A 57671-nucleotide genomic window follows, 5' to 3' on the forward strand; every position below is an offset into this window, starting at 1 on the left:
TCTGGCCGAGCGTCAGGTCGGCCTTGTCCTCACGGACGAAGCGATCCGCTTTATCGCAAAAGAGGGCTTCGATCCCGTGTACGGCGCGCGGCCGCTGAAGCGGTTCATCCAGCGCAGTCTGGAGACCCGGGTCGCCCGTGCGCTGATCTCCGGCGAGGCCGGCGAAGGCTCCGTACTGAAGGTCGGCGAGTCGGACGGAGAACTGACGGTCGCGATCGAGAAGCCGGAAGCCGCGCCAATTGGCAAAGCGTAACACCGGCTTGGACATGATTAGATGAACAGGGACTTTCCTGGACCTTGAAGGTCAAAGGAAGTCCCTGTTTTTTTGCGGGCGGATTACCAGCAGCTACTTCTTCATCAATTGTTTCTTGAATCCTCTCTGGTCGGTGGAATAACCAATGGATTCGTAAAATTTATGCGATGATTCGCGTTTGCTTTCGGATACCAGGATGACATATTTGCAATCTTTGCTTTCTCCGAACCCCTCAAGCGCCTGCATGAGCCGCTTTCCTACACCCTGACCCTGATACTTAGGCAGTACGACTACGTTTTCGATCAGCAGAAAAGAATTGCAATCGCCAACAAGGTCGTAACATGCGATTCCCATGGCAGTGCCGATCACTCTGTCCCCGTCACAGGCGACGGCCACATAATAGTCAGGGTTAGCGGATATAGCTTCGAGCTGTTTTTTCATTGCGGTTAGATTAGACTCTTTGCCGTTAAAGTCAACGAATAACTCGGATAGTCCTGCGACATCGTCAGATTCAGCTTTTCTGATTGTAATAGGATTCAAAATAGCACCTCCGATGAGTTTCCGAACTATATTACCATATTATAGGGAACGGATGGACAATCTTTGTGGGAAAAAAGATGTTCGGCGATCATCCTCTTGAAATGGAGTTCGGCGCTGCCATTCGCGCAGAAATACAAGGTTTTCCCTAGGCCGGTAAGGCAGTGGGAGGTCCCTGTTTTGTTGCGGGTAAGAAACCTTTAACGCCGTTCATCGTCTAATCAGATGGGATATTTTTGAAAATATTTGGGGAGGCAAGAATATGACGGTTAAAAAAGTGCCGAAACCGGCAGTGTGGCTGGTATTATTCGCGTTCTTGGCGGAAGCGGTTGTCATTCCGGTCCGGGATGTCAAAATCTCTGCCGCTGGAGCGGAAGCCGTAGTGCCAGCCATTTCGGCGCTAACGGTGTCCGGCGCCGTGAGTTCCACGGACGCGGTCCGGTTCGACTTGATCAAGCATGAGATGAGAATTAATCTGTCCGGCGGCGAAGCGTCGCTGGATGGAAAGGCTGTCAAGGCGGCGACGCCCATAAAGCGAAACGGCCGATTGTATGTGCCGATGCGATCGCTGGGCGAATCGGGAGCGGTATCCTCTGTTGCCTGGAATTCCGCGAAACGGCAGGTTCGGGTCGTTTCGCGGCGGGAAGAGCTGAATTTCCGCATCGGATCGACCCGGGTATACGACGGGCAGGGCAAGGCTCTGCCAGCGGAGAACTTTACGATTCCGGCGCCGCTGTTAATAGGCGGCACGGCCTATGTTCCGGTGCGCTCGCTGACCTTATTCGGTCTGACGGCGGGTACGGAGAACGGCCAGCTCTTCTGGAGATGGAGCGAGAAGAAGGCGCAGGTGCTGCAGCCCTACTGGGAAACTGGAGAAGATGAAGCCGTATTCACCGTACTCTATGCCAAAGAGCTGTATACGCCGGGAGCCGGGTCTTCAATCGGTTCGGGGGCCTGGAACAGCTCGAGGAAGATTGTAGGGAAGGACATCTATCTGGACGGCTCGCTCTATAACCGTATCCAGCTGTCCGTGCCGCTGGATCCGGGCATCAACCCGGTTGAGATTAGTTCCATAGGGATGGCTGCCGCAGGAATCCGGATCAGACGCAATGTGAGCGACCCGTCCGTGATTCCGGTGAATATTACAGAGGATGGGAAAGAATTTTTGACTCTAGATTCTCCAGCAAGCGGCTACTTGAAACTCAAATCCGGAGACTCTTTCACAATTTCGGGCAAAGTGATCAATCCGCCTAATCTGGCCATCGGTAAATTGACGGTTACGATTCAGCGCTATGTACCGGATGCGGAGGATGTCATAAAGGATTTTACAACGGTTTCCACAAAGGAGATTCCGGTAAAAAACGGGACGTTCAGCGGCAGCGTAACCTTACCTCGGTCCGGTTCATACCGGATTAGTGTGAACGGCTTGACCTATACGACCTTCCCTGGACATGGCCCAGCTTCCGTTACCTGGGCGAACCTGTCGGCGGAAGTGGCGGAATAAGGGCAGTACATGGTTCAAAGGCTGGGTCTGCTAATCAATGGCTCCAAGAAACCAATGCCCTTTTGCGTTCTTGACAAAATAAAAATATAGATATTGGTCGGTTATCCCGGCATCCTGCATGACTTTGCCAATAACTTGAACCTCTATACGGTTCGCATGATCCTGCTTAACAGTGCCAAGCTGATTGAACCGATTTAGTACCTAACCCCCACCTCCAAGCCAACAGTGAAGGTGGGGGTTAGACACGCCCGCTTTACCAAACGTGTGTTCTCGTGTTATGCTAGACTCATCAAACTTGTGGTGGAGGCGTGTCTCATGAAGGTGGTTAAAACACTTAAACATCCGATTACGTCTCACCACCGCATGTTGGATGCGACTCTCCATGTGTATCAAGAGGCGCTCTCGTTCTTGATTGCGGTTATTCAAGAGCAGTTTATGGCCTTGGGATCGTTATCCACCCAATCGGTGGTGACGGCGGTAGAACGGTTGACTCATCGTACCAGGCACAATCCGAATCCGTTCTACGCCGAGTTTGATCAACGCTTTTATAAGTTTCCTTCGTACTTCCGCAGAAGTGCCATTGCCGAAGCGTTTGGCATTGTGAAAAGTCATCATTCCCGTTTTCAGCTTTGGCAAGCCGAGCGGCAACGCACCCAGCAAGAAGGGAAACGCTTTTCGAAGAAACCGCCGACACTCCAGGCTCAGCATCAGGCGTTCCCTTGCTTGTACAAAGGCAATATGTTCATTCGAACCTCCGACAGGGCAGCCAACATCAAGATATTTCATCAAGGCGATTGGGTCTGGCTCCCCATTACCCTTAAAGGGCAAGACCTATTTAAACGCAACGTGTGGAGCATGAAAGAATGCAGCCCCACATTGGTTCGGAAAGGAAAACGCTATGCCCTTCATATCGCCTATGAAGGGGATGTGAAGCTGACTCAGGCGGAACCTTCCAAGCAGCGGGTGTGTGCTGTGGATTTGGGGTTAACGAATTCCGCAGTCTGTTCTGTGATGGACGTAAGCGGCACTGTCTTGGCGAGGACCTTTATCAACCAAGCCAAAGAGAAAGACCGGATGCGGCAAATCACAGGCAAACTGAAACAAGCTCAGCGTCAATCCGGTAGAGGTGCAAAACCGAATTTCTGGCGGCGGATGAACGGCTTACAGACGCATATCGTCCACGATACCGCGCATCAAATCCTCGCCTTTGCCCAAAAGTACCACGCTGATATCATTGTCATGGAGTATTTAGGGAAGATGCGTCTCCCTAAAGGAATGTGGGGAGCCAAGCGGCTTCGTGCCAAACTCCAGTTTTGGGCCAAGCGGCGCATCCAAACGAAAGTGACCGAAATGGCGCATTTCTTGGGGATGCGGGTGTCCATGGTTAGCCCGGCGAATACCAGTGCGCTTGCTTTTGACGGCAGTGGATTTGTACAACGCAACACAAAGCGAGATGTTGCTGTATTCGCAACAGGCAAAACGTATCACGCGGACCTTAATGCCTCGTATAACATCGGCGCACGATACGTGCTACGTAATATACAAAAATCCACATCTGAAAAGACGTGGTTGTCCTTGGAGGCAAAAGACCCTTCATTGGCAAAACGAACGTATTGGACGTTGGCTTCCCTCATTCGGGTGCAACAGGCACTGAGACTTCAAACATGAAGCTCACAAGCGTGTGCAACCCTGTATCGATGCCAACAGAAGCCCCCACTTCATGCATAAAGCTAAGTGGGGGAGAGTTCACAGCATAGTCACGGTTTAACAAATAGAGCTGGGCGCTGCCCGATCGGTCATCGGCACACGCTGCGGAACGCTTCGGCATCTTTATTGGCCATGGAGGTTAGCACGGTTTTCAGTCAGCTTTTAATCTCCTGGTTCAATAACGGTTCGCTGCTGTCCTCCACATTGACAAATACTCCAGCTTTAAAAAACTCGGGAGGCTCCTTTTGGACAGGTGCAGAATTTGGGCTGGGGCCGCTGCTCTCTTGTATGCCGGTAACATCGTTCTCCGCACAGGAGGTTAGTATAACGGCAGCCAGCAATCTGGCAAAACCGGATAAGAACCATTTTCTCATTGTCTACACTCCCACGTTGATTCCAGCCCCTACAACAGCTCCCCCCGCCTCTTCAAATACACGTACAGCGGTATGGCGAACAAGGCGCAGAGCAGGGCGCATAAACCGATGAAAGCATAGCCCGCCTGAAGTCCGGCCAGCAGGCCCTCCCCGGCGCCGCGGCTTGCCGTTACCGCGTTCTTGATGCCGGTGATGATGGCGCCGATCAGGTAATTGCCGATGACGCTGGACACGCCCATCAGGGTGACGATGAACGTGATGGCGGTGTCGCTGCCTTCGCCGTAGCGCTTGGCGATCAGCGCCATAACGGTAGGGTAGATCGGCGCGATGCCGATGCCCGCCGCGGCGAACAGGAACGCTCCCGGCTCGCCTGCCGCGATAGCGGCGAAGGTCAGCAGGCCGGACAGGGCGGAGAAGATGATGAGCGACAGCGTAAAGCCGATTTTATCGGTGACGGGACCGAGGAACAGCCGGGCGAAGGTGAAGCAGAGAAAGAATACGGAGAGCATGCCCGCTGCTGCGGTACCGTCCCAGCCGTAGGCTTTTTCCAGAAAATTGACCAGCCAGCCGCCCACGGCCATTTCGGAAATGACGCCAAAGGACAGGGTGGCGACCAGCATCCAGATGACTGGATCGGCGGCGATGACTTTTAACGGAAGCCGTTCATCCTCGGATGTGCCGCTGCTTGGGAACTTGCCCGCAAAAGCAGGAATCATCGGCAGGATAGCGAGCAGCAGGATCAGCAGATAGACGTCCCGCCAATCGATGGCCCGGCCGCCGATCGACAGCGTCATCAGTCCAGAGGCGATCATCGGCGCGACGGTTGAGCTGAGCCCGTAGAAGAAGTGGGCGAGGTTCATCATCGTCCCGGTGTTGCGGATAAAGATTCGCGCCGCGAGCACGGCGAGCCCGATCTCCAGCATTCCGTTGCCGATGTACATCAGGAAGAAGGAGCTGGAGAGCGCCGGATAGCTGCGGGACAGGAAGATCAGTACGCCGGACAGCACCATGGAACCGAACGACAGCAGGCAGACCGCCTTGATGCCGATTCTGCGGATCAGGTAAGCGGTGAAGGAGCAGGCCAGCAAATAGCCGAGCGAATTTAGCGACAGCAGCAAGCCGATGCGCATTTCATCGAGGCCCATCTCCAGCTGGATGCGGGGAATGGCGGGGCCTTTAATATTCTCGGAGAAGCCGAAGATCAGAAATCCGATAAAGACGGTGAGCAGCTGCAAAATATAAATACGCTTCGGCGACGCCGGAAACGTTTTCGTTTGGGCAGTTTCTTTTGGCAGAGTATCCAATTCAATCCTCCGTAGACGAGTAATCCGGCCGTCCGCAAGGGCGGGGAGCCTAATGTAGTGTATTATACACGGCCCTGACTGTCCGGGGGAAGAGTAGTCCCGAAACCGCAGTATTCGACAATTTTTGAAACATGCAGCCTGCAGAACCGTATAAGGTATTCAACAAGAGCTTTGCCGGCTTTAGATCACGATTCGCCGGTTGCTTTCGGCGCCCTTGTTACGTAGACTATAATCAGTGTCAAATGCGGGCGAATGGAGAATGACAATGGAATGGTTTAAGCATTTTTTTGCGGATTTGACGATCCGCCGGTTTGGAATTTTGCTGTTGGTATGCTTGCTGCTGTACGGTATCAGGGATATGCTCAATCTGGTGCTGCTGACCTTTTTGATTGCTTACATTATGAATAGCTTTCAGGTGCTGCTGTCGAGGCGGATCGGCAGATACGTGCGGGTGAACAGCAAGGTTATAATCATCATCCTCTACGTCGTTATGATTTCCACGTTGGTGACAGCGCTGGTGCATTACCTGCCCAAAATATTCGTTCAGGTCCGGCAGCTCACCAATTTCCTCATCGCGCTAACTCCGGAGAATATTCCGCAGAACGAGATTGTCCAATATTTATTCAAGACCGTCAAAGGTTTGAACTATGAGAAGTATATGACGAACGGTCTCGATTACATAACGACGATCGGCAACTGGGGCACCACGTTCGTTCTGTCGATAATTCTGAGTTTCGTCTTCATTCTGGAGAAGAACCGGATTGTCGCGTTCACTTCGCGGATGAAGCAGAGCAAGGTGGCCTGGTTCTATAATGAGCTGGAGTATTTCGGCAACAAATTTGCGTTATCCTTCGGTAAAGTCATTGAAGCGCAGATTCTGATCGCGTTGTTCAATACGGTTTTTACGGTGATCGGCCTGATTATTCTCGGGTTCCCGTACCTATTCGCGCTCGGGGTGATGATTTTCCTGCTGAGTCTGATTCCGGTGGCGGGCTTCCTCATTTCGCTTATTCCGCTCTGCATCATCGGGTACAATATAGGCGGGCTGATGATGGTCATTTACGTGCTGGCGATGATCGCCGTGCTGCACTTCATTGAAGGCTACTTCCTGAATCCGAAGCTGATGTCCTCAAAAATGAACTTGCCGATGTTCTACACCTTCATTGTGCTGCTGTTCTCCGAGCATTACCTCGGCGTGTGGGGGCTCATCCTGGGTATCCCGATCTTTGTATTCGTGCTGGATATTCTGGAGATCAAACGCGGAAGCGCCGACGCGGACCTTCCGGCCAAGCGGGTTAAGAAACAGCTGTAAAACCGGAACCAAGACGATACAGCCTTCTTCTTCGGGCATGTAGGCCCCTTTCAAGAAGCTTCCCTGTAACTTAAGCTGCCAGGGGAAGAAGCTCTTGAAGGGGCCTTGTTATTTTATTGCTGAAAAATAAAGCAGGTTGAACACAATCACTGCAAAAATAATGGCCCCAGCACCCGTTAAGTTTTCTGTATCTTTGTTCTTAACAATTCTCTTATGTATGGATACACATATGACAAATAAGACAGCAGCTAGTACGGGGGTTGAATAAAGCATTAAGGCTTCTACCATAAATATCCCTCCAATAAGAAAGGTCTCCCCCCTATGATACTCGAAAGTTGCCCCCGGTTGAATGCCTGCGCCCCCTTGCCGTTTAAGAGGCTTTTACAATCCTGCATCCAAAAAAACAGATGATTCACTCGGGGTTAATCTCCGATTTCAATGCCGTTCCGCAGGCGGTGACCCGGATGACCGATGCGTCCGCCTCTCAAGTCTTCGAGTTCGAGCCTTTGAAGAGAAACGGAGAGAATGCGATCGACGCCGCCAGCAGTATATCAAGGAGCACTTCTGTGAAGACCTCTTATTAAAAAATGGCGTCGGTCGTGTTCCTGAATCCGGCTTATGTCAGCCAGCTGTTCGCAGGCTGTCCGGAGCGGGCCGCCAGATTAATCCGGGTCAACGCTCCTGCTGATAATCTCCGGCACTTCCTCACTGTAAGCCTCATATTGTTCCCTGGTAATGCTTCCGGATGCCAGACGTTCGTCCAACTGCCGTGTCAGCTGCTCGGTCTGCAGGTCGATGACCTGCTGTACGTCGGCGCCATTCGCTTCGGCGATATCGGCAAGCGATTTGCCCTCAAAGAGGGCGTAATACAGCTCTTCCCCGGAAGGCCGGTTCAGCGTTTCGAGCAAATCGTCACGCCCCGCAGCGCCGGCGGATAACGACAGCTTGGCCACCGGACTTGAGCTGACGCTTTTGGACGCCCAGGCATTTCCTCCGAAGGAGATGGCTACGATCATCGTGCCTACAATCACTACCCGTTTGATATTGCGCGTGATATTCATATGTAGTCCCTCATTTCATGTTTCTTTAGCTGTATGTATTGTAACCTTCGAAACTGACCGGCACCTTAAGCACGCTTTAAAATAACCTTAAGATATATAATTCATACTTGACAGGTAAGATTAATAGGTTTATGATTTCTTCATAACTTTTCACCAATGAATATTTGACCGGTGAAATATCAATTCGAGCTGATTGGACCGTCAAAGGCTCCCGGGTGAACCTCTTTATTGAGTGCTCCGGGGGCCTTTTTGGTACGATACGGCGAATCGAGGAGCATGAACCGATGGAGAACAGGGATTGGGATGTGCTGGAGGAGGCGGATTGGCTGTTCCGCAAGATGGTCAGACGGTTTGTGAAGGAGCGGGACCGCATCAATGTGGAGGGCATCGCACTGCCGGGAATGATGATTCTGCATAAAATCATCCGCGAGGGCGACCAGCGGCTCAGCGATTTGGCGGAGCAGCTGGATCTTACTTCGGGCGCGATCACCGCGCTGTGCGACAAGCTGGACACGGCCGGCTATACCGTCCGGCGGCGCAAGAGCGGCGATCGCCGGACGGTGCTTCTTGGCATCACGGATAAGGGGCGGGAGATGTTCGAGCGCAACCGCAGCGTCGGAACAAGGTGTATCTCGCTTCTGTTCGAAGGCTTCGAACGGGAGGAGTTGGCCGCTCAGAATCAGGCGTTCAAGAAAGTTATCGGCAATCTCGAAGGGTTCTCGGAAGCCATTCTGGATCTTGCCAAGCAGAATACCGGGACTCCCACGCAGGGCAGCCCGGAACGGAAGCCGGCCAGGGTAACGACGCCAACCCGTTATTTGACCTATTAAAATCCATTCATTTTATAACGAAGGGGAGATGAACAATGGGATTTCCAACCGTGTATCCGACCGGCGCCACCGTCTATAACCCAAGCAAGGCATGGAGCGGCTATACCGTGTATCAGGCCGGGGACGAGGGCGTCGTTCTGATCGATATGAACGGAAGAGAGGTTCATTTGTGGAAAGGGCTGATCGGCTTTCCCGCCAAGGCGCTTCCGGGCGGCTATGTGCTGGGCAGCACGGGCCGCAGAGATCCGAAATTCGGCATTCAGGACAATGTCGATCTCGTGCAGGTCGATTGGGACGGCAAAATCGTCTGGAGATACAACGGCTACGAGCATATCGAAGATCCGGGATACGAGCCGACGTGGTATGCGCGGCAGCATCACGATTATCAGCGCGAGGGCAATCCGGTCGGCTATTATGCACCGGGGCTTGAACCCGAGGTTTCCAGAGGCACGACGCTGATCCTCGCGCATAAAAATGTGAATAATCCGGCCATTTCCGATAAGCAGCTTCTGGACGATGTCATCATTGAGGTGGACTGGGAGGGCAATGTGACGTGGGAATGGAAAGCGAGCGACCATTTCGATGAGCTGGGCTTTGACGAATCGGCCCGCAACGTGCTGTTCCGCGACCCCAACACCCGGTCCTTCGGCCATCTCGGCGGCGGCGTGGGTGATTGGCTGCATGTCAACTCGGCGTCGTATGTCGGGCCGAACCGGTTTTATGACGAGGGCGACGAGCGTTTTCATCCGGACAATGTGATCTGGGACGCCCGGGAAGCGAACATCATTGCGATCACGGATCGCAGAACCGGCCGCATCGTGTGGCGTCTCGGCCCGGATTACTCCTTGCCGGAAGTGAAGCATATCGGCTGGATCATTGGCCAGCATCACGCCCACATTATACCGAAGGGTCTGCCGGGCGAGGGTAATCTGCTTGTATTCGACAACGGCGGCTGGGGCGGCTACGGATTGCCGAATCCCGCATCCCCGTTCGGGCAGAAGAATGCCATCCGCGACCATTCGCGGGTTCTGGAGATTAATCCCGTGACGCTGGAAATTGAGTGGCAGTATACCGGGGCGGAAGCGGGCTTCTCGGTCCCGACGGACTCCTATAAATTTTACAGCCCGTATATCAGCTCGGCGCAGCGGCTCCCGAACGGCAACACCTTGATTACGGAAGGCTCCAACGGCCGGCTCTTCGAGGTGACGAGGGATCATGAAATCGTCTGGGAGTATGTGTCTCCCTATATCGACCGGAGAAACACGAATATGGTCTACCGCTCCTACAGACTGCCTTATGAATGGGTGCCGCAGCTTGCAAAGCCGGAGGAGATTGCCATCGAGCCTATAGATGCCGCTCAGTTCAGAGTGCCGGGAGCCGCGCCGAAGGGGAGCGATTCCGTGGTCAGTGTTGCAGCAGCGCTGCCGTTCGTGGAGGGGGCGGCCTGCGTGGCAACCTCCGACGAAGCCCGGCGGAGAGCATGACCGATGGTTCGACGGGAATAGACAACTTCTTCAGGCGGGGTAAGGCCGGAGGCATAGGGGGAGCCGGGCAAATGCATAGTCCGGAGCGATAAGACCGGCAGCGAGAATTAGGGACAAGTACGCATTACAAATTAAGTAAAAATCTGGTATAATACTTTGGAAAAAGGAAACGAAGGGAAGGTATGCTTGTGTTCCCCGATAACCTGAATGCCAAAGATGATTCCGAATGGGTAGAAGCTCCCCGCAGTGATGATGCTCCGCAGGAGCACCGAGAAAGAAGCGAAAGGATCGCCGAGGAGTCCCGTCAGGGCTCGTCACTCAATTTTTTTAACGCTTTTGTCGCGCTTGGCACGACCGTCTCCGTTATTATGCTGTTTGTTTGGCTGATGAATCTGATAAGATAGACATAACTATATAAGATGAACTTGAAAAAATCACATCAGGGTTAGGAGTAACGAAGGGGAATTTTGGAACTGTAGGAGCGATAGCGACCGCCTTTGTCTCCGGATTTCATCTGCGAAAAGCGGTGTAAATAAGAAATCTGGAGACAACAGCGGCCGGAAGTCCAAACATTCCTTGCAGTTACCAGCGATACCCAAATGGGAAAATCTCAAGTTCATGTTATATAAGCCAAAAGAAAAGAGGACCGCAGTGGAGCCGACAGCACAGGATGTGGCGGAGTGGATGGTGAAGGAAATCCGGTTTACGGGAACCTTGTACCAGGCCGATGCTATTGATTATGTAAAAAGAAATTTCGGCGAGCAGTTCGTCTTCGTGAACGAGAACGGCAACGCTTCGCTGTCGAAGGAAGTCAAAAAGGCGTTCCGCAAGCTGCACGGAGGACGGATTGCCTGGGACCGGGATGGTTTTTTGTGGGCCTGGACCTAAGGAATCCGGCGGGCTGAAAGCCGGACGGCACATAGCGGAAGAAGGGGCCCCGCCATACATAAGCCCGGTTAAGAGAACCCGGCAAGCAAGGGCCGCGGGTAAAATGAAAATCTCCAGCTGTACCCTCTTTAAGGGGGGCGGCTGGAGATTTTTGCGTCCTGTGGCGCTGCTTGCGATATCATCTGATGGATAAGCCGGAATTTCTCCCGGTTATTCATCGGACAGAGGCTTGTTTTTTAATTAAGCTGGAATTTCTCCCTCTTAATCTTGTGATTTTGCGGAAAACAGAGGGAAACGCGCTAATAAAGTGGAGAAAATCCCTTTCGTAACCGGTAAAGCTTCATTTGGTCAGAAATAAAAGGGAGGAATTCCGGTCTAGCGGCGTTTCTACACCGGAACGTCCCGGGTGCCCCTCTCCATCGGCGTGCCGCACAGCGGGCAGGGCTTGTGCGCCAGATGGCCCTCGGCGCCGCCTGTCTTGACGCGCATCCAGCCCGGGCAGGCGGCGGAAGGGCAGCTCCAGACCGCGACCGTGCGCGTGCGGCCGGCCGGTTCACCGGCCCCACCCGCCGCGCCGCTGGCGCGCCCATGGCGGTCTGCGCCGCCGCCATAACCGCTGCCTGCACGCGCGGCACCGGCGGCGCTGCCACCGCCGCCTGGCCGGCCGTTAGGCGCCCCGGCCGCCGCAGCGCCCGCAGTCTCGGCGGCACCGAACGCCGCCAGCATGAAGCGGGACACCGGGGCCTTCCGGCCCCGGTGCAGCGCGGGCGAGCTGACCAGCAGCTCTTCCTTGGCGCGGGTGACCGCCACATACGCCAGGCGGCGTTCCTCCTCCAGCAGTGCCAGCGCTTCTCCGCCGCCCTCCGCGGTCTGGCGGTCTTTCAGGCGGCCCGCCTCCAGCGCCGAGCTGTGCGGCAGGATGCCCTCGGACGCGCCGAGCAGCAGGACAACGGGGAACTCCAGCCCTTTGGACTTGTGAATCGTCATCAGCGCTACGCGGTCGCCCTGCCTGGTCCCGCCGGGCTGCCGGTGATGCTCGTTCCTGGACATCACATCGTCGATGAAATCAAGAAAAAGGGGAATGCTCCCGAAGCGTCCCGCCGACAGCTCCAGCTCGTCCAGCATTTCCTTCAGCGTCTCCCGGTGCAGCGTCGCCTGATGGCGCTCGTCCGCCAGCACGAAGGAATCATAGAACCGGCTGCGGATCTGCCGGATGGCCTGAAGCGGCGTCAGCTCCCGCAGATGCCGGAGCATGTCCAGCCGCTCCCTGATGGCGGTCTGCCGGAAATCGGCCAGGCCGGGTAGGCTCAGCAGGTGGATCAGCGGCCCCTGCTTCGGCTGCGCCGCCTCCATCCGGTGAATATGGGCCATTCCCTGCTCTCTGCCGACATAGAGCGTAGGCAGCATATCCTCGATGGCGGCGAAATCCCGCCGGTTCACCGTCAGCCGCAAATGGCTGACGACCGGCGAGATGAGCCAGTGCTCGTACAGCAGCCGGCCTTCGCCATAGTCGATGTACGGGATGCCTTGGAGCAGCAGGCGTTCCAGCACGGCACGGCTGCTGCTGGATGCCCGGTACAGCACGGCGAAATCGCCGTAGCTCCGCGCTCCCTGCTCCACGGCGGAAGCGATGTACTCCACGACGGCTTCCGCTTCCTCATCCGCCGTATAGGGGCGGAGGTACCGGGGCGGAACGCCTTCCGGCGCCGCCGCGCGCAGCGTCTTGGCCCTCCGCCGCGTGTTGCCCCGGATAATTCCGTTGCCGAGACCAATGATGGCGGGGCCGGAGCGGTAGTTGATGTCGAGCGTAATAACCTTGGCCTCCGGGTATACCTGCTCGAATTCGAGAATGAAGTCGCTCCGTGCCCCGTTGAACGAATAGATCGTCTGGTCGTCGTCCCCGACCACCATCAGATTGCCGTACGGACGGGCGATCATGCGGATCAGCTCGTACTGCAGCAAGTTCGTATCCTGAAATTCATCAACCATAATATATTGATAAGTTCTTTGCAGCTCCGCAAGCAGCTCCGGCCGTTCGAGCAGCATCCGGTGGGCGTGCAGCAGCACGTCGTCGAAATCGATTTTGCCGTTGTCCCGCTTCCACTGCTCGTAGCGCCTTAGAATCTCCTTGATTTCCTTGTCCGCATTCGTAAGATCGGGAAGAAAGCCTGCGTCGCCCATGTTCATTTTGCAGGCGGACAGAAGGGAAAGCAGGCTTTCCGGCGGATAGGCGTCCTTGGGCAGGCCGAGCTCGCGCATGATCGATTTAAGCAAAATATGCTGGCGGCGTGTGTCATGGAAAATCTCCTGCATGACCCCCTGTCTCCGCAGAACATACAGAAAAAAAGAATGGAACGTCCGGGCCTGAAGCCCCGAAAGCCCCATTCCGCTTATACCGGGCAGCCTGCCGATCCGCTCCCGCATTTCCGCAGCCGCCCTGCTGGAGAACGTCAGCAGCAGCAGGCGTCCGGGCGAAACGCGGCGCACGGACAATAAATAGCCTGTCCTGCAGACCAGCACGCTCGTCTTGCCGGAGCCGGCGCCCGCCAGCGTTAGCAGCGGTCCGTCACCGTGCCGCACCGCCGCGATCTGCGAGGCGTTCAGCAGGATGCCGCCTTGCTCCAGCGTCCGGAAATAGCCGGCGTCCGGCTCCTCTCCGCGAACCAGCTCACGGCTCGTCTTCGCCGAAGCGGCCGTCGCCCGCGGCACGCGGGTTCCGGAGGCTCCTGGTGGAACCGGATGAAACAGCAGCTTGTTCATAATAACCTTCACCTTTACCTATACCCTGTGTTCGAATGGCATTTTTGCCAACCTACACTATACCATCTCTGCAGGGAGTCTGCATCCGGAGGGAGGCACCCGCCGGGCTTGGAAAGCACCATCAAGATGGAGGAACCCGTGGGGCGCGGGCGGGAGAGGAAACCGGGGCGCGAATGGAAATCTAATAAAAGGCGCCAGAGCGGGAGAGGAACCTTGGGGCACGAAGGAAATTTATTAACCGCGTGGAAGACTTATCTCCCGCCAAGCACCTGAATCAGACGCTGATTGAACAGCTCCAGTTCATCGTAGAAAACGGCATGCCCGCTATGTTCAAAGGCCAGGAGCTGCGAGCCCCGGATGCCCTGGTGCATCAGCCGGGCGAATTCGAACGGGCATATCTGATCGAGAACCCCGTGAAAAATCACGGTGGGCACCTGAATCAGCGGAAGGTCGGGGCGCAGATCCTCGTCCCGCAGCATCATTACACCCCCGGCGGTTCCGTGGTTCGATGGAGTTACATTGAGCGACTGGAACCACGCCCGAAAGGCGGGGGAAACCGGCTTCGCAAAAAAATTCTCCCCAAAGGACGCGACCGCCTGCGGCCGGTCGGTATACACGCCCGCGAGCAGCTGATTGATAGCCGGTACGGGCATTCCGTACGGGTAATCCGCTCCCTGGGCGAACTTCGGAGCCGCCGCTGCTAGAAGCAGCAGCTGCGACAGTCGGCAGCCCCGGTGCCGGGCCGCATAGTGCAGGGCGACGGCGCCGCCCATGGAGAAGCCGGCCAGCCGCACGTCCGTCAGCCGGAGGGTATCCAGCACCGCCCGGATATCATCGGCCATCCGGTCGTACGTGTAACCCTCCCAAGGGCTGTCGGATTGACCGTAGCCGCGAAAATCGATCGAAATACAGCGGTAGCCGTATTTCGGAAGATGCGTCACCTGGTATTCGAACATTCGGTGATCGAGCGGCCAGCCATGCAACAGCACAACCGGTATGCCGCTGCCGATATCCTCCACGAACAGCTTGACGCCCGGTTCCGTTTCAATATAGTACTGCACAGAGTCATCCCGCCTTTCGGTATCGTTGACTATTCGATGTATACGCGCGGCTTCCGGGCACTATGATGAAAAAGAAATAGCTTAAAAAGGGTTGATTTCCATAAGAAATATTATTATCATTATCGATAATGATAATAATAAAGAGGTGAGCATATGGCCCAGTCCAAGGCCGATTTGATTTTGCATCCGATTCGGATGCGCATCATTCAGGCGCTGGTAAACGGCAGACGGCGGACGACGCAGCAGCTGGTCAAGGAGCTGGAGGATATTCCGCAGGCGACCATGTACCGGCATCTGAACAAGCTGCTGAAGGCGGGCGTGCTTGAGGTAGCCGAAGAGAACAAGGTGCGCGGCGCGGTGGAAAAAGTATACTACCTGTCACAAGGCGGCGAAGACGCCACGCCAGCGGATACGACGGAGCGGGCGTCCGGCGAGCATATGGCTTTTTTTCTGAAGTTCGCCTCGTCGCTTATCGGCGATTTCAGCGCTTATGTGCAGCAGGAGAAATACGATATGAGACAGGATGGCGTATCCATACGCCAGGTGCAGCTGTACTTGACCGATGAGGAGTATGCGCAGCTGCTGGAGGACATGAGACGGCCTATGCAAAAGTACGCCGGGAACGAATCGGGCGAGGGCCGCCGCCGGCGGATGATCTCTACGATCGTTATTCCAGGAGCGCTCTCCGGCCTGACCGGTGGCGCAGACGAAGGGGAGGAGCAGAACGATGTTGGCAGAGCAAATGAAGACGGAAACTAGTGTGGAGAATTCGGCTAACGACCCATTCTCCGGATTGACGGGAAGAACCCTGAAGTTTGTGCCGCTATATCTTCTCGTGCCGGTGCTGTACGGAGTCCTGTTCAGCGCGGCGGGATATCCCTTGCAGTGGAAGATTTTCGGACTGGGGGCGCTTGGCTGGCTGGCGGCGCTGTTCCTGCGCGGGCCGCTTGCGGCGCTTGTCCGGGGACTGCCGCAGGAGCGGGCCAAGCTGATCGTAGGCGGCAGCTCCGGCGTGCTGGAGGAAGGCGTGCGGCTCGCGCTGCTCTCCCTTCTCGCCGCCTCGTTCCCGCAGGCGCTGTCGCTCGGTCAGGGCTGGGCGGCTATTGAAGTGCTGTTTGTCATCGTTAACACGCTCGTGATCCTGTCCCTGGTCAATCGGACCGACGAGAAGGCGATGCAGGCCAAAGAGATATTGCAGGCGCAGGGCAATCTGCAGGCAAGTCCCCTGTGGGGCATTCTGGAGCGGATCTGGGCGTCGGCCTTTCATATCGGCGCCGCGCTGATTATCGCCCATACGCCTTGGACGGCGGCGCTGATGATTCCGCTGCACAGCGGCTTCAACCTGGGAGCGGTGCGCCTGGCCAAAGCGACCGCGCTGCCGGTGGTGAGCCTGTATGCCGCGGCATTTGGCTTGCTGACGCTTGCGGCGGGGCTGCTGCTCTGGTAAGCGCCCAAGCTTCCGGCGATCTTAAAGGGCCCATTCCCTTTGGGGCGGACGTTCATACTCTAACAGCAAATTGACTAAGTGGAGATGAACGATAATGTCCCATACGTTAGAAGGACCCGCCATCGATGTGCTGATCCCGGCCATTGAGAAGGATTTGGCCACTTTGCCGCATGTGGTTGACGCTGTCAGGAAGCAGGTCAGGCACCCGATCCGCAGCGTGATGATCGTCGCCCCCCGCAAGGAGCGGATTCTCGATTTTTGCCGCAGGAAGGCTTGTACCTTCGTTGATGAAAACACGGTGCTTCCCATCACGAAAAAGGATATCAACTACCGGTCACGCACCTGGGAGCGCTCGGGCTGGCTGTTTCAGCAGCTGCTGAAGCTGGGCGGCGACAAGCTGTGCACGGCGGATTATTTTTTGGTCATCGACGCCGATACCGTCCTGATTGCGCCGCACCGGTTCCGCACCGCCGGCAGGACGATCTTTTACTGCCGGAACTGGAGCCAGCCGGAGTATTTCACAACCTACCGGAAGCTGATGGGCCGCAAGGCGGTCCGCCCTTCTTCGTTCGTGACGCATTATATGCTGTTTGAGCGCAGCCGTCTCTCCCGCATGAAGCGGGAAATTGAGGCCAGACACGGCGTTCCGTGGTATACAGCCATTATGCGAAGCATGAACCGCACCCGGCAGTTTGCTTTTTCCGAATTTGAAACTTACGGCAACTATCACTATGCGAAGAACCCCGGAGGGATGGTGCTGAAGAAGGCGCGCAACAAAAGCCTGAGCATGAGCGGGTCGAACCTCTCCACAGCCGCAGCCGCCAAGTACGCCCGGGTCTACCGGTCGCTCTCTTTTCATAAACGGAAAGGATATAGCCGGACGTCGAAGTCATGACAGCAGAGCCCTTTTAAAAACCTGTCCGTCAAGTGCGCCGCTTCCAGCCTCCCGCCGTCATTAGACAAGAGCCGCGAGGCGCTTTATAGTAGATGGATATAGGTGTAACGATGGGAGTAGAGAACATTGGTCAGAGCGACAATCGGGGACGTGGCCGCAAGGGCCGGCGTGTCCAAAAGCACCGTATCCCAATATTTGAATAAACGATATCAGCATATGGGCGCCGAAACCCGCGCCAAGATCGAAGAGGCCATTAAGGCGCTGGATTACCAGCCGAATGTGCTCGCAAGGGGACTGAAGCAGAAGCGGACGTCAACGCTGGGCGTCATTGTGGCGAATATCATGCACAGGCTCTCCACCGAAATATGCCGGGGCATCGAGGATTACTGCCAGGAGCAGGATATCAACGTGATTCTGTGCAACAGCGACGAAGACGGGGAGAAGGAGAAGAAATACGCCGAAATGCTTCAGGCGAAGCAGGTGGACGGCATGATTTTGCTTCCTACGGGGAAGAACGGCTCTCTCTATAAAAAGCTTGCCAGACACGGGTACCCTATCCTGTTTATGGACCGGAAGGTGGACAGCGTCAAGGCCGATACCATCGTCGTCAACAACCGGGAGTCGGTGTATGAGGCGGTGTCTCATCTGAAGGAGCGGGGACACCGGAGAATCGCGCTCGCCACGGCGCCGCTGACAATCAGCACCCGGACGGAGCGGACGGAAGGCTTCCGGCAGGCGATGAGCGACCACGGGCTGGAATACAGCCGGTATATCATCAATGCGGAAATCTCCAGCCTAAGGAGGAGGTTCCGCGAGCTGTTTGACGGCCCGGAGCCGCCGACGGCGCTGATCGCGGGCAACGACCTCGTGCTGCTGGAGGCGCTGGCCTTTGTGAAGGAGCGGCAGCTCCGGGTGCCGGAGGATCTGGCGCTGGTTGCCTTCGACAATATCGAGTTTGCCCACCTGCTTACGCCGACGCTTACAACCATCTGCCAGCCTTCGATCGAGATGGGAAGAAGGGCCGCCGAGCGGATCATCAGCCGCATCCGTTCGGAAGAAGACCTGGCGCCGGAAGAGTACGTCTTTAAGTGTGAGCTGGCGGTGCGGCAGTCGTCGGAGATGAAGCGGCAGTGACTTTTACGCGAATAGGGAACGCCTTTTCCACCTGCGGAGAAGGCGTTTTTCTTCTTAATAAAATAGGCTTCGATAGTTTTTTTTCTTACATGACCTTGCTGTATTTGACGATGTAATAGTAGCGGATGCTGTAAGAGAATACATAGAACGCTACCACGGAAAGCGTGAGCCAGAGGGGTGAATCCGCGAGTATCAGCACAAAGGGAATCAGCATCATCGCTCTTATGGTAATATCAAAGGCCTTGGCCTTCGACAAGTTATTGATCGAGACGCTTCGTTCATCCCCGGCTTCAATCTCGTGCTGTTTCTTGAGCGCAGGGTGCTTGGCATAATAGCGGATGATGAAAAGGTTGGAAATGCTCATGCCGATTAGGCCGGCGCCTAAGCCTGCGCACACACCGGAAATGTTCCTGGCCATGTCTCCCACTTCCAATAGACCGGCAGCCAACAGCAGAATTCCCAATGCAAGCGCCCCGGCATTTCGCACAGCAGAGCCATTTTTCACAACTTATTCCTCCTCATAAATAAAAATCTCTTCAATCGGCAGTTTGAAATAGCGAGCGATCTTGAACGCCAAAATAATAGATGGATTGTACCGGCCATTCTCCAGCGAGCCTATCGTCTGTCTGGAAACCGCCAAAGCCTCTGCCAATTCCTCCTGCTTGATTCCATGCTGTTTGCGGATCTCCTCCAGACGGTTTTTCAACCTTTCACCTCTATTCGATGGAAAGTTAACTTTACATTTTCAATATAACATCCGGCTCGCGAGATGTAAAGCCAACTTTCCATTAGGGGCTTGTTCATATCCGGAATTCCGCTTCTGCGCTGGTTATCGAACATGTAAATAAAAAAAATGACAGCGCTTTAAAGAAAGGGCTTGCAAAGATAGAAAGGCTGAATTATAATTTGGTCATAAACAGTAAACCGATTTACTAAACCGATTCACTAAACCGATTTACAAATACTGCGATAAGGCGACTATATCCGGGACAATCCGACGTACACAGTCTGCAAATTACAAGAAGGAGGACGTTATGATGAATGCGGTTTTTGTTCCAACTTCTGTTTTTGGAAACGCTTGCGTGGCGCAGCAGCACCTGGCGGAGCCGATCCGCGCCGGAGGTGCGGACGGCATCGAAATCAGACGCGAGCTGTTCCTGCCGGGAGCCCTTCCACTTGCCGAGTGCCGCGAGGCGAACCTGCGCAGCGGCCTGCGCTGCGTGTACTCCGTTCCGATGGAGCTGTGGAATCAGGAGGGAAAGCTGAACGAGGAACTGCTCCTGCACATTCTTGAAGAGGCGGCGGTGCTGAAGCCCGAAATGCTGAAAGTGTCGCTGGGCTGCTATGCGGGCATTCCGGGGTTAGCCTCGGAGGAAGAGCTGATCCTTGCCGAACAGGGCCGGCTCATCCAGCTTGAACGGCTCCTTCGGAAATACCGGGAGATATCGGGGCCGCTGACGCTGCTGATCGAGAACGACCAAACGTTTTACGGAGGCAAAGCGGATAATTTGAAAGCGTTTTTTCAGGCGGTGAAGCGGTGCGGGCTGGACGGTGTGAAGATGACGTTCGATACGGGCAACTGGATCTACTGCGAGGAAGACCCTTTGGCGGCCGCGGCGATTTTTGCTCCATTTGTCGCCTATATTCACTTCAAGCATGTTGTCCGTTCGGGCGGCATGTGGATCACGCTGCCTCTTCCGGAAGAAGAGGATGCACTATGGCGGAAGCTGCTGGGGCGGCTGCCGGGGAATGTGCCGCGGGCGATCGAGTTCGCGCTTCCCGGGGCAGAATGCCTTGAACGATATATCGGAATGCTGCGGGGCGGCGGTTCCGGGAACAATTTTGCAGTAGCAGGAAAGGGGATAGCATAATGAGCCTGAAGGATGTGGTCACTTTCGGAGAAGCCATGGTTATGTTCGTCGCCGATAAGCCCGGGGCTCTGAAGGACATCGACAAATTCAGCCGCCGTCTGGCCGGAGCGGAGGTGAATACGGCGGTCGGTTTTGCCCGGCTGGGGCTTTCGGCGGGATGGGTCAGCCGATTGGGTGACGACGTTTTTGGGGAATATATCCGCGAATACCTGGAAAGGGAGAACATCGACATCTCCGGCGTAACGAGTGACTCCCGGCATCCGACGGCCTTTCAGCTGAAATCGAAGGTGCTGGAAGGCGATCCGCAGGTGCAGTACTTCCGCAAAAACTCGGCGGCAAGCACACTCTCGGGTGCAGACGTGGACCCGGACTACTTGACCGGCTTCCGCCATCTGCACATGACCGGCATCCCTCCGGCGCTGACGAAGGAGACCCGCGAGTTCGCATATGCGGCTTTGGGCGCAATGAAGGCGGAGGGACGCAGCATTTCTTTCGATCCGAATCTGCGGCCTTCGCTCTGGTCCTCCCGCGAAGAGATGGTATCGGTCATCAACGACCTGGCCTGCCGCGCCGATTGGGTGCTGCCGGGAGTAGAAGAAGGCGAGATTTTGACCGGTTCCAGGGACCCGCGCGCAATCGCCGAATTTTATCTGAGCAAGGGTGTGTCGCTCGTTGTCGTCAAGCTGGGGCCGGAGGGCGCATACTTCCGCACGAAGACGGACGAAGGCACTGTACAGGGCTTCAAGGTGGAAAAAGTAGTGGACACGGTGGGAGCCGGAGACGGCTTTGCCGTCGGACTCGTCAGCGGTATGCTGGAAGGGCTTACGGTTTCACAGGCGGTGCAGCGGGGGAACGCGATCGGCGCGCTGGCTGTGCAGTCCGAAGGCGACCATGACGGCTATCCGACAAAGCCTGAGCTTGAAACCTATCTCCAATATCAACTAACGGGAGTGAAATAATAATGAATAATAACAAAAGCGGCGGTTTCGTTGCTGCGCGCTGGCTGCGGCTCATGCCCATCGTGTTCATTACGTACAGTCTGGCTTACCTCGACCGGGCGAATTACAGCTTCGGCGCGGCGGCAGGCATGGCGAAGGATTTGCAGATTACGGCCTCGATGTCCTCGCTGCTGGGCGCACTCTTTTTCCTCGGATACTTCTTCTTTCAGGTGCCTGGCGCGCATTATGCCGAGAACAAGAGCGCCAAGAAGCTCGTCTTCTGGTCCCTCATTCTATGGGGCTTGCTGGCTGCGGCGACCGGCGTCGTCCATAACGTCCATTTCCTGATCGTCATCCGGTTCTGTCTTGGCGTGGTCGAGAGCGCGGTTATGCCGGCGATGCTGGTGTTCTTAAGCCACTGGTTTACGAAAAAAGAGCGCTCCCGCGCGAACACGTTCCTGATCCTCGGCAATCCCGTAACCGTGCTGTGGATGTCGATCGTATCCGGCTATCTTGTATCCTCCGTCGGCTGGAGATGGATGTTCATTATCGAAGGGCTGCCGCCGGTTATCTGGGCGTTCTTCTGGTGGAAGCTCGTGAACGACAAGCCTTCCGAAGCGAAATGGCTGAACGATGAAGAGAAGAAGGCGCTTGATAGCGCTCTTCAGGAAGAACAAAAAGGGCTCAAGCCTGTGAAAAACTACGGCGAAGCGTTCAAGTCCCCGCTTGTCATCAAGCTCTGCCTGCAGTATTTCTTCTGGAGTATCGGCGTGTACGGCTTCGTGATGTGGCTGCCTTCAATTATCAAGTCGGCCCCCGACATGAACATGGTAACGACCGGCTGGCTGTCGTCCGTTCCTTACGTACTGGCGGTTGTCGGCATGCTGACCGCTTCCTATTTCTCCGATAAGACGCTCAACCGGAAAATATTCGTCTGGCCGTTCCTGATGATCGGCGCCGTCGCTTTCTACGCTTCGTACCTGCTGGGCGCGGATCACTTCTGGATTTCCTTTATCCTGCTCGTGATCGCAGGCGGCGCCATGTACACTCCGTACGGACCGTTCTTTGCGATCATGCCGGAAATTCTGCCCCGCAACGTGGCAGGGGGCGCGATTGCGCTCGTTAACAGTATGGGTGCGCTCGGATCTTTTGCCGGCTCATATATCGTCGGCTACCTGAACGGCTCCACCGGCGGCTTCGGCGCTTCCTATATCTTCATGGCGGGCTCGCTGCTCCTGTCAGCGATTTTGACCATGACGGTCGGCAAATCACGCAAGGTGTCCGGGCAGCAGCCTGAGCCGAAGCTGGGGGTGTCCGCGCGGTGAAGATCCAGCTGGCGCTAGACCGGATGAGTATAGAGGAGGCGGCCGCTATGGTCCGGCGCACGGAGCCCTACATCGACTGGATCGAGGTGGGCACCTCGCTGATCAAGGAATTCGGCATGGCGTCTGTGGAAGCGCTTAAGCGTGAATTTCCGCATAAAACCATCGTTGCGGACATGAAGACGTTCGATAACGCGAAGTACGAATTCGAACTTTGCTTTGGTGCCGGGGCGGATGTCGCGACCGTCATGGGCGCGGCCCCGCCGGTTACCGTGGCGCTGTGCGTGGAGACGGCGCGGCGGATGGAGAAGCAGGTCATGATCGATCTGCTTCATACCACGCCGGAGCAGCAGCGGGAACTGGCGCGGCATCCCGGAGCGATCCACTGCCTGCATGTCAGCAAGGACCAGCAGGAAGGCGGCGGGCTCCGGCTGGAAGGCGCAGGCGGCGCGGAAGCGGAGAGCGATGACGGAAGGTATGGCGCCGCGGGAGGCTCAAGCGGCAGCCGGGCAGCGGCGCATGACGCTGCCGGAGACCGGGAGGGCAGCGGCGAAGGAGCAGACAGCGGCCCAGGAGCCGAAGGTGCGGCAGGCCTGAGGCTTGCCGCCGCCGGAGGCATTACGCTGGAGTCGCTGCCGGGCCTGCTGGCGCTGAAGCCCGAGGTCATCATCGTCGGCTCGGCGATTACGAAGGCGCCCGATCCGGCGCAGGCGGCCCGCCGATTTCAGGAGCTTATCCGGGAATATGCCGGAGAGGGCCGGGAGAGCGGACGTCCGAGCTAACAACGTTCATTTGTGAAACAAATACAGGGAGCATCCCCACGGGACAAGATGGTGATTCAGCGATTCATAAGCAGATAAGGAGTGACGCCAAGATGAGCAAGCTGAAGGAAATCCTTTCGGAAGCGAAGGAAGTGCTGGAGCGTGTGGATGAGACGGCTGTAACGGAAACGGCCGTGCTGCTGGCCGGAGGACAGCGGATCTTCGTTGTGGGCGAGGGCCGGTCGGGTCTTATGGCGAAATCATTCGCCATGCGGATGATGCATTTGGGCGCGACCGTCTACGTGATCGGCGAGACGATTACTCCGTCCATCTCCCCAGGCGACATTCTGGTCGCCGTATCCGGGTCGGGAACGACGCACGGGGTCGTCTGGACGGCGCAGAAGGCCCGGGAGCTGGGCGCGTTCGTGATCGCCCTGACGACGGACGACGGCTCGCCGCTGGGCCGGTCCGCCTCGCGGCTGCTGACCATTCCGGCGGCGACCAAGCACCGCCGCGAGGGTGAACGCCGTAGCGTCCAGCCGCTCGGCTCCCTGTTCGACCAGTGCGTCCATCTCGTGCTGGACAGCGTCTGCCTGAGCTACGCGGAGCTGCGGGGCGTCGATCATGCTGCCGCGTACAAGCAGCACAGCAATGTAGAATAGCGGAAATCACAGTTCCGCATAATTTGAAGCAGTCCCCCGGCGTCAGGATCGCCGGGGGACTGTTTTTTATTCCGGCCGGACTACTTTAAGCGCTATGTCTGTTCATTTCCGAAACGGGGATTATTCGTGGTACAATATTTTTTAAACATATCAGAAAACATAAGCTGTGCGCTTATTCAAGGCCTTTATCTATCGATGTGAAACGGATGCTCTCCTTGGGAGAGGAAGGCTCAGCCGTTTCTTCTCGATGTGCAGGCTTTTCGAGAGAATGTGGGGGGCATAGGATGAAATCCAGATATTTAGCGACAATCTCACTTGTGGTCATGGCGTGCGGGTTCCTGCTGACGCTATTTCTGCCGGACAATCTGGCAGTGGAGCTGCTCAGGGGAGGCTTCGAGGCGGGGCTTGTCGGCGGGATTGCGGACTGGTTCGCGGTTACGGCGCTGTTTCGTTATCCGCTGGGACTACGTATCCCGCATACGTCTCTGCTGCTGAAGAACCGGGACAAGATTGCGGGGTCCCTGATTTCGGCAATGGAGAACGAGCTGCTGAACAAGCAGAGCATCGAGAACAAGCTGCGTGGAATCCGCTTCATCCAGATCGGCTCCTCGATGCTCACGCGCTTCTTCAGCCGCAAGAAGAACCGGACGGAGATGCTGGAGCGCCTGGCTGCCCTGGTGAGCCGGATTCCGGCGGAGAAGGTGCTGCCGCATCTTCAATCGGCGCTCGCCGGTTATGTTCGCAGCGCCGATTTGAAAGAGGCCGCCGACACGGTTGTCACGAGACTCGTGCATGACGGGAGGGATAAGGACGCCCTCGATTACGGGCTCGGTCAAGCGGCCGTCTGGCTCGGCCGGGCGGAGACGAAGACCATGCTCGGCCAGCTCGCATCCTCCAAGCTTGCCGAGGTAAAACTGGGAGGATTTAAGGGAGTGGCCTTTCAGGCGTTTGTCGGCTTCGTCGATGAAGAGATGCTGGGCGAACTGCTGCAGAATATGCTGCTGTCGGCCCTTCACGATATCCGGGATGAGGATAGCGTCTACCGCGAGACCATCATCCGGGAGATCCGGGTTGCCCTGTTCCAGCTCGTAAATGACGAGGAGCGGATGAATTCGCTGAGGGACTGGGCCGCGGCCGAACTGGAAGGGGAAGCGGCGGGAGCTTTCCTGCTGGCCCGTCTGGAGGACATGCGCGGCAGGGCGCTTGTGCTGCTGGAGCAAGACCGCGCCCGCGGCGGGCGGGGGTTGTTCGCCGCTTATGCGCTGCTCGCCCGCCGCATCGCCGGGGAGAGGGAATGGGTCTCGGAGTTGGAGGGCAGAATCCGCCTCTCACTACTCGCGTTTGCGGAGGCCAACCACTACCGGATCGGTGTGCTGGTGAAGGAGAATCTCGACAAAATGGACGATGCCACCCTGGTCGCCATGCTGGAGGAGAAGGTCGGGAAAGACCTGCAGTGGATTCGCGTCAACGGCGCGGTGTGCGGCTTTGCCGTCGGTCTGGTGCTTTCCGCGATCCAATGGATCTCCTTGGGATAATAATGGAAGCGTGAAGCGCGCAAAGGGCGAAGGCCGGAGCTTGCAGCAAGCATCCAGCCTTCGCCCTTTTTTTGAAAATATAAGTATTTATAAGCCGAGCGCTTATCATTTTGACTTATATTTCTACGAGAAACGTACCCGCGTCTTTAATAGACGCTGTCAGGCGTTTCTTCTTGAGCCTGTCTCTCTTTAAAATATGAATATATACGAAGCCGACGCCGTTCGCTCTTGGATAAATTACAGTTCTTTTTTGCCGCTACTGATTGTATACGCTTCCAATACGGGGAGAACGAAGATTTTGCCGTCACCAAAAGAGCCTTTTTCGCCGGTTCTCGCCGTCCGCTTCACAATGTCGATGACTTCTTCCTTGTCGTCTTCAGGAATGACCATCATCAGCATTTTTTTCGAAATCTGGTCGTAGTGAATATCGCCCACTTGAATCCCTTTTTGCTTGCCGCGTCCCAATATATCCATTTTACTGATGGACGGGAAGCCGGCGAGCAGCAGCTCCTCCATCACTTGATCTACTTTTTGCGGTCTTACGATAATTTTGAGCATCAACATAATAATCCACCCTCTCTATATCATTGAAAAGAATATGCAGGGTGTTGCCGACTTAGGCGCTGTAATGATTATTTCGGAATGGCAACGCTTACAAAAACATTATACAACGGATAAAGAACCGCCAAAGTGAATAATGTCATTGCATGTCATTTATTTTTTTCTTGAAGTTTTACAGAGCCAAGCGTACAGGGATTCGAGCCGGCCGGCCGTCCGCGCCCAGTCAAACGCTTCGGTGGCGTCCCGCCGCCCCTTCATCCCGATGGAGAGCGCCCGCTCCGGGTCCCGGGCCAGCGCCACCATCGTCCGCGCGAACGAGGTGCTCTCCCGGTATCGATCTACCAGGAAGCCGTTGCGGCCAGATACGATGATTTCGCGGATGCCGCCGTTATTCGAGGCGATCACCGGAAGACCGGAGGCCATCGCTTCCACGTTGACCAGCCCGAACGATTCATGCCGCTGCGACGGGCAGACCAGGCAGTCGGCGATTTGGTAGATCCGGTGGATATCCGCATGGGGAATACCGCCGGCAAAAGAAACGGACAGGCGCAAGCGCTGCGCGAGCTTCTTGAGGCTGCGCACATAGCCGGGCTTTCCCGTTCCGGCGATGACGAGATGGACCGGCAGCCGTCTTCCGAGGACAGCTGCCGCCCGCATCAGGACGGGCAAGCCTTTGCGCGGGATGATCCGCCCGACGAACAGAACCGTAAAGCGCTCAGGCAGCCCGAATTCCCGGCGGAGCTGCCGCCGCTCCTCCTCCGGAAGCGGCGCGAACCGGGACAAATCGGCGCCCAGCGGAACAACCGCAAGCGGCAGGCGGCCGGAGGGGAAGCGTCCAGACAGTCTGCTGCCCAGGGACAGACTGTTGACGGCGATCAGATCGGCCTCACCGAGGCTTCCGGCGACCTTAAGGGTTGCGGGAACAAAGGTCAGGGAGTGCAGGAACAGCACAACGGGAGTGCCGGGGACCGCCCTCTTTACGGCGGCCATCAGATGCGGGCGGTTATCGACCTGAATCAGCTCGTACGGTTCCTCAGCGACGGTCTTCACCGCCCAGGCAAGGTACAGGCGGGGAGTATCCGCTGGCAGACGGATCAGCCGGACGCCTTCGAGCATTTCCCGGTCTGGCTGCCCGGGCGTTTCCCGGCAGATGACGGTGACGTTATGCCGGCGGGCAAGCTGCCTTGCTACCGCCCAGATGCAGATTTCGACGGAGCCGCTGCCCGGAAGCGGGAACCGTCCCGGCGCGATCATGCAGATGTTCATCGTTAGGCTCCTTTCCCCGTCCCGGCGGCGTATCTCCCAAAAAAGCCCCGTCAGGCATAGTTCTTCTTCCTTGCACTATATGCTCATGCCTTGCCGGGAGACACTTTCTTTGCCGGAAAGCGGCGTCTATCCAATACCAAAGCTTTCACCCAAGCATAGCTTACCTTGTAACGACAGAAGATTAGCGAACGGGAGTGGAAGCAAGGATGAAGGCAAAATCCACGTTGACCAGCAAATGGATTAAAACGAAGGTGCTGCTGCGCAGTCCGGAGATTTCGGCGCTGATTCCGGAGACGGCAAGGCTGACCCGGGAGAACGCCAAGCGGATGCTGGACAAATACGGGATGGTGTATATCAAGCCGGAGGTCGGCACGTACGGAAACGGTGTCATCCGGGCGGAGCGCAGGGCCGGGGAACGGGGCGCCGTGTACTGGTTCCAGAGCGGGGCGAAGCAAAGAACGTTCAGCACCTTTGAGGCGTTTTATGCCTCGCTGAAGCCGGTGACCAAGGGCCGGAGCTACCTGATTCAAAAAGGAATCGACCTGCTGAAAGCGGGAGGGCGACGTTTTGACATCCGGGTCATGGTCCAGCGCGGTCCGCGCGGCATCTGGGAGACGACAGGGCTGATCGGCAGAGTGGCCGGGAAGGGAAAGATTGTCACCAACTACCACGCCGGCGGAAAGCCGACGGCTGTGGAGAAGCTGCTCGCACCCCATACGGACGCTGCGCAGTTGGCTGCTACAATCAAACGTCTGAAGAAGCTCGGCAAAGATATCGGGCAGTTCTATAAGAAAAATTACCCCGGGTTCAAGCAGCTTGGCGTCGATGTCGGCCTTGACCGTTCCCTGACGCCCTGGATCATTGAAGTCAATACCAGTCCCGATCCGTTCATTTTCAATCAGCTTTCGGACAAATCGATATACCGCAAAGTGATGGCCTACCGCCGGGCGCAGCAATCCCCCTCCAAACGCTGACTTCTTCCGCCCGCTTTCTGAAAAAATGAAAAAAGTTTAAGAAAATGTTGCATTTTGCGTTTAGACCTGCACAATAAAGGGTAAATACAAAAAAATTGCGCAGTTATGAAATATTTCCGTCACAACGTAAATGTTAGTTTCAAGAACAGCCTTCAGGCAGTCATTTTTTCGAAAGGGGTGGGAGTTTGAGCGACTCTCTGACATTGTCAGTAGCCATTTGCACCCGGAACAGACATGAGGATATGCGAAAATGCCTGATATCGATCTTCGGGCAGCAGGGCATTGCCGGTTCGGCGATCGAAATTCTGATTATTGACGACGGCGATACGGAAGAAGCCTGGCTGGAAGAGGTCAGGAAGGAAATGCCTTCAAACATGGAACTGAGCTACCACAAGAAAAAACGGGAGGAAGCTGGTCTCTTAAGATCGCGGATTTATGCGACTCATGCCTCCAGGTCGGAGACCCTTCTCTTTCTGGATGACGATGTGGAGCTGGAGCCGGACTATCTGGCCGTCCTTCTGGAGACGTTTAAGCGTTATCCCGATGCTGTCGGCGTCGGCGGTGTGGACCAGAGCTTCTCTTGTTCCCTGAAAGGGCGGCTGCTCATGCTGATCAGCGGCCGGAGCCGTTTCGCTCCCGGCAAGCTGTCCTACAGCGGATTTGCCTCGTCCATGAACTTGTGGAACCGGCAGAAGAAGATCTTCCGGACCGAATTCCTTCACGGTTGCAATATGTGCTTCCGCAAGTCCGCGCTGCGGGATGTGGAGCCGGTCGAGTGGCTGAACGGCTACAGCCTTGGCGAAGACCTGTATCTGTCCTATCTGGCCAGCCTTTACGGGCCTATGGTGATCAATCCCGGACTCAAGTTGATTCACCACGGTTCTCCAGCTTCCAGAGACAAGGAAGAGCTGGTTGCCTATACCAAGGTGATTAACCACTACGAACTGCTGAAGCTCAGAACCGGCAGATTAACGCCTTTCCGCTATGCCATGCTGCTGTGGACTACTCTTTTCTTATATGCCGAGACCGCCTTTAAGCGGCGGAAGGAGGCGAGCACCGGCTATCTCAGAGGCATACGGGAGCTGAGAAGCGTGCTGGCCCGGAGCGGATCGACGGGCGTCTGACCCCCGGTCTGTTCGCCGGAACGGGCGGCGGCCGATATCCGCTGTTACCGAAACACCCGAAATTCAGGAAGAAGCCTGGATTTACGGGTGTTTCGTTTATTTTCCTGAGAGAAAGGAGCGGTTCGAAATGGTACATATGGGCATTCGGATGCCGCTGGCAAGCGGCCTGATGGCAACCGCCCGGACGAAGGATCGGCTTCCCGGGGAACAGCCGCCGTATATTGTGGCGGAGGCCGCATACGCTAGGAGAGGAGACCGTGAGCGGGACTTTTCCCTCGGAATCAGGGATTTCGTCAGCACCCGGTTTTTTTCTCCGGAATTCGACCGGATTCAGCTCACGCGCCGGGGTGAGGCTTCGCAATGACTATTGGCAGAACCGGAAAAAAGCTGGACCTGGAGCCGTACACCCAATGGGCGCCGGGCGTCCGGTCTTCGGCATCCGCCTGCGGGCCGGCAACGATGGCGGCGATCGCCGAATACTGGGGGCGCCGTTTGGGGCTGTCCTCCTTGATTGGCCGGGAACGATTCCGCTCGAAAGCGGAGCAGATCAACCATGTATATGATCGTTACGGCGGAAAGCCCTGGGGGATGAGCGCCCGGGGGCTTGTGAAAGGTATCGGTGCGTATTTCCGGTCGGCGCTCGGGGACACCTCAACAATCCAACTGAGAAGCTTCAATGATTTCGCCTTATACAAGGCGGAAATCGACGCGGACCGGCCGGTGGCGGTGAAGTTCGACAAATGGTTGTCCCTGCGCTGGACGGGGAACTATGCCTTCGATTATCACTGGACGGTGGGGATCGGCTATGAGCTGACGGAGCTCGGTCCCCGGCTGATCGTGCAGGATAACGGCGCAAGGCGCGCGGACGGAGGATATACCGCAAGCCGGGAGCGGCTGATCGATTATACGGAGAACCGGGCGGTGATTACGATGGTGTCGATGAAGCCGGTTCGGAAGGAGACCTGAATCAAGTTCTGGAACTTTCAGAAACATAGGCGAAAACCGGTTTGACAGCAGACCGGACGCGTTGTATAATCCCGGAGAATCCTAGAAAATATTTCAAAAAACAAACGTTTGCGCCGCACGGAGCCAGGCAGCTTTCCGGGCGGCGAGAATGAATAAAGGAGTCCTGATCGATTTGTCGGTACAAAGGGAAAGGGATGAGCCGATTTATTACGGCGATCCCGCGGTCACCGGCGGTGTCTCCGTCTTTGTTGACGGCTTTGACGATTTATTCAGTTACGAGGGAGACGATTTGGGGCTGAACTACACGCCGGAGTGCTCCGTCTTCCGGCTGTGGGCCCCCACCTCCCAGGAGGCGCAGCTGGTGCTGTACGATTCCTGGCAGGGGGAAGCTTCTGCCGTCATGCCGATGACCCGCGATATCGGGGGGACCTGGATACTGACGCTGAAAGGCGATCTGGAAGGCAAGTTCTACACCTACCGCGTATGGATAGAGGACAAGTGGAACGAAGCTGTCGATCCTTACGCGAGGGCCGTTGGCGTCAACGGCGACCGGGGCGCCATCCTCGACCTCCGGAAGACGGACCCGTCGCGCTGGACGGAGGACAAACCGCCGCTTCACGATCCTGTGGATGCCGTCATCTATGAGCTGCATCTGCGGGATGTTTCGATTCATCCGGCTAGCGGTATCCGGCAGAAAGGCGGATTTGCCGGCTTTGCCGAGAGCGGTACGCGGGGGCCGGGCGGGATTCCTACCGGGCTGGATCATATCGCCGGCCTTGGCGTCACGCATGTGCAGCTGCTGCCGCTCAGCGATTACGCCACCGAAAGCGTAGACGAGACGAAGCTTGGCGAGCCGCATTACAACTGGGGCTACGACCCGAAGAACTACAATGTTCCCGACGGCTCCTACGCGACCGATCCTTTTGTTCCCGGAGTCCGAATCAAGGAACTCAAGCGCCTGATTCAGACGCTGCATGACCGGGGCCTGCGGGTCGTTATGGACGTGGTCTACAACCATGTCTACGATGGTTACCGGGCGAACTTCACCAAGCTTGTTCCGGGCTACTATCTGCGCTATAAGGCGGACGGAACGCTGTCGAACGGATCGGGCTGCGGCAATGACTGCGCCACCGAACGCAAAATGATGTCCCGTTTTATTGCAGATTCCGTCCTGTACTGGGCGCGGGAGTATCACATCGACGGCTTCCGCTTCGATTTGATGGGTCTGATCGATATCGGCACTATGACGGAGATCCGTCAGCGGCTTGATGAGCTTGATCCCTCGATCCTGACGATCGGGGAAGGCTGGGTTATGGACACGGAGCTTGCCCCGGAGCGCCGGGCGAACCAGCATAACAGCTCCCGTATGCCGAGAATCGGGCAATTTAACGACGGCTTCCGCGATGCCGTCAAGGGCAGCATCTTCCTGCATGACCGCAAAGGCTTCATCAGCGGCGGGAGCGGCAGCGAGAGCGGAGTCAGGGCGGGTATCGCCGGCGGCATCGCCTACGGGCCGGGCATCGGACAGTTCGCCCAGGAGCCGCAGCAGTGCGTCAATTATGTGGAATGCCACGATAATCATACGCTGTGGGACAAATTGCTTCTGTCCACGGAAGGGTCGGGTGACGAGGAGCGCCGCAGCATGCACCGGCTCGCCTCGGCCATGGTGCTGACGAGTCAGGGAATTCCGCTGCTTCATGCCGGCCAGGAGTTTATGCGGACAAAGCACGGTGTGGAGAACAGCTATAACAGCCCGGTGGAGATCAACTGGCTTGATTGGGAACGGTGCGCCGAGCGCCAGGATGATGTTGCTTATATCCAAAAATTGATCGCCCTGCGGAGGCAGCATCCGGCGTTTCGGCTGCGGAGCGCGGGGGAGATCCGGGCTAGTCTCGTCTTTGAGCAGTCTCCGGGCGGCACGGTGGCTTTTACGCTGCGGAATCACGCCGGAGGCGATTCGGCAAGCCACATCTATGTTGTCTATAAAGCGAGCAAGGAAGAAACTCCGCTTACGCTTCCTAAGCTGGGAGATTGGGAGCCGCTGTTTGGCGGGGAAGGAATCGTCCTCCTGGACAAAGAGCAGCTTATTGCCCGGGGTATCGGAATGACAGTGCTGGCGGTAAAATAAGGTGTAACCAGGCGCACGCCGATGTAAGCGGACTTGAAAGAGCTTGTATCTTATATGAAACGAACATTTGGCGTGCAGCCGGTAGAAGAGCCGGTAGTACGCTTTTTCGTATTGGGACCGGGTTTGCAACCGGTTGCTTGTCTCCTCGGCCGGATTCGGCACAATGGTACAGGGTCTGAATGATTTAAATTTGAAATTTCTGTGATAATGGCAAAATGATCTTCTCGATTTGCCAAAAAGGTGACATTGCTCACGTTCGGATACGGAAAACGAATGGTACTATGTAGTCACTTATTACTTTTAATTTTAAATGTGGCGGACAACCATGCAGCCGGGCAATCGTCTTGGTGCGGTCTGCCGCTTCGCTGCTTTACAGCGTCATATGAATGGCGCCCGGAGGGACTGAAGTCCTTGGTGTAAGCGGCACCCTAGAATCGCCGGCCTGCCGGTCCGGCGTTAAATCAAAGAAAACACGGAGGATGACAGGTATGGGCAAATCTACGGGATTTTTGGAATACGCGCGCGTAACGCCATCGGAATGCGAAGCGCTTGAGCGGATCAAGAACTGGAACGAATTTTCGGTTCCGATGGAAGAAGAGAAGCTGCGCGAGCAGGCTGCACGCTGCATGGATTGCGGAACGCCGTTCTGCCATGTGGGACGGCTGCTGTCGGGGATGGCCTCCGGCTGTCCGCTGCATAATCTGATTCCGGAATGGAACGATATGGTATATAAAGGGAACTGGGAAGTCGCGCTGAAACGGCTGCATAAGAGTAATAACTTCCCGGAATTTACAAGCCGGGTATGTCCTTCACCTTGTGAAGGCGCTTGTACGGTCGGTATGAACGGCCAGCCCGTAACAATCCGCACCATCGAGAAAGCGATTGTGGACAGAGGCTTCGAAGAAGGCTGGATCAAGCCGGAGCCTCCGCTTACGCGCACCGGCAAGAGCGTAGCCGTCGTCGGCTCCGGACCTTCGGGACTCGCGTGCGCGGCGCAGCTTAACAAAGCGGGCCACACGGTCACTGTATATGAACGCGCCGACCGGCTCGGCGGCCTGCTGACCTACGGCATCCCGAATATGAAGCTCGACAAGAAGAAAGTGCAGCGCCGGGTGGACCTGCTTGAGGCCGAAGGAATCACCTTCGTGACCGGCACGGAGATCGGCAAGGATATTTCAGCCGAGGAGCTGAAAGCAAAGCACGACGCGGTTGTGCTGTGCGCCGGCTCGACTAAAGCCCGTGATCTTCAGGCCGAAGGAAGGGAGCTGTCCGGCATTTATCAGGCGATGGAGTTCCTGACGCTGAATACGAAGAGTCTGCTGGACTCGGAGCATGCGGACGGCGAATACCTGTCTGCCGCCGGCAAGGACGTCGTTGTTATCGGCGGCGGCGATACCGGCACCGACTGCGTCGCAACCTCCCTTCGCCATGGCTGCAAAAGCGTGGTACAATTGGAAATCATGCCGCAAGCGCCGCTTACCCGCCAGCCGAACAACCCGTGGCCGGAATTCCCGAAGGTGCTTAAAGTGGATTACGGTCAGGTCGAAGCCAAGGCGGTATATAAGGAAGATCCGCGCCGCTACCTCGTATCGACCAAGCGTTTTGCCGGGGATGAGAACGGACAGGTGAAGGAGCTGCATACGGTGCGGCTTGAATGGGTACGGAATGAAGAAGGACGCATGGTGCCTAGAGAAGTGCCGGGCAGCGAGGAAGTTATCCCTGCGCAGCTCGTATTGCTCGCGCTCGGCTTCACCGGACCGGAAGAGACGGTTGCAAGCCAGCTCAGTTTGGAGCTCGACGAACGCTCCAACATCAAGGCTGAGTACGGCGTGCATACGACGAATGTGGAAGGCGTCTTTGCGGCAGGCGACATGCGCCGCGGACAGAGCCTTGTCGTGTGGGCGATCAGCGAAGGCCGTCAGGCTGCCCGGGAAGTAGACCGGTATCTGATGGGCTCCTCGAATTTGCCTTAAGATTAAGGAAATCGGTTAAGCCGGGGTCCCGCAAAGTACCCGGCGCCCAGCTTTGAAGGAAAGCCTCACTTTGTGGGGCTTTTTTTACTGCCGGTATAAACGGCAATTTTATATAACCAACACGGGAAAGGATGGAAAGATATGAAGCTGATGTTTATTTCCGATATTCACGGCTCGCTGCACTGGTTAAAGAGAGCGCTGGAGAAATACGCCGAGGAGCAGCCGGACGGCCTTGTTATTCTCGGAGACTTTATGTATCACGGTCCGCGGAATCCGCTGCCGGAGGGCTATGACCCGCAGGGCGTGGCGAAAGAGCTCAATGCGTACAAGCGGCATATCACTGCCGTCCGGGGCAACTGCGACAGCGAGGTGGACCAGATGCTGCTCGATTTTCCGATGATGGGCGACTATACGCAAATTTGGTATGAAGGCAGACGCATTTATGTCACGCACGGACATGGCTTCAGTATCGAGAACCTGCCCGAGCTGAATGAGGGCGATCTTTTTATTCAGGGGCATACCCACGTTCCCGTGGCTGACGTCAAAGAAGGCGTTTATGTGCTGAATCCGGGCTCCATCTCGCTCCCGAAAGAGAATAACCCCAATTCCTATGCCGTGCTGGAGAGCGGGGAGTTTACCGTCAAAAGCTTTGCGGGAGAGATCGTGAAGTCGATCCGGGTTTCCTGATTCTCCCCAAAAAAAGCCCGCTGCAGCGGGCTTCTTGAAAGCCGGGCGCTTGCGTCCGGCTTTTTCGCGCATCAAACGGATGATCCGCTGCCTTAAAATGCCGGAATACCGTCTTCCCGAAGGAATTGAGCCGGGGTTGATATTATTGTATTATGGGTAAGGAATGCAGAAGAGATGTGTTCCTTAAACTATTGTAAAGCGGGCTAAGATGATGAATCCTAAAGATTTCAACTATAGCATGCCGCCCGAATGGGCGAAGCATGAGCGCACGTTTATTTCCTGGCCGGTGCAGGCGTCCATGTGCTTTCCGGACGATCATGAATCCGTGTGCCGGGGATATGCGGATATTATCCGGGCGATCGCCGAATTCGAGCCGGTGACGGTTGTTGTGAATCCGGACGAGCAGGAGGCCGTCATGCGCCTCGTATTCGGGACGGGCATCACGTTTCTGCCGATCGAGCACAGCGACGCCTGGCTGCGGGATAACGGGCCAACCTTCGTGGTGGACGGCAGCGGTCAGCTTGCCGGAGTGAACTGGAAATTTAACGCCTGGGGCGGCAAATATTCTCCCTGGGATCTCGACGACAAGGTTGCACCGCAAATCCTGGAGCATGTGAAGGTTACACGGTTCGATGCGCCGATCGTGATGGAAGGAGGCTCCTTTCATACCGACGGAGAGGGCACGCTGATTACAACCGAGGAATGTCTGCTTAACCCGAACCGCAATCCGGGTCTCGGACGGGGAGATATTGAAGAGTATCTTCGCCAATATACCGGCGCGGAGAAGATCATCTGGCTGAAGCGCGGGCTTAGCGGCGATGAGACCGACGGGCATGTGGACAATATCGCCTGCTTCGCGTCACCGGGCAAGGTCATCATTCAGGTATGCGAGGACCCGCAGGATGAGAATTATGCGATTACCGAAGAGAATCTGCGTATTCTGGAGAGCGCAACGGACGCCAAGGGCAGAAGGCTTGAAATCGTCAAAATCCAGCAGCCGCCGCGCGCCGAGCATGAGGGCAGCCGGCTGACGCTCAGCTACCTGAATTTCTATTTTGTCAACGGCGGAATTATTCTGCCGGTCTTTGGCGCGCCCGAGACGGATGCGCTTGCAGAGCAGGCCCTGTCGCGTCTTTTTCCGGACCGGAGAATCCGCACCGTGAACGGCATGGCGGTTATCCGCGAGGGCGGTAACGTGCACTGCACCACGCAGCAAATGCCGGCCAGAGCATTTCAATAAGGCAACAAGGAGGACACAGGCTTGAGAAAAGTAAAAGTAGCCGCGACGCAGATGAGCTGCTCCGGCAACATTGAAGAAAATATCGCCAAAGCCGATAAGCTGGTTCGGGAAGCGGCCGCTCAGGGAGCGCAGATTATTTTGCTGCAGGAGCTGTTCGAGACGCCGTATTTCTGCCAAAAGGAAAAATCGGATTACTATGAATATGCGACCGAACTGGAGCAGAACAAAGCCGTCAACCATTTCAAAGAGGTGGCCAAAGAGCTTAAGGTTGTGCTTCCGATCAGCTTCTACGAGAAGAAGAACTATGCGCGCTACAACTCCCTGGCCGTGATCGACGCCGACGGAACCATTCTGGGAAAATACCGCAAGAGCCACATACCGGACGGCCCCGGCTACGAGGAGAAGTTCTACTTCAATCCCGGAGACACCGGATTCAAGGTGTGGAACACCCGCTACGCCAAAATCGGGGTGGGCGTATGCTGGGATCAGTGGTACCCGGAGGCGGCGCGCGTCATGACGCTGATGGGAGCGGAGATTCTGTTCTATCCGACGGCCATCGGCTCGGAGCCGCAGGACAGCGCCATCGATTCGAAGGATCACTGGCAGATGTGCATGCTTGGCCACGCCGCAGCCAACCTGATTCCTGTGGTAGCGTCCAACCGGATCGGGCGTGAAGAGGATGAGGAGTCAAGCATCAACTTTTACGGTTCTTCGTTTATCGCCGGTCCCCAAGGCAACAAGGTTGCCGAGGCCGGACGGGGCGAAGAGGCGGTGCTGGTCGGCGAATTCGATCTGGACGAGCTGGAGACGGGGCGGATCGAGTGGGGCATTTTCCGCGACCGCCGTCCGGAGCTGTATCGTCTGATCGCTTCCTACGACGGGGAGCTAACCTTTTAACGAGAGCTGAGATATTGCATAATATGAGCACTGACCAAAGGGACGAGATCCTGGCAGTGCTCTTTTTTACAAAAGCTTCGGATTCCGCAGCCCGGATTCGGAACAACGCTTCCGCGAGGCTATAAGTGCCGGGATTCAAGTTGTTACAAACTTCCGATAATTATGTGATATAACATAACATATGGAAGAAAAGATAATTGTCATCTACGCTTTAATCTGTTAAAATCTCTTTATGCTATTGACAATTTTCGCAGGGGGATTGAGAGATGAAAAGCAGAAATAAATGGGTCATGTCAGCTTTGATCGCGATGCTGGTCGTGGTCATCGCCGGATGCGGATCGGATAACAGCGCAAGTTCCGGCACCGGCGGCGAAGAGACCGTGGTGAAGTTCGCGAGCGACGCTACCTACGCACCTATGGAATATATGGATAAGGATACGATCAAGGGCTTCGACATTGATTTTATCGATGCGGTCATGAAAGAAGCGGGAATGAAATACGAAGTGGTCAATACCGGCTGGGACACGATGCTTGAGAGCGTCAAGCAGGGTACGGAATACCAGGCCGGCTTGTCCGCGGTATCCATTACCGCCGACCGCAAGCAGACATATGATTTCTCCGTTCCTTACTTTGAATCGACTAACATGATTATGGTCAAGGAAGGCAGCGACATCAAGAGCGCGCTGGATCTGAAGGACAAGACCGTGGCTGTGCAGACGGCAACGACCGCCGATGAGCTGATGAGCAAGATCATGGGCGTGGGCAACACGAAGCTGAAACGCTTCGACAGCAATGCGGTGGCGATGATGGAGCTTGACAACGGCGGGGCGGACGCAGTGGTGGCCGATATCGCGATCGTTCGGGAGTACATCAAGAACAACCCGAACATGAAGCTGGTCGGCATCACGGATACGCCGAATTTCGGCTCCGAATATTACGGCATTCTGTATCCGAAGGGCAGTGAGCTTAAGGCGAAGCTGGACCCAGCGATCCAGAAGGTTATTGAAAACGGCAAGTACGAGGAAATCTACAAGAAATGGTTCGGCGAAGCTCCGGACCTGACGAACTTGAAGAACGCACAGTAAGCAAGGTAAGCAAAGCAAGCATGCGTAATGAATACTATTGCGCGTGCTTTGTTTTTTTCAGGAGAGAGAGAAAGATTTACTGGGACGGCTTGTATCCGGCCTATTGTGAAGAGAAGGGAAGAGAAAGATGGATTTCAATTTCGACATCATTGGAGGATATTTGCCTTTATTCTTGCGGGGAACCTTGTATACGGTCGGCTTCTCGATCGCTTCAATCATCCTTGGTTCCATATTCGGGCTGGGCATCGGCTTTGGCAGAATGGTCAAAAGTCCGCTCTGGCGCTGGCCCTTCCTGGCCTACATTAATTTCTTCCGGGGCACACCGCTGTATGTCCAGATCCTGATTGTCCATTTCGGGCTCGTTCCCGCCTTTTATGGCAGCACCAATGCGCTGATTTCCGGTGTCGTTGCGCTGTCGCTCAACTCGGCGGCCTACACAGCGGAGATTTTTCGGGCAGGCATCCAGTCGGTCGATCCCGGCCAGCGGGAGGCGGCACTGTCGCTTGGGATGACAGGAAGGCAGTCGATGCGGTTTGTGGTGCTGCCGCAGGCCATCAAACGGATGGTGCCGGCATTTGGCAACGAGTTCATCGTGCTCGTGAAGGACTCGTCGCTGCTGGCGCTCGTCGCCGCCCCCGAAATCATGTACTGGGGCAATACGATGAAAGGCCAGTACATGCGGATTTGGGAGCCTTATTTGACGGCGGCGGTGATTTATTTTGTGCTGACCTATTCACTCAGCAAGCTGCTGTCCTATATCGAACGGAGGATATAACCCCATGGAACCGATCATTTCCGTCAGACATCTGATCAAAGCCTTTGGAAGTCATACCGTGCTGAACGATATCAGCATTGACATTAACAGCCGGGAGGTTGTCGTCGTGATCGGGCCTTCGGGCTCCGGCAAATCGACATTTCTGCGCTGCCTGAACCTGCTGGAGCAGCCGCAGGGGGGCGATATCATCATCGAAGGCGTCAATCTGATGGACAAAAAAACGCGGATCAACGAGGTGCGGACCGAGGTTGGCATGGTGTTCCAGCAGTTCAACCTGTTCCCGCACAAGAAAGTTATTGAGAACATTATGCTCGCGCCGGTTCAGGTGCGCAAATGGCCGGAGGAACGGGCCCGCCAAAAAGGGCTGGAGCTTCTTCACAAGGTCGGGCTTGCTGAAAAGGCCGAGGCATACCCCGCCTCCCTGTCCGGCGGACAAGCCCAGCGGGTGGCGATCGCCCGGGCGCTCGCCATGGAGCCGAAGATTATGCTGTTCGACGAGCCTACATCGGCACTTGACCCTGAGATGGTTGGCGAGGTGCTTGCCGTTATGAAGGATCTGGCCCGTGAAGGGATGACGATGGTGGTCGTCACGCATGAGATGGGCTTTGCGCGCGAGGTAGGGGACCGGGTGCTGTTCATGGAACAGGGGGCCATTGTGGAAGAAGGGCCGCCGGAGATTCTGTTTGGAAATCCGCAGCACATGCGGACCCGGGAATTTTTATCGAAGGTGCTGTAAGCGGCGGGGATTCCCCCGCCTCTTTTTTTGCAACATAAGAGCGGACATTCACTGAAACAAATTCGTTTCCTCCGCGTATCACCTTGTATGTTCCATTTGCCGGGATTCCGGCGAGAACCTAGCGATTGTTCGAAATGGAGGGTTAACGCTTGGCTGGAATTAATCTCGTAAAAGGCCAAAACATAGATTTGACCAAAGGCAATGCCGGCCTGTCGAATGTGATTGTCGGTCTCGGCTGGGACCCTGTCGAATCCCAGGAGCCGCTTGGTTTGGGGAAGGAGGGCAATGTCGACTGCGACGCCTCGGCCCTGCTGCTGAACGCGGATGGAAAGCTCATGAAGAAGAGCAACCTGGTCTGCTTCCACAACAAGCATAGCGCCTGCCATTCGGTCGTTCATACCGGCGACAATCTGACTGGCGAAGGAGACGGGGATGACGAGCAGATCAGAGTCAACCTAAGCGCAGTCCCTGCTGATGTGGACCGGGTGCTGGTCGTTGTCAATATTTATGACGCCGAGAACCGCAATCAGGATTTTGGCATGATCAAGTCAGCCTATATCCGGGTCATGAATGCCTCGGGCGGCGCCGAGCTGGTCAGGTATAACCTGTCGGACAACTACTCCGGCTTTACTGCCCTGATCTGCGGGGAGCTGTACCGCCACGGACCGGAATGGAAATTCGCAGCGATCGGCGGAGGAAGCCATGCAGCGCATATTCATCAGTTGGCAGAGCGGTTTATATAACGTAACGGCTGCTGCCGGGATTAACGTTCGATCGCCGGCAGATCATAATAAATATACCGGAGGCAAGTGACAATGGATTGGCTGTCAGATTTTTTTAGGAGCATAAACGACAATTACGGCCATTTTTTCTCGTGGCATGATGTGGCGGCAACGTTATCGGACCCTGTGAGCTGGGGCATAATCGCAAGCTTGGTCCTCCTTGAAGGTCTGCTCTCTGCGGATAACGCGCTTGTTCTTGCGGTCATGGTCAAGCATTTACCGAAGGAACAGCAGCGAAAGGCGCTCTTTTACGGAATTCTGGGTGCGTACTTGTTTCGTTTTGCGGCGATCGGGCTCGGATCGTTTCTGATCGGATTCACACTGGTCAAGGTGCTCGGCGCCCTGTATCTCTTCTACATTGCCTATAAAGGCATCTTCAAGGGCGGCGGCAGCGATGCCGTCGAAAATAAGGGGGCTTCCTTCTGGAAAACGGTGCTGCTGGTCGAACTGATGGATATTGCTTTCAGTATCGACAGCATTATCGCCGCCTTCGGGGTTAGCAGCGAAGTATGGGTACTGTTCATGGGCGGTATTCTCGGCGTTCTGATGATGCGCGGGGTCGCGCAGATTTTCCTGAAGCTGATCGAGAAGTTCCCCGAGCTGGAGCAGGCGGCTTTCCTGCTGATTGCCGTTATTGCCGGTAAAATGATGGCGGGCGCTTTTGGGTACGAAATGTCCCATGTTATCTTCTTTGTCGTTATTATCTCCGTCTTTGTCGGCACGATTCTGTATAGTACCGGCCGCAGAAGAAGGGAAGCGAAGAACGAGGTGCATCATTAAGCGCACGGAATAAGAGAATATAAATGGAATGACCTGGCTTGGCTGCAAGGTATAATCCTTCCCTCCGGCACATAGATTGCGTCAAGGCGCGGCAATGCGGGGAGGAGGGGATGACGTGATTCTTGGCTGCCTTATTCTCGTGCTTCTTGTGGCGGCCAGCAGCGAGAAGGCGGAGGGGATTGCTGAACTGATAGACGATGATCCCTCATCCAAGGGATAATTCCGGCCATCTGACGAGGGTTGTTGTTTCAAGCGTTTTGTTGCGGTTTATTGGGTATAATAAGCCACAACTCGTATCCGAGGCTGCTGAAAATACAACAACCCACGGAGGATCTATGGAAAACGAAGCACTATTGAAAGTCGAGCAATTGGCGCTGAAGAAGCAGAAGGTGTACCACAACAGTATTTTTCGCTACATTGCCCGCGCCATGCTGGCCAGTATGTTTATCGGCTTCGGCGTCATTGTGGCCTTCAAGACCGGCAACTTTTTTTACATGGAGCATTCTCCGCTCACTTATCCGATGGCCGCCATTACTTTCGGTGCAGCTATCATCCTCATTTCCTACGGCGGCGGCGACCTGTTCACCGGGGACACATTCTATTACACCTATGCGGCCTTGCGCAAGAAAATGCAGTGGACGGATGTCGGCCGGATGTGGGTGTGGAGCTATGTCGGCAATATTTTGGGCGCGACTGCGTTCGCCCTGCTTATTTATTTGACCGGATTATTCTATGATCCGAATGTGAATGGCTTTTTGCTGAATGTCGTTGAACATAAAATGACAGCCCCGGCTGTGCAGCTGTTCTGGCGGGCGATTCTTTGTAACTGGCTCGTCTGTCTGGCATTTTTCGTGCCGATGTCGCTCAAGGCCGACGGCGCCAAGCTCTTCTGCATGGTGCTGTTCGTATTCTGCTTCTTTATTTCGGGCTATGAGCATAGCATTGCTAATATGTGCACCTTCGCCATCGCGCTTGTGCTGAACCATCCCGGAACGATCTCGTGGGGCGGCGTTGTCCATAACCTCATTCCGGTTACCTTGGGCAATTTGATCGGCGGCGCGGTCTTGATGGGTGTCATGTACTATTATGTGAATAAGCCTTTTTTGGATCAGGAAGATCATTAACTGGCGGCGGGGCGGTTTAACGTCCCATATCATTTGCAGCGAAATGGAAGACCTCCATTCTGCTCAGGGGGGAGTCCCCAAGGGCAGAACCGGAGGTCTTTTTTCAAAATAAGAAATTATATGTTTGATATCGGCGGCATTTGCCAGAAGAGCGGGGCCTCCTCCCGAAGCGTTCCTTCCAGCGGACCGCCTTCCCGCCGCCAGTATTCGATGCCGCCGAGCATTTCTTTGACCTGGTAGCCCTGGGCGGCCAGCCGGGCGGCGGCTTTGGTCGCTCCGTTGCAGGCGGGGCCCCAGCAGTACACAACGAGCGGGCGGTCCTGCGGCAGCGCCGGAGCGCCGCTGCGGCCCGGATAGCCCGAGGGCAGAGAGACGGCGCCGGGCAGATGCGCCTCCTCATAGGAACGGGCATCCCGGACATCGACCAGAGTAAAGCCCAGCAATCCTTCGCGCAGATCGTGGGCGACATCGGCTACATCGGTCTCGAATACTCCTCTTGTGTTGAAATAAGCAGCGGCCTCAGCCGGATAAGCGGGCTGCACGGACAGCACCTGCGATTTTGGCTGGATTTTCATGGCATACATCCTTCCTTTCAGACTAATTATGACTTCTTCCTACATTTTAGCTTGAACAGATCATTAGTGATATCTATAGTATTAGATAACAACTATCGAAATGAATGATAATAATATCCGGAGGAGAGCGGGATGGAACTGACCTATCTGCGTACGTTTTGCGAGGTTATCAAGAGCGGCAGCTATACCCGGGCGGCGGAACAGCTGGGGTATGCGCAATCCAGTGTGACGGCCCAGATCGCAAAGCTGGAGGAGATGTACGGGGCGAAGCTGCTGGAACGTTCGGGGCACGGAATGGCGCCGACATTTGCTGGCAAAACGCTGCTCGGGTACGCCCGCCAAATGCTGGCGCTGAGCGAGGAGGCGAAGGCGATTATCTCCGAAGGACAGGCAGGGGAGCTGACGGTCGGTTGCATCGAGACGCTTGCCGCCTATTTTCTGCCGGACCGGCTGCACCGTTTCCGCAAGCAGTACCCGGACATCCGGCTGCGGGTGCTGCCCGGTTCCGAGAGTGACATTATCGCCGGTGTGCGGAACAAATCGTCCGATTTCGGACTGATTTTTGATAAGCCCTACGTCTCGGAGGATCTGCAGGTCCTGCCGCTAAGGCAGGAAGAACTGTTTATCATCGTGCACCCGGGGCACCCGCTGGCTGACTTCAAATCGGTACAGATATCCTTGCTTGCCGCGGAGCCGCTCGTTCTGACAGAGGATACATGCACATACCGGAATCATCTGCTGCAGGAAATGAGAGGCCTCGGGATTGCGCCGAGAGTGGAGCTGGAATTCGGCAATCTGGAGGGGATCAAGCAGGCCGTAAAGCATGAATGGGGGATCGCTTTTCTGCCTGGCTACACGGTCCTGGAAGAATTGGAGCGGGAAGAGCTGAAGGCGATTCCGGTGGCGGAGGGCGGCGGCTGGGGCTTCCAAATTCAGCTGATCTACCGCAAAGACCGCTGGCTGTCCGCCTCATTCGAGCGGTTTATCGAAATGATGCGCGGGGCGGATGACGTGAAAATAGAAGGCTCTGCGCGGCAGGAATAGGCCGGTCCAGAGGCTGGGGAGGCGACCCGTGGAAGCGCTCCTGATAAAGTGAAAAAGCCGCCATTCCGGCAAACCGGAAGGCGGCTATTATTAATGCCGTATGTGAAAGTCAGCAGCTCTTGCAATTTCTGCTGGCTATGAACTGCAGGCGGCCTTTAATTTCTTTTTGCCATTTCAAATCTCCAACCTTGACGGCAAGACTAAGCAGATCCAGGTAATCATCAACCATCAGCGACGTCCGGGTAGTGGCTGTGTTCATAAGCGTTCAGTCTCCTTTAAATCCATTTTTCATCTGTTTTAATAATGATAATCATTATCACCAAAACCGATATTGTTATTATCCATATTCTACGTCTAAAAATCAATATGAAAAGTGAAATATCTCACTTTTAAATGTTACAATTTTAAGCAAATTGACAAGGGAAGAGATGTTTTGCAATGAAAGAAAGGGACTGAAAGACATAATTACACATGAAAGTTGTATTTTTTTACCGGGCTGAGCAGGAATTATCCCAATAATTGTCGAACCAAGCTAGTGCATACTTCGCATACTGTTATTTTTTGGAAAATAAATCAAAGGAGAAATTAGCGATGAAGCGGTGCAAAGTCATCGTCCTGTTATTATCTGTTCTGCTCCTGCTTGCGCCGGATGCCGCTCACGCCGCAAGAAAAGAAGTCGCCTATAAAGCGGAACTGGATTATCCCCCCTATAAATACATACATAACGGATATTTGACCGGATTTGATATTGATCTGACCAATATGATTTTTGAGAGGCAGGACTACCTGGTTCAATACGGCAGCGACATATGGAACAGGGTGTACCGGCAGCTGGTCGGCGGCGATATCGACACGGCTGGGCTGATGGCCGTAACCGAAGAGCGGAAGCGTGAAATTCTTTTTTCCAACCCTGTCATGAAGATTCGCACCTCCATATACGCAAGGCAGAATTTCAAGTCCAGAGTAACTCTGGACAATCTGAACGGTTACAAGATCGGCGTCGGGCAGGGACAGTATACCGAGAGCATCCTATTGAATGAACTGGGGGTGTCCGGCTACAGGGCTTATCCGACGGTCGCGGAGGCTCTGACCGCCTTGAGCAGGGGCGATATCGATCTCTTGTTCGAGAATCAGGAGGTTGTCGATTACCTGATAGTCGAAGAAGGATTGACGGGCCGGATTATACATAAAATGAACAATCTTTATCCGGTGGATTTCGCCTACGGAATCAGCAAAACTTCACCGGAGCTTGTGCCTTATATCAATGAACGTCTGAAGCGGCTGAAGCAGAGCGGGGCGTTTGAGGAGCTGTATCGTCAGTATTTTTTCAATCATTCGGAGGATTATGGAAAAAGGATGCGCCTTAGGACGGTTGCCGGCCTGGTCATCGGCCTTGCTCTGCTGGCCGCAGCCGCCTTTTTTCTTAGAATGTATATTAGCCATTTGCGCCGGATTATTCGCGCCGAACAGCAGTTTTTCGAGGATGTGATCGAGCATACGGGCATTCTGGTCTGGGCGGTGCAGAAGGACAAGACGGTGCTGCGCCTGAACAAGTACGGCGAGCGGGTCACCGGTCTGAGAGAACAGGAGATTGTCGGCCAGAGTCTGGATGATGTGGAGCTGAAGGTAGCGGGGGGAACCAGGCTGAAGGAGCTGCTCTACCGGGCGATCGGCTACGATTTTGCCGGCCATGAGGAGTTTCAGATTCCGAGCGGAGCCGCCGAGGGGCGGTACTTCACGTTCCGGACGATGTTGATCAAGGGCCTCGGCAGAGGGGCCTCCGACGCTTTTGTATTGATCGGCATTGATATCGACGAGCTGAAACGGAACGAGCGGAAGCTTGAGTCGAGCTTTTGGAAGCTGGAAGCGACCCATCTGGAGCTGGCGGCGGCCAAAGAGGAATTGCAGGATCAGAACGAGAAGCTGAGCTTCAGCGAGAAGCGGTTCCGCCTGGCTGTTGAAGCCTCCGGCGCTTTGCTGTGGGAATACGATTACGAGAAAAAGAGCCACTGGGTGTCGGACCGCTGGTATGAAGTCATGGGCTATCAACCGGGGGAGCTCGATCTGTCCGTTAATACGGTGATCGATCTGATCCATCCCGATGACCGGGAGCGTTCAAGAAAGGCGCGTGACGAGCATTTGGCCGGCCTGAAGCCGGTGTATGAAAGTGAATACCGGATGCGAACCAAGGAAGGGCGGTATTACTGGTTCGAGGTCAGAGGCAAGGCCACTTTCGACCGGCGGCGGGAAATGAAGATGTTTCTGGGCTCTTTGATCGACATCTCCAACCGGAAACAAATGGAGCTTAAGCTCAGCAGCAGCTATCAGGAGCTTGAAGCGACCTATGAGCAGCTTACGGCGACACAGCAGGAGCTTGTGGAGCAGTACGCCACCCTGCTGGAGAATCAGAAAAAAATGCACCATCTTGCCTATTATGATTCCTTGAGCCATTTGCCCAACCGTCTGTGTCTGCTGGAGACGATGGAAGAATACTTCCAGATTCCCGGCGGGAGCGCCGCGCTGTTGTTCATCGATACGGACAATTTTAAATACATTAATGACACGATGGGCCATAAGTTTGGCGATATACTGATCCGGCAGGTTAGCGAAAAATTGCAGTCATCCGTTGTCCGTGAAGGCAGTATGCTCGCCAGACTTGGCGGAGACGAATTTGTCGTCTTTATCAAAGATGTGAAAGAACGCAAGGAAGTCATCGAGCTGGCAGAGAGACTTCTCAAGGAGTTTGAGAATCCGTTCCAGATCGGCGAGAGCAGCGTCTATATTTCAGTCAGTATTGGAGTTTCCTTCTACCCGGCCGACGGTAACACGACGGAGGAGATTCTCAAGAGTGCAGACGTGGCCATGTACCGCGCCAAGGAAGCGGGAAAAGGCGTGTATGCCCTGTACGACAAATCGATGCATACCGAGTTCAAAGAACGCATGACGATCGAGAAGCATTTGCGCAGCGCGCTGGATAATGAGGAGTTCGAGCTGTTCTACCAGCCGCAGGTCGACCTTCTGACCGGAGATATCTCCGGCTTCGAGGCGCTGATTCGCTGGAACAGCCCGGATCTCGGGTTTGTCTCGCCGCTGTCGTTCATCAGGATCGCCGAGGATTCCCGGCTGATTATTCCCCTGGGCGAATGGGTCCTTCGAAAGGCCTGTCATTTTATGGCGGATATGTCCCGGAAGCAGTATAACCATTTCAGAATTGCGGTTAATATTTCCGTCATACAGCTGCTGCAGGACAATTTCATTCCTACCGTGCTGGGTATCCTGTCCGAAAGCGGAATCGCGCCGAGATGTCTGGAGCTGGAGATTACGGAGTCGGTCTTCATGGAGTCGTTCGAACGAATTGTCGACAAGCTGGAGTATTTGCAATCGCAAGGGATTCGAATCGCGCTGGACGATTTCGGAACAGGCTATTCCTCGCTTAGCTATCTCCAGCAGCTGCCGATCTCAACCCTGAAGATCGACAAGGCCTTTATCGATCCGCTGTCGGACAATTCATACAGCCAGTCGTTTATCAAGACGATGGTATCGCTCGGCCATGAGATGGGGCTGGAAGTCGTGGCGGAAGGCGTAGAGGACCACAGCCAGCTGGCGTTTCTCAAGATGACGGGATGCGACAAGGTTCAGGGTTATTTGATCAGCAGGCCGCTGCCGGAGAGGAATACGCGGGAGCTTCTTGAGAAATGGTCCCGCAAGCTTTAAGCACACGGCCATTCATCGGGTGCCGCGAGCAGGCTTCACAAGCTGTCAACCGATGCCTTACATAAGAAAAACTCCTATCGGAGCCTCTCGAAGACGTTGCCGAATCCCTCTTTAGCGGTTGTTTTTCTTTGCAATATCAGGAAGTCTGGTCATTGAAGTTTATACTTTCTGATATTATCAAAAAAGGGATGCCCTTCAGCTTCCGGCTGAAGGGCATCCCTTTTCGGTCTTTCATCCCGTATCTATAAAACAACAATTTTATTCTTGCCCGTCTTCTTGGCTTCGTAGAGCGCGTCGTCCGCTTTCTGGAACACATGGTTTTTGGAATCGGCATTCTGAACATCATGCATGCCGATGCTCACCGTTACCGAATTCCCGTCCATCTCGGGTATCGGCAGGTTGGCGATACCTGTTCTTATCCGCTCCATTATTTCATAGGACGCCTCCAGCGGTTTGGAGGTAAGAATAATAACAAATTCCTCGCCGCCATAGCGCGCGGCAAAATCGTCCGCGCCGATATGCTCCAGCATTGTCGCCGCCACCTGTCTGAGTGCAATATCCCCGACCCCATGCCCGTAGGTATCGTTTACCTTCTTGAAATTGTCGATATCGAGGATGGCCAGCTGCATCGGGAACGGATTACTCTGTTGATGATCGATCAGCCAGCCGAAATATTCGTGAAAGGTCTTATGGTTGTACAGATCGGTCAGCGCGTCGATTTTGGACAGGCGGTCCATGATGATATTCTGGATGCGCAAATCCTGCTCCGATTTCTCCGAGTTGGCCAGCGAGCGGATCAAATCCTGACCCCGGCGGATAACTGCAAAGCCCGTCAGCGCAGTTGCCGCGAAAACGATGGAGACTAGAATAATCTCGGACCGCTGGATAGACCGATGAACCGATGACAGTCCAAGCTGCGTGATCATATACAATAATCCGAAGCCCGTCGAGGCGATCAGATAGGATTTTTTCAGATAGATCATGGAAATGAGCAGCGGGAGCAGCATAATAAGCGGCGATACCAGGATATCCGAAGCGGTAAGGACGGTGACAAATAAGGAGATGACATAGCTCCCTGCCATAATAGAGACTTCGCCCAGCTTCGGCCTCCATTTGTGAATGCACTCCAGAAGGATAATGATTCCTAAAATGATCACATCGGGAAAAAGGACGCGGGAATGAAGCATCCGGCTTGAGGTATGGACCAGCAGCGCAATCCAGAAGGCATTCAGCAGCACACGGTTCCAATTCAATTGGCGAGGAGTATGCGATGGATTAAGCATAAGGTGTTCCTCATTTCCAGTAGCGATGTGTATGTATTCGACAAGAATCCCCTTTTTTCCTCCCTCTTGATGGCAGGGTTACAATGTTCGGATTTTGTACAAAATTAACGAACAATCACTACAAAATATTCGTTCCTGCTCAAAAAACACGTATAATAATGTATATCTTCATTGACATATTCGTCTATTTTCGTTAAGATGCTAGTGGCTTGGAAATATTTCTTATAGCTGACGTAAAATCATACTGCACGCGTGAACGCGTACTTGCTGTTCGTATATCCCTAAAGATAAGGTTTGGGGGTCTCTACAGGGAACCGTAAATTCCTGGCTACGGATGGGTGCCTTTGGCTTACCCTGAAACTGGCCGGGTTTTTTTCCGTGCCGCACTTGCTTGGCATTATAAATTCGTTTTCTGGAGGAACAGATGAGCAAATATGATGTAATCGTCGTTGGTGCCGGACCTGCGGGTATTTTTGCCTGTTATGAGCTGACCCGGAAGGCCCCGCACTGGAAAGTGCTGCTGATCGACAAAGGACATGATATTTATAAGCGGCGATGCCCGATCCTGGAGGAGAAGATTCAGTTCTGTCCGCCGGCTGCGGGACGCAAGGAGTTCGCCGGATGTCTGCCGGCCTGCTCGATTACCGCGGGCTTTGGAGGCGCCGGAGCATACAGCGACGGGAAATTCAATATTACAACCGAATTCGGGGGATGGATGACGGATTATTTGGCGCCCTCAAAGGTGCTTGAGCTGATCCGCTACGTCGATTCCATCAACCTCGAGCATGGAGCGACGGAGATGATTACCGATCCGACGACCGATCCGATCCGGCGTATCGAGCAGCGCGGCTATGCGGCCGGGCTAAAGCTGCTGCGGGCGCAGGTTCGCCATCTGGGGACCGAGCAGAATCTGGAAATCCTGAAGTCGATTTACGAATATTTGAGCACCCGCATTGACATGATGTTCAAGACGGAGGTGCAGGACATCGAGACGGTCAGTGAGAATGGCACTCACCGGGTAACGGGCGTTACCCTGAAGAACGGGGAGACTTACGAGACGAAGCTGGCTATGGTCGCTCCGGGACGCGACGGTTCCGCCTGGCTCACGGATGTGCTGAAAAGACACCGGCTCAAAATGTACAACAATCAGGTGGACGTCGGCGTCCGGGTAGAAACCTCGGATGTCGTTATGCAGGAGATCAACGAGCATCTTTATGAAGGCAAGTTTATTTTTAACACTTCGGTCGGCACCCGGGTCCGCACGTTCTGCAGCAATCCTTCCGGACATGTCGTCGTGGAGAACCACAGCGGGGTCATGGCGGCGAACGGGCACTCGTACAAAGATCCGGCGCTCGGTTCCCCCAACACGAACTTTGCGCTGCTCGTCTCCCATAAATTTACCGAGCCGTTCGACAAACCCAATGAATATGCGCGGGAAATTTGCAAGCGGGCGAACGATCTGTCGAGCGGCGGAGTGATCGTGCAGAAATACGGCGATATTTTGCGGGGCCGCCGCTCGACCGTGACAAGAATCGCCGAAGGCTTCGTTGAGCCGACGCTCAAAGAGGCGGTCCCGGGCGACCTCGGACTGGTGCTTCCCTACAATACGATGAAGAGTCTCATCGAAATGGTGGAGGCGCTGGAGAAAGTAACGCCGGGCATTGCCTCCGAGCATACGCTCTTTTACGGCGTGGAGGCCAAGTTCTATTCGGCCCGTCCGAAGCTGACGGAGTCGTTCGAGACGGAGATTTCCGGTCTCTACTGCGGCGGGGATGGCGCGGGGATCACGCGAGGACTGGCCCAGGCGGGCGCGGCGGGCGTCTGGATCGCCCGGGGCATGCTGGACCAGGCCTGAAGCGGAGCATAAGCGAAAGCTGCAAGCTTGAAGGAAAGCCAACCGTTTACCTTTCGGGGAGACGGGGCTTTCTTTTTTTAAACGAAACGATTTATAAACCTCGCTGCTTTACCTATGAATCCTGTCGAAGCAAGCAGAATATTCATATAATATGCATATCCTTGGGGAATTTTACCTGTTATAATGTCAACATACATAACATGAAGAAGTGGAGTGGAATGTCGTTGCATAACAACCGTCAAGTCTTAGCTTTTACTGTCACTCTCTCGCTGCTGGCCGGACTGTATGTGTTGTGGATTGAAATGTTGTGGATTCATAAGCTCGTGCTGATGTTGGTTGTTGTCTCCTTCGCTCTACTTGCGCTGACCGCTTACCGGTCTCGTATCCGGGAGCAGGCGCTGCTGAGGCAAGCAAACGAACAGGTTCACAGGCTCGGCAATGAAATGGTGGTGACCTCGGACCGGATGCATGGAGCGCTCGCGGAAATCAGCCGGCATACGGGGGAACTGCAGCAGACAGCCGATTACTCCCATCAATCCGAGCTGGAGCTGAAGGGCCGGAGCTATGAAGCGAGAGCGAATATGGAGTCGGCCTCCGCGACAATGGACGGGGTAGCAGAAGCGGCGGAACGTATTCAGGGACTGACGGACAAGCTGGGGATAAGCATGCGGGAAGCCAACCAGGAAGTGGCGGAAATGCTCGATTCTCTCAAGAGCACCGACGCCGTGATGGAAGAGCTTAAGGGGCAGAGCAGCCAGATGTACGAAGAGTTCGCCTCATTGAGCAAGCTTATCGCGATGGTGGAAGGCATCAACGAAGTGATCGTGGGCGTAGTGGAGGAGACCTCGCTGCTGGCGCTTAACGCTTCCATCGAAGCGGCAAGGGCTGGAGAGCAGGGCAGGGGCTTTGCCGTGGTAGCCGACCGCATCCGCAAGCTGGCGGAGCAGAGCCGCACCTCGGTGGACCGCTCCTCCGCGCTGCTGCTGGATCTTAACAAGGGAGTGGAGCAGGTGCTTGACTCCGTGGATAAAGAGCGGGCTTCCGTGGAGCGCGGCGTAGGCGAGGTAGGGGCCGTGAAGGCGCGCCTCGCTGAAATTGCGGCCACAGTCAAGACGGTGGATACGGCGGTATCCGACACGGTGAAGGCGGCCAGCCGTCAGGACGAGCTGATCGGCGGCGCTTTGCCGGAGCTGCGCAGCGCGGTAGCCTTGCTGAACGAGACGATTGCGAGCGTCGATCTGATGCTGGAGCAGGTGAACCGGCAGCGGACGCAGATCGGGGAGCTGAACGAGGTCAGCGCCAGCCTGCTGGCGGAGTCACAGGCGCTGCGGCAGTCGGTAAGCCAGATCGCCGGCATGGAGGAGATTGAGGAAAGCCGTTACGCCGAGAAGCTGGAGGTTATGCAATCGCTGCTTACGCACATTGCGGCCAAGGAGGAATTGTATGTCCCCGACCCGGATGTTCACAAAAAGGTATTGGCTTCCTGTCTTGCGGAGACGCCGGATTTGCAGGCCATCTGGTCGAACCGGACGGACGGCACCTTTATTTTCTCCGAGCCTGCGGCGGGCCTGCTTAATGCGAAGCGGCGCGACTGGTGGAGCGGAGCGATGAGCGTCGGCGCTTTTGTCTCGAAGCCTTATGTGTCGGCCATAACGAAGCGTTCCTGCGTGACACTGTCGAGGGCCGTAACGAATGACCGGGGAGAGACGGTTGGCGTGATCGGCATCGATTTGGCGATCTAAGCGGCAGAGAGGGCTTAAAGCCCGAAGAAGTTGAATCATGATGAATACGGCGGGCGCTATCGGGTTTCATCTCCGGGCGCCTTTTTTTTGAAATCCGGGAATAGTTTTAGGTTGGACAAATCACGGGACATCAGCCTATAATGACCGATATATTTTACTATGGGGGCAAGAACACGATGCAGTATACGTTCGTCATTCTGCTGCAGCTGCTGGAGCGTGCCGCACTGCTGCTTATGACACTGTTTGTATTAACCCGGGTGCCGCGGTTCAAGGAGATTTTTCAAAAAGGGGCTTATGCGCCGCAGGAGCTGTTCATCGCCACCGTCATTTTCAGCCTGTTCGCCATATTCAGCACGTATAGCGGTATTAAGGTGGAAGGCTCCCTCGTCAATGTGCGGATTGTAGCCATCATGGCCGGCGGCATTCTGTTCGGTCCCTGGGTGGGGCTGATTACCGGTATTATTTCCGGCGTTCACCGGTTTCTGATCGATATCGGCGGCATCACCTCGGTGCCCTGTCTGATTACCAGCATCGCGACCGGTGTCGTTTCGGGGATTATCTACCGTCACACGTCCGCCGAGCGCCGCTGGCAGGCCGGGATTCTGGCGGGAATGGGCTGCGAAGCGCTGACGATGCTGCTGATTCTCGTCATGGCCCATCCGTCGTCGCTCGGCGTCGAAATCGTATCGAAGATTGCCTTTCCGATGATTATGAGCCAGGTCAGTGTCGGACTCATCGTCATGCTTGTCCAGAGTGTGGAAGGGGAGAAGGAGCGGATCGCCGCAAGGCAGTCCAAGCTGGCCCTCGATATCGCGAATAAGACGCTCCCCTATTTTCGCAGCATCAATCCGCAGTCTCTTCGCAAAATATGCACGACCATCAAAGAGGATATCGGCGCGGACGCGGTCGCGATTACGGATACCCGGTGTATTCGCGCTTATGTCGGCATCGGGGAAGAGTATTACGAGGAGAAGAACGAGATTATCAGCGACGCAACGAAAATCACGCTGTCCAGCGGGGAAATCACGATCCGCAACAACGATACGGAATTCAACCATCATCATATCAAGTCGCTGATCATCATTCCGCTGAAGGAAAAGGGCGAAGTCACCGGCGCACTCAAAATTTATTACACCAAAGCCCACAAAATCACCTATTCCCTCCAGGCGATGGCTGTTGGCCTGTCCCAGATTATTTCCACACTGATGGAGGTCTCGCGTGTCGAAGACATCAAGCAGATGGCGAACAAGGCGGAGCTGAAGGCGCTGCAGACCCGGATCAATCCCCATTTTCTGTTCAACGCGCTGAACGCCATCGTTTCCTCCATCCGGATCGACCCCGACAAGGCCAGGGAGTTGATTATCAATCTGTCCGGCTATATGAGGTACAATCTGGAGCTTACCGACGATTTTATTGACATCCGCAAGGAGCTTCAGCAGGTTCGACATTACGTCGAAATCGAGAAAGCGCGCTTTGGAAGACGCCTTACGGTTCTCTACGATATCGATGACGAGACGGAAGTCCGCATCCCAAGCCTCATCATCCAGCCCTTGGTGGAAAATGCGATTGTACACGGCATACTGAAAGGGCGGGGTGTAGGAACGGTGACGATTTCGGTTAAGGACCGGGGCGACAGCGTGCGGATCGGCATCCGCGACACCGGGGTCGGCATCAGCGAGGAAACGATCCGGAAGGTGTACGAAGGCAGCATGCCAGAGAACAAGATCGGGCTGTTTAACGTGCATCAGCGGGTGAAGCTGATTTACGGCGAGGGACTGACGATTACCAGGCTGGATAAAGGGACGGATATAACTTTTGATGTGAAAAAGGAGAACCGATGAGAGCGATAATCGTAGAGGATGAAGAGCTGGCCAGGCAGGAGCTGGCCTACCTGATTCGGGCGAACAGCGGCATAGAGATTGCGGCCGAGTTCGACGACGGGCTGGACGCGCTGAAATATTTGCAGGCCAATCAGGTGGATGTGCTGTTTCTCGACATCAATATCCCTTCCGTGGACGGTGTGTTTCTGGCCCAGAATATCAGCAAATTTTCCGTGAAGCCCCATATTGTGTTCATCACCGCGTATAAGGAGCATGCTGCCGAAGCGTTCGAGATTGAGGCCTTCGATTACATCCTGAAGCCGTATAACGAGACGCGGATCAAGGGGATGCTGGGCAAGCTGGAAGCGGCCTTTACACGCCGGCCCGGAGGGGAAGAGGAACGCAATCCGGTCAGCAACAAGATCAATCTGTGGAAAAATGAAAAAATCATCGTCGTCGATGCCGACGACATTTACTACGCCTCGGCCCAGGAGAAGACGACGAGCGTCTTTACGCGAAACGAAGAGTACTCCATGGGGGTCAGCATCACCGAGTTTCACGGACGTCTGCCGCAGGATCGCTTTTTCCGTTGCCACCGTTCTTTTATCGTCAACCTGTCCAAAATCAAAGAAATCATCCCCTGGTTTAACAACACCTACCTGCTAAGGCTGCGCGATCTGGACTTTGAAGTGCCGGTCAGCCGCAGCAAGGTCAAGGAATTCAGGCAGATTATGCGCCTGTAGTGGCCGTTCATTCCTTCTTTCTGTCATTTCGTTCCGTATTTCATCCGCATTTTTGCAAGCAAGCTACAATAAAGATGCAAGAGGCGCTCATGAACGCGGCCATAACCGAAGGAAAGAAGGAAAGAACCATGTCGGTAGGGACTAAAGCAAACAACCGTTTTCTAATCGTACTGGGAACCATTATTATGCAGATGGGCCTTGGAACCATTTATACCTGGAGCTTGTTCAACCAGCCGCTCGTAACAAAATATGGCTGGGAGCTCGGCTCCGTATCTACAACCTTTTCGATCACAAGCTTTGCGCTGGCATTCGCGACACTTTTTGCAGGCAAGCTTCAGGATAAAATCGGGCTTCGCCGCCTGACTGCCGTGGCGGGTGTTATGCTGGGCCTCGGTCTGATGTACAGCTCGCATGCAACCACGCTGCCGATGCTGTATCTGCTGGCAGGGGGCGTTGCCGGATACGCCGACGGAACGGCTTATATTACCTCGCTGTCGAATCTGATCAAATGGTTCCCGAACCGCAAGGGTCTGATCTCGGGAGTATCGGTTGGCGCGTACGGAACAGGCAGCTTGATCTTTAAGTATGTGAACGCCCATCTGATCGGATCGGTTGGAGTCTCCCGCACGTTCCTGTACTGGGGCATGATCGTCATGGCCATGGTTGTCATCGGTTCGCTGCTTGTAAGAGAAGCCTCCGTGGCGCCGGCTGGAACGGCTAAAGCATCATCGCTGCTCGCCCCGCTGGAGAAAAAGGATTACACCGTGGGCGAAATGCTGCGCACGAAGCAAGCCTACCTGCTGTTCACGATCTTCTTCACCGCCTGCATGAGCGGCCTCTATCTGATCGGCATTGTAAAAGACATCGGCGTGAAGCTGGCTGGACTTGACGTGCAGACCGCGGCCAATGCGGTGGCGATGATCGCCATCTTCAATACGGCCGGACGCCTGATTCTCGGCGCACTGTCCGACAAAATGAGCCGTTTGAAGCTGATCGGCTTCACCATGGCCATCACGGCTGTAGCCGCGCTGACGCTCAGCTTCGCGAAGCTGAACTTCGGACTGTTCTTCGCTTCCGTGGCAGCGATCGCCTTCTGCTTCGGCGGCAACATCACCGTCTTCCCGGCCATCGTCAGCGACTTCTTCGGGTTGAAGAATCATAACAAGAACTATGGCATTGTCTATCAAGGGTTCGGCCTCGGCGCATTGTCCGGTTCGATCATCGCCGCCTTCCTGGGCGGATTCAAACCGACCTTCATCACGATCGGGGCGCTGTGCCTGATTTCCTGCCTGATCGCTGTGATGCTGAAGCCACCGGTTCAGGTCCGCAAGGAACGGAAGCGGAATCCGGAGATGCCCGGACGCACCGCATACGGAAAGATCTCTTAAGGAAGCAGCCGCCACCTCAGGCTTCGGCCTGCAAGGCGTGACTTCATATAGCTTCAAGCAAGGCTTTAAGCAAGAGTTTCGAGTGATGTCGGAAACTGCAAGACCGCCCAACCGCAAATGGTTTATTCCTCCTAAATAAATTATAAAAAAGGGCGGCAAAACGTTAAAGACGGTTCCCCGGGTCAGCATAGGCCTAATGGGAGCCGTCTTTTAACAATTGGAGAAAATAAAAGTTCATCGCTACATAAAACGAACTTGAAAAAATGACAACATGGTAAGGAGTAACGAAGGGGAAGTTTGGAACTGTAGGAGCGACAGCGATCGCCTTTGTCTCCGGATTTCATCCGTGAAGAGCGGTATAATCAAGAAATCTGGAGATGGGCAGCGGCCGGAAGTCCAAACATTCCTCGAAGTTACGAACGATGCCCAAATGGAAAAATCTCAAGTTCATTTTATATAGAAACGGTTGCCCTCCTCCATTGGTACGGGGTAGCCGTTTCTTTTTATATGCGAACACGCTTTCGATACTAGGGATATAGTGGTAAAATAATAGGGTCTGGAAAGGAGAGGGAACAATAGATGCCATACTGTCAAACCGGGAAAGTGGAGCTATATTATGAAGATTGGGGCGAAGGCAGACCTATAGTGATGATCCACGGGTTCAGTCCCGACCATCGGCTGATGAGCGGCTGTATGGAACCTGTATTCAGGGAGAGAAAAGGCTGGAGACGGCTGTACATCGATCTGCCGGGAATGGGAAAGTCACGCT

The 57671-nt window shown here is 55.2% G+C and carries 55 protein-coding genes and 1 riboswitch (2 of these 56 cut by a window edge); of the genes, 41 read left to right on the top strand and 14 right to left on the bottom strand.

What is annotated here, in order from left to right:
- Window positions 1–253 carry the final stretch of an ATP-dependent chaperone ClpB gene (gene clpB / locus G5B47_RS21710; RefSeq protein ID WP_165102734.1) on the top strand. Its footprint begins 2384 nt before the window's first position, so only the last 253 of its 2637 coding nucleotides appear in the window; its start codon lies off the left edge, out of view; its stop codon occupies window positions 251–253.
- A gap of 93 nt (window positions 254–346) precedes the next feature.
- Here clpB and G5B47_RS21715 read toward each other — a convergent pair whose 3' ends face one another.
- Complete coding sequence (locus tag G5B47_RS21715) at window positions 347–793, bottom strand: GNAT family N-acetyltransferase (RefSeq protein ID WP_165102736.1); 447 nt, start codon at window positions 791–793, stop codon at window positions 347–349.
- A gap of 259 nt (window positions 794–1052) precedes the next feature.
- Between G5B47_RS21715 and G5B47_RS21720 the strand changes: the two genes are divergently transcribed.
- Window positions 1053–2294, top strand: a complete 1242-nt coding sequence (locus G5B47_RS21720) for a stalk domain-containing protein (RefSeq protein WP_165102739.1) — start codon at window positions 1053–1055, stop codon at window positions 2292–2294.
- A gap of 315 nt (window positions 2295–2609) precedes the next feature.
- Window positions 2610–3962: an RNA-guided endonuclease TnpB family protein gene (locus G5B47_RS21725; protein ID WP_165102742.1), complete on the top strand. Its 1353-nt coding sequence runs from the start codon at window positions 2610–2612 to the stop codon at window positions 3960–3962.
- Window positions 3963–4156: 194 nt separating this feature from the next.
- Here G5B47_RS21725 and G5B47_RS21730 read toward each other — a convergent pair whose 3' ends face one another.
- The gene (locus G5B47_RS21730; RefSeq protein ID WP_165102745.1) at window positions 4157–4375 is read right to left on the bottom strand and encodes a hypothetical protein; all 219 of its coding nucleotides are present in this window, start codon (window positions 4373–4375) and stop codon (window positions 4157–4159) included.
- 29 nt (window positions 4376–4404) lie between these two features.
- The gene (locus tag G5B47_RS21735; RefSeq protein WP_407945238.1) at window positions 4405–5679 is read right to left on the bottom strand and encodes an MFS transporter; all 1275 of its coding nucleotides are present in this window, start codon (window positions 5677–5679) and stop codon (window positions 4405–4407) included.
- A gap of 265 nt (window positions 5680–5944) precedes the next feature.
- On the opposite strand from G5B47_RS21735, the gene G5B47_RS21740 reads away from it, so the two are divergent.
- On the top strand, window positions 5945–6991 hold the full coding sequence (locus tag G5B47_RS21740; protein WP_165102748.1) for an AI-2E family transporter: 1047 nt from the start codon (window positions 5945–5947) through the stop codon (window positions 6989–6991).
- A 108-nt stretch (window positions 6992–7099) separates the two neighbouring features.
- On the opposite strand, the gene G5B47_RS21745 is transcribed toward G5B47_RS21740, so the two are convergent.
- Window positions 7100–7279, bottom strand: coding sequence for a hypothetical protein (locus G5B47_RS21745; protein WP_165102751.1), 180 nt, complete (start codon window positions 7277–7279; stop codon window positions 7100–7102).
- 374 nt (window positions 7280–7653) lie between these two features.
- A complete protein-coding gene (locus G5B47_RS21750; protein ID WP_165102753.1) occupies window positions 7654–8052 on the bottom strand; it encodes a hypothetical protein in 399 nt (132 codons plus the stop codon).
- 284 nt (window positions 8053–8336) lie between these two features.
- On the opposite strand from G5B47_RS21750, the gene G5B47_RS21755 reads away from it, so the two are divergent.
- The 4 genes from G5B47_RS21755 to G5B47_RS21770 all read left to right on the top strand — a co-directional run bounded on the left by G5B47_RS21755 (window position 8337) and on the right by G5B47_RS21770 (window position 11254).
- On the top strand, window positions 8337–8882 hold the full coding sequence (locus G5B47_RS21755; protein WP_165102756.1) for a MarR family winged helix-turn-helix transcriptional regulator: 546 nt from the start codon (window positions 8337–8339) through the stop codon (window positions 8880–8882).
- Between the two features lie 35 nt (window positions 8883–8917).
- Window positions 8918–10366 carry an aryl-sulfate sulfotransferase gene (locus G5B47_RS21760; RefSeq protein WP_165102759.1) on the top strand — a complete coding sequence of 483 codons (1449 nt, stop codon included), beginning with the start codon at window positions 8918–8920 and terminating at the stop codon, window positions 10364–10366.
- A gap of 188 nt (window positions 10367–10554) precedes the next feature.
- Window positions 10555–10770 carry a hypothetical protein gene (locus G5B47_RS21765; RefSeq protein ID WP_165102762.1) on the top strand — a complete coding sequence of 72 codons (216 nt, stop codon included), beginning with the start codon at window positions 10555–10557 and terminating at the stop codon, window positions 10768–10770.
- A 247-nt stretch (window positions 10771–11017) separates the two neighbouring features.
- Complete coding sequence (locus G5B47_RS21770) at window positions 11018–11254, top strand: DUF6953 family protein (protein ID WP_124696177.1); 237 nt, start codon at window positions 11018–11020, stop codon at window positions 11252–11254.
- Between the two features lie 387 nt (window positions 11255–11641).
- On the opposite strand, the gene G5B47_RS21775 is transcribed toward G5B47_RS21770, so the two are convergent.
- Window positions 11642–14014 (bottom strand): UvrD-helicase domain-containing protein, encoded by a 2373-nt coding sequence (locus G5B47_RS21775; RefSeq protein WP_165102765.1) that lies wholly within the window; start codon window positions 14012–14014, stop codon window positions 11642–11644.
- Window positions 14015–14265: 251 nt separating this feature from the next.
- On the bottom strand, window positions 14266–15075 hold the full coding sequence (locus G5B47_RS21780) for an alpha/beta fold hydrolase (RefSeq protein WP_165102768.1): 810 nt from the start codon (window positions 15073–15075) through the stop codon (window positions 14266–14268).
- A gap of 153 nt (window positions 15076–15228) precedes the next feature.
- Here G5B47_RS21780 and G5B47_RS21785 point away from each other — a divergent pair, with 153 nt between their 5' ends.
- The 4 genes from G5B47_RS21785 to G5B47_RS21800 all read left to right on the top strand — a co-directional run bounded on the left by G5B47_RS21785 (window position 15229) and on the right by G5B47_RS21800 (window position 18551).
- Window positions 15229–15834: a helix-turn-helix domain-containing protein gene (locus tag G5B47_RS21785; RefSeq protein WP_165102771.1), complete on the top strand. Its 606-nt coding sequence runs from the start codon at window positions 15229–15231 to the stop codon at window positions 15832–15834.
- Window positions 15803–16522, top strand: coding sequence for a YhfC family intramembrane metalloprotease (locus G5B47_RS21790; RefSeq protein WP_165102774.1), 720 nt, complete (start codon window positions 15803–15805; stop codon window positions 16520–16522). The genes G5B47_RS21785 and G5B47_RS21790 overlap by 32 nt, the downstream gene beginning before the upstream one ends.
- Before the next feature lie 94 nt (window positions 16523–16616).
- Window positions 16617–17417, top strand: coding sequence for a DUF6492 family protein (locus G5B47_RS21795; protein WP_165102777.1), 801 nt, complete (start codon window positions 16617–16619; stop codon window positions 17415–17417).
- 126 nt (window positions 17418–17543) lie between these two features.
- On the top strand, window positions 17544–18551 hold the full coding sequence (locus G5B47_RS21800) for a LacI family DNA-binding transcriptional regulator (RefSeq protein ID WP_165102780.1): 1008 nt from the start codon (window positions 17544–17546) through the stop codon (window positions 18549–18551).
- A gap of 85 nt (window positions 18552–18636) precedes the next feature.
- Here G5B47_RS21800 and G5B47_RS21805 read toward each other — a convergent pair whose 3' ends face one another.
- On the bottom strand, window positions 18637–19056 hold the full coding sequence (locus G5B47_RS21805) for a hypothetical protein (protein WP_165102783.1): 420 nt from the start codon (window positions 19054–19056) through the stop codon (window positions 18637–18639).
- A gap of 3 nt (window positions 19057–19059) precedes the next feature.
- Window positions 19060–19257 carry a helix-turn-helix transcriptional regulator gene (locus G5B47_RS21810; RefSeq protein ID WP_025690607.1) on the bottom strand — a complete coding sequence of 66 codons (198 nt, stop codon included), beginning with the start codon at window positions 19255–19257 and terminating at the stop codon, window positions 19060–19062.
- A 328-nt stretch (window positions 19258–19585) separates the two neighbouring features.
- On the opposite strand from G5B47_RS21810, the gene G5B47_RS21815 reads away from it, so the two are divergent.
- From G5B47_RS21815 to G5B47_RS21840, 6 genes are all read left to right on the top strand, one after another.
- The gene (locus tag G5B47_RS21815) at window positions 19586–20422 is read left to right on the top strand and encodes a sugar phosphate isomerase/epimerase family protein (protein WP_165102786.1); all 837 of its coding nucleotides are present in this window, start codon (window positions 19586–19588) and stop codon (window positions 20420–20422) included.
- On the top strand, window positions 20422–21381 hold the full coding sequence (locus G5B47_RS21820) for a sugar kinase (RefSeq protein ID WP_165102789.1): 960 nt from the start codon (window positions 20422–20424) through the stop codon (window positions 21379–21381). The genes G5B47_RS21815 and G5B47_RS21820 overlap by 1 nt, the downstream gene beginning before the upstream one ends.
- Window positions 21382–21383: 2 nt before the next feature.
- Window positions 21384–22685 carry an MFS transporter gene (locus G5B47_RS21825; RefSeq protein ID WP_165102792.1) on the top strand — a complete coding sequence of 434 codons (1302 nt, stop codon included), beginning with the start codon at window positions 21384–21386 and terminating at the stop codon, window positions 22683–22685.
- Complete coding sequence (locus G5B47_RS21830) at window positions 22682–23464, top strand: orotidine 5'-phosphate decarboxylase / HUMPS family protein (protein WP_165102795.1); 783 nt, start codon at window positions 22682–22684, stop codon at window positions 23462–23464. The genes G5B47_RS21825 and G5B47_RS21830 overlap by 4 nt, the downstream gene beginning before the upstream one ends.
- A gap of 92 nt (window positions 23465–23556) precedes the next feature.
- Complete coding sequence (hxlB, locus tag G5B47_RS21835) at window positions 23557–24105, top strand: 6-phospho-3-hexuloisomerase (RefSeq protein WP_165102798.1); 549 nt, start codon at window positions 23557–23559, stop codon at window positions 24103–24105.
- Window positions 24106–24389: 284 nt separating this feature from the next.
- On the top strand, window positions 24390–25640 hold the full coding sequence (locus tag G5B47_RS21840; RefSeq protein WP_165102801.1) for a DUF445 domain-containing protein: 1251 nt from the start codon (window positions 24390–24392) through the stop codon (window positions 25638–25640).
- Between the two features lie 237 nt (window positions 25641–25877).
- Here the strand turns inward: G5B47_RS21840 and G5B47_RS21845 are convergent, their stop codons facing one another.
- A complete protein-coding gene (locus tag G5B47_RS21845) occupies window positions 25878–26204 on the bottom strand; it encodes a P-II family nitrogen regulator (RefSeq protein WP_165102804.1) in 327 nt (108 codons plus the stop codon).
- A 150-nt stretch (window positions 26205–26354) separates the two neighbouring features.
- Window positions 26355–27467 carry a glycosyltransferase family 4 protein gene (locus G5B47_RS21850; protein ID WP_165102807.1) on the bottom strand — a complete coding sequence of 371 codons (1113 nt, stop codon included), beginning with the start codon at window positions 27465–27467 and terminating at the stop codon, window positions 26355–26357.
- Window positions 27468–27673: 206 nt separating this feature from the next.
- Between G5B47_RS21850 and G5B47_RS21855 the strand changes: the two genes are divergently transcribed.
- The 15 genes from G5B47_RS21855 (at window position 27674) to G5B47_RS21925 (ending at window position 42738) form a co-directional block, all read left to right on the top strand.
- The gene (locus tag G5B47_RS21855; protein ID WP_165102810.1) at window positions 27674–28441 is read left to right on the top strand and encodes a YheC/YheD family protein; all 768 of its coding nucleotides are present in this window, start codon (window positions 27674–27676) and stop codon (window positions 28439–28441) included.
- A 185-nt stretch (window positions 28442–28626) separates the two neighbouring features.
- The gene (locus G5B47_RS21860) at window positions 28627–29565 is read left to right on the top strand and encodes a glycosyltransferase family 2 protein (RefSeq protein WP_165102813.1); all 939 of its coding nucleotides are present in this window, start codon (window positions 28627–28629) and stop codon (window positions 29563–29565) included.
- A gap of 127 nt (window positions 29566–29692) precedes the next feature.
- A complete protein-coding gene (locus tag G5B47_RS21865; protein ID WP_165102816.1) occupies window positions 29693–29929 on the top strand; it encodes a response regulator in 237 nt (78 codons plus the stop codon).
- Complete coding sequence (locus tag G5B47_RS21870) at window positions 29926–30531, top strand: C39 family peptidase (protein WP_165102819.1); 606 nt, start codon at window positions 29926–29928, stop codon at window positions 30529–30531. The genes G5B47_RS21865 and G5B47_RS21870 overlap by 4 nt, the downstream gene beginning before the upstream one ends.
- Before the next feature lie 172 nt (window positions 30532–30703).
- Entirely contained in the window at window positions 30704–32659 is a 1956-nt protein-coding gene (gene pulA, locus G5B47_RS21875; RefSeq protein ID WP_165102984.1) for a type I pullulanase, read from the top strand.
- A gap of 488 nt (window positions 32660–33147) precedes the next feature.
- Window positions 33148–34632, top strand: coding sequence for a glutamate synthase subunit beta (locus G5B47_RS21880; RefSeq protein ID WP_165102822.1), 1485 nt, complete (start codon window positions 33148–33150; stop codon window positions 34630–34632).
- Window positions 34633–34773: 141 nt separating this feature from the next.
- Window positions 34774–35319: a phosphodiesterase gene (gene yfcE / locus G5B47_RS21885; RefSeq protein WP_165102825.1), complete on the top strand. Its 546-nt coding sequence runs from the start codon at window positions 34774–34776 to the stop codon at window positions 35317–35319.
- 211 nt (window positions 35320–35530) lie between these two features.
- On the top strand, window positions 35531–36559 hold the full coding sequence (locus G5B47_RS21890; protein ID WP_165102986.1) for an agmatine deiminase family protein: 1029 nt from the start codon (window positions 35531–35533) through the stop codon (window positions 36557–36559).
- Window positions 36560–36580: 21 nt separating this feature from the next.
- The gene (gene aguB / locus G5B47_RS21895) at window positions 36581–37456 is read left to right on the top strand and encodes an N-carbamoylputrescine amidase (protein ID WP_165102827.1); all 876 of its coding nucleotides are present in this window, start codon (window positions 36581–36583) and stop codon (window positions 37454–37456) included.
- Window positions 37457–37722: 266 nt separating this feature from the next.
- A complete protein-coding gene (locus tag G5B47_RS21900) occupies window positions 37723–38541 on the top strand; it encodes a basic amino acid ABC transporter substrate-binding protein (protein WP_165102830.1) in 819 nt (272 codons plus the stop codon).
- Between the two features lie 127 nt (window positions 38542–38668).
- A complete protein-coding gene (locus tag G5B47_RS21905) occupies window positions 38669–39316 on the top strand; it encodes an amino acid ABC transporter permease (protein ID WP_165102832.1) in 648 nt (215 codons plus the stop codon).
- 13 nt (window positions 39317–39329) lie between these two features.
- Window positions 39330–40052, top strand: a complete 723-nt coding sequence (locus G5B47_RS21910) for an amino acid ABC transporter ATP-binding protein (protein ID WP_165102989.1) — start codon at window positions 39330–39332, stop codon at window positions 40050–40052.
- Window positions 40053–40201: 149 nt separating this feature from the next.
- Entirely contained in the window at window positions 40202–40795 is a 594-nt protein-coding gene (locus tag G5B47_RS21915) for a TerD family protein (protein ID WP_165102835.1), read from the top strand.
- Between the two features lie 72 nt (window positions 40796–40867).
- Window positions 40868–41614 carry a TerC family protein gene (locus tag G5B47_RS21920; RefSeq protein WP_165102838.1) on the top strand — a complete coding sequence of 249 codons (747 nt, stop codon included), beginning with the start codon at window positions 40868–40870 and terminating at the stop codon, window positions 41612–41614.
- A gap of 335 nt (window positions 41615–41949) precedes the next feature.
- Window positions 41950–42738 (top strand): formate/nitrite transporter family protein, encoded by a 789-nt coding sequence (locus G5B47_RS21925; protein WP_165102841.1) that lies wholly within the window; start codon window positions 41950–41952, stop codon window positions 42736–42738.
- A 116-nt stretch (window positions 42739–42854) separates the two neighbouring features.
- Here G5B47_RS21925 and G5B47_RS21930 read toward each other — a convergent pair whose 3' ends face one another.
- On the bottom strand, window positions 42855–43313 hold the full coding sequence (locus G5B47_RS21930) for a rhodanese-like domain-containing protein (protein ID WP_165102844.1): 459 nt from the start codon (window positions 43311–43313) through the stop codon (window positions 42855–42857).
- 132 nt (window positions 43314–43445) lie between these two features.
- Here G5B47_RS21930 and G5B47_RS21935 point away from each other — a divergent pair, with 132 nt between their 5' ends.
- Window positions 43446–44357 (top strand): LysR family transcriptional regulator, encoded by a 912-nt coding sequence (locus tag G5B47_RS21935; protein WP_165102847.1) that lies wholly within the window; start codon window positions 43446–43448, stop codon window positions 44355–44357.
- A gap of 109 nt (window positions 44358–44466) precedes the next feature.
- Here G5B47_RS21935 and G5B47_RS21940 read toward each other — a convergent pair whose 3' ends face one another.
- A complete protein-coding gene (locus G5B47_RS21940; protein ID WP_165102849.1) occupies window positions 44467–44616 on the bottom strand; it encodes a hypothetical protein in 150 nt (49 codons plus the stop codon).
- Window positions 44617–44948: 332 nt separating this feature from the next.
- Here G5B47_RS21940 and G5B47_RS21945 point away from each other — a divergent pair, with 332 nt between their 5' ends.
- Window positions 44949–48071 carry an EAL domain-containing protein gene (locus tag G5B47_RS21945; protein ID WP_165102852.1) on the top strand — a complete coding sequence of 1041 codons (3123 nt, stop codon included), beginning with the start codon at window positions 44949–44951 and terminating at the stop codon, window positions 48069–48071.
- A gap of 242 nt (window positions 48072–48313) precedes the next feature.
- On the opposite strand, the gene G5B47_RS21950 is transcribed toward G5B47_RS21945, so the two are convergent.
- A complete protein-coding gene (locus G5B47_RS21950) occupies window positions 48314–49354 on the bottom strand; it encodes a GGDEF domain-containing protein (protein ID WP_165102854.1) in 1041 nt (346 codons plus the stop codon).
- A 251-nt stretch (window positions 49355–49605) separates the two neighbouring features.
- Window positions 49606–49705: riboswitch (purine riboswitch) on the top strand.
- Window positions 49706–49778: 73 nt separating this feature from the next.
- Between G5B47_RS21950 and G5B47_RS21955 the strand changes: the two genes are divergently transcribed.
- The 6 genes from G5B47_RS21955 to G5B47_RS21980 all read left to right on the top strand — a co-directional run.
- Window positions 49779–51209, top strand: coding sequence for an NAD(P)/FAD-dependent oxidoreductase (locus G5B47_RS21955; protein ID WP_165102857.1), 1431 nt, complete (start codon window positions 49779–49781; stop codon window positions 51207–51209).
- Between the two features lie 218 nt (window positions 51210–51427).
- Window positions 51428–52951, top strand: a complete 1524-nt coding sequence (locus tag G5B47_RS21960) for a methyl-accepting chemotaxis protein (protein WP_165102860.1) — start codon at window positions 51428–51430, stop codon at window positions 52949–52951.
- A 176-nt stretch (window positions 52952–53127) separates the two neighbouring features.
- Window positions 53128–54792 carry a sensor histidine kinase gene (locus G5B47_RS21965; RefSeq protein WP_206107492.1) on the top strand — a complete coding sequence of 555 codons (1665 nt, stop codon included), beginning with the start codon at window positions 53128–53130 and terminating at the stop codon, window positions 54790–54792.
- Entirely contained in the window at window positions 54789–55514 is a 726-nt protein-coding gene (locus G5B47_RS21970) for a LytR/AlgR family response regulator transcription factor (protein ID WP_165102863.1), read from the top strand. Before G5B47_RS21965 ends, G5B47_RS21970 begins: the two co-directional genes overlap by 4 nt.
- 128 nt (window positions 55515–55642) lie before the next feature.
- Window positions 55643–56902, top strand: a complete 1260-nt coding sequence (locus G5B47_RS21975) for an L-lactate MFS transporter (RefSeq protein WP_165102994.1) — start codon at window positions 55643–55645, stop codon at window positions 56900–56902.
- A gap of 579 nt (window positions 56903–57481) precedes the next feature.
- On the top strand, window positions 57482–57671 hold the beginning of the coding sequence (locus tag G5B47_RS21980) for an alpha/beta fold hydrolase (protein ID WP_165102866.1). 629 nt of this gene lie beyond the right edge of the window; the window shows 190 of its 819 coding nt (coding positions 1–190); its start codon is at window positions 57482–57484; its stop codon lies beyond the right edge, outside the window.

Source organism: Paenibacillus apii (assembly GCF_011043685.1).
Lineage (GTDB): Bacteria > Bacillota > Bacilli > Paenibacillales > Paenibacillaceae > Paenibacillus_AQ > Paenibacillus_AQ sabinae.

Excerpts from the sequence above, each read along its gene's own strand:
- G5B47_RS21720 (WP_165102739.1), top strand. The coding sequence starts at position 1,053 with ATGACGGTTAAAAAAGTGCCGAAACCGGCAGTGTGGCTGGTATTATTC.
- G5B47_RS21725 (WP_165102742.1), top strand. The coding sequence starts at position 2,610 with ATGAAGGTGGTTAAAACACTTAAACATCCGATTACGTCTCACCACCGC.
- G5B47_RS21730 (WP_165102745.1), bottom strand. The coding sequence starts at position 4,375 with ATGAGAAAATGGTTCTTATCCGGTTTTGCCAGATTGCTGGCTGCCGTT.
- G5B47_RS21740 (WP_165102748.1), top strand. The coding sequence starts at position 5,945 with ATGGAATGGTTTAAGCATTTTTTTGCGGATTTGACGATCCGCCGGTTT.
- G5B47_RS21745 (WP_165102751.1), bottom strand. The coding sequence starts at position 7,279 with ATGGTAGAAGCCTTAATGCTTTATTCAACCCCCGTACTAGCTGCTGTC.
- G5B47_RS21750 (WP_165102753.1), bottom strand. The coding sequence starts at position 8,052 with ATGAATATCACGCGCAATATCAAACGGGTAGTGATTGTAGGCACGATG.
- G5B47_RS21755 (WP_165102756.1), top strand. The coding sequence starts at position 8,337 with ATGGAGAACAGGGATTGGGATGTGCTGGAGGAGGCGGATTGGCTGTTC.
- G5B47_RS21760 (WP_165102759.1), top strand. The coding sequence starts at position 8,918 with ATGGGATTTCCAACCGTGTATCCGACCGGCGCCACCGTCTATAACCCA.
- G5B47_RS21775 (WP_165102765.1), bottom strand. The coding sequence starts at position 14,014 with ATGAACAAGCTGCTGTTTCATCCGGTTCCACCAGGAGCCTCCGGAACC.
- G5B47_RS21785 (WP_165102771.1), top strand. The coding sequence starts at position 15,229 with ATGGCCCAGTCCAAGGCCGATTTGATTTTGCATCCGATTCGGATGCGC.
- G5B47_RS21790 (WP_165102774.1), top strand. The coding sequence starts at position 15,803 with ATGTTGGCAGAGCAAATGAAGACGGAAACTAGTGTGGAGAATTCGGCT.
- G5B47_RS21795 (WP_165102777.1), top strand. The coding sequence starts at position 16,617 with ATGTCCCATACGTTAGAAGGACCCGCCATCGATGTGCTGATCCCGGCC.
- G5B47_RS21815 (WP_165102786.1), top strand. The coding sequence starts at position 19,586 with ATGATGAATGCGGTTTTTGTTCCAACTTCTGTTTTTGGAAACGCTTGC.
- G5B47_RS21820 (WP_165102789.1), top strand. The coding sequence starts at position 20,422 with ATGAGCCTGAAGGATGTGGTCACTTTCGGAGAAGCCATGGTTATGTTC.
- G5B47_RS21825 (WP_165102792.1), top strand. The coding sequence starts at position 21,384 with ATGAATAATAACAAAAGCGGCGGTTTCGTTGCTGCGCGCTGGCTGCGG.
- hxlB (WP_165102798.1), top strand. The coding sequence starts at position 23,557 with ATGAGCAAGCTGAAGGAAATCCTTTCGGAAGCGAAGGAAGTGCTGGAG.
- G5B47_RS21840 (WP_165102801.1), top strand. The coding sequence starts at position 24,390 with ATGAAATCCAGATATTTAGCGACAATCTCACTTGTGGTCATGGCGTGC.
- G5B47_RS21845 (WP_165102804.1), bottom strand. The coding sequence starts at position 26,204 with ATGTTGATGCTCAAAATTATCGTAAGACCGCAAAAAGTAGATCAAGTG.
- G5B47_RS21850 (WP_165102807.1), bottom strand. The coding sequence starts at position 27,467 with ATGAACATCTGCATGATCGCGCCGGGACGGTTCCCGCTTCCGGGCAGC.
- G5B47_RS21855 (WP_165102810.1), top strand. The coding sequence starts at position 27,674 with ATGAAGGCAAAATCCACGTTGACCAGCAAATGGATTAAAACGAAGGTG.
- G5B47_RS21865 (WP_165102816.1), top strand. The coding sequence starts at position 29,693 with ATGGTACATATGGGCATTCGGATGCCGCTGGCAAGCGGCCTGATGGCA.
- G5B47_RS21870 (WP_165102819.1), top strand. The coding sequence starts at position 29,926 with ATGACTATTGGCAGAACCGGAAAAAAGCTGGACCTGGAGCCGTACACC.
- G5B47_RS21880 (WP_165102822.1), top strand. The coding sequence starts at position 33,148 with ATGGGCAAATCTACGGGATTTTTGGAATACGCGCGCGTAACGCCATCG.
- yfcE (WP_165102825.1), top strand. The coding sequence starts at position 34,774 with ATGAAGCTGATGTTTATTTCCGATATTCACGGCTCGCTGCACTGGTTA.
- G5B47_RS21890 (WP_165102986.1), top strand. The coding sequence starts at position 35,531 with ATGAATCCTAAAGATTTCAACTATAGCATGCCGCCCGAATGGGCGAAG.
- G5B47_RS21900 (WP_165102830.1), top strand. The coding sequence starts at position 37,723 with ATGAAAAGCAGAAATAAATGGGTCATGTCAGCTTTGATCGCGATGCTG.
- G5B47_RS21905 (WP_165102832.1), top strand. The coding sequence starts at position 38,669 with ATGGATTTCAATTTCGACATCATTGGAGGATATTTGCCTTTATTCTTG.
- G5B47_RS21920 (WP_165102838.1), top strand. The coding sequence starts at position 40,868 with ATGGATTGGCTGTCAGATTTTTTTAGGAGCATAAACGACAATTACGGC.
- G5B47_RS21925 (WP_165102841.1), top strand. The coding sequence starts at position 41,950 with ATGGAAAACGAAGCACTATTGAAAGTCGAGCAATTGGCGCTGAAGAAG.
- G5B47_RS21930 (WP_165102844.1), bottom strand. The coding sequence starts at position 43,313 with ATGAAAATCCAGCCAAAATCGCAGGTGCTGTCCGTGCAGCCCGCTTAT.
- G5B47_RS21935 (WP_165102847.1), top strand. The coding sequence starts at position 43,446 with ATGGAACTGACCTATCTGCGTACGTTTTGCGAGGTTATCAAGAGCGGC.
- G5B47_RS21940 (WP_165102849.1), bottom strand. The coding sequence starts at position 44,616 with ATGAACACAGCCACTACCCGGACGTCGCTGATGGTTGATGATTACCTG.
- G5B47_RS21945 (WP_165102852.1), top strand. The coding sequence starts at position 44,949 with ATGAAGCGGTGCAAAGTCATCGTCCTGTTATTATCTGTTCTGCTCCTG.
- G5B47_RS21950 (WP_165102854.1), bottom strand. The coding sequence starts at position 49,354 with ATGCTTAATCCATCGCATACTCCTCGCCAATTGAATTGGAACCGTGTG.
- G5B47_RS21955 (WP_165102857.1), top strand. The coding sequence starts at position 49,779 with ATGAGCAAATATGATGTAATCGTCGTTGGTGCCGGACCTGCGGGTATT.
- G5B47_RS21960 (WP_165102860.1), top strand. The coding sequence starts at position 51,428 with ATGTCGTTGCATAACAACCGTCAAGTCTTAGCTTTTACTGTCACTCTC.
- G5B47_RS21965 (WP_206107492.1), top strand. The coding sequence starts at position 53,128 with ATGCAGTATACGTTCGTCATTCTGCTGCAGCTGCTGGAGCGTGCCGCA.
- G5B47_RS21970 (WP_165102863.1), top strand. The coding sequence starts at position 54,789 with ATGAGAGCGATAATCGTAGAGGATGAAGAGCTGGCCAGGCAGGAGCTG.
- G5B47_RS21975 (WP_165102994.1), top strand. The coding sequence starts at position 55,643 with ATGTCGGTAGGGACTAAAGCAAACAACCGTTTTCTAATCGTACTGGGA.